Origin of the sequence: Tautonia sociabilis (assembly GCF_003977685.1) — a bacterium.
Taxonomy (GTDB): Bacteria; Planctomycetota; Planctomycetia; order Isosphaerales; family Isosphaeraceae; genus Tautonia; species Tautonia sociabilis.
On record NZ_RYZH01000010.1, the window covers coordinates 1 to 57,671 of the forward strand.

Sequence of the window (57,671 nt, forward strand, 5' to 3'; positions counted from 1 at the left end):
GGCAGTCCGAGGGAGCGGAGGTCCGGGACGCCGGGAGGGGGAGGGACGGCCCGGAGTCAGAGCCAGCCGAGGGCGTCGAGGGCGGCGAGGTGCTTGCAGAGGGAGTCGGAGAGGCCGGCGATCTGGTAGGTCCACTCGGCGCAGTCGCACTGGGTGGAGCCGTCGGCGAGTCGGCAGGCGTGGAAGGGGCCGTCTCCCGGATCGGGCAGGCGGAGGAGCCGCCAGATCCGGGGGGCGTCGGCGGTGTCGGGCTGGCGGCGGAGGGCGTAGGAGTGGCCGGCGATGACGATGAGCACGGCGGCGGGCTCGTCGCGGTCGGGTCGGCCGAGGGTGAGGACGGTGGCCGGGGGCTCGTCGAGGGCGGCTTCGAGGACGGCAAGGCCGTACTGGATGCGGAGGCGGTCCCAGGAGGTCCGGGCGTCGGCCAGGGCGCGCCGGAAGTGCCAGGACGTGTCGTGGAACGGGCCAAGCCGCTCCTCGGCCGCGGCGAGGTCCAGCTCGGCGACGTCGAGGATCATGCGGCCGCGCTGGGCGAGCTCGACCTGCTTGAAGGAGACGGCGGGAGGAGGGGCCGGACGGGCGCGCGCGGCCGCCCGGGAGAAGCGGCGGGGAGAGGGATGTCGGACGGGGACGGGCATCGCCGTGCCGCTCCGATCGTCGGGAGCCCGAGGACGGGGGATCCGGTCCCGCCGGATCGTTCGGAACCCCGATCCGTCGGGATCGCGGGGAATTCCGCATTCGAGCCTCGAACCTCGGGCCGGAACCCGTTCCGGCAGATCGCCTTCCAGAAAACCAGCGTCCCCCCGGCCCGGGAGGACGGACGGAACGCCGGCCGAACCGGGATCAGCCCTGTTCGGCGTCGGGAGGGACGGCCAGGAGGTGAAGGTATCGCCTCGTCTCGGTCCCCTCGGGACCGGGGGAGGGGCAGACGCGGTAGGTCCTCCCGGAGCGCCGGATCAGCCCTTCGGGAGAGGCCTGGGGAACAGGAGCGCGACCGACTCCGCCGATCAGGCAGATCTCCCGGAGCGAGGAGCTGACGGCGGGGCGAGGGGCTCGGCGAGGGCGGCGGTCGCGAGGCGAGGCGATCGGGCTCGACATCGATGTCCCTCCGTGCGGCGTCCGTCTCGGTGCGATGCGAAGGGCAGGCGGCAGGCGTCGGCGGAACCGGAACGCCGGCACCTCCTGTACACTCGGCGCAAGTGTACTGAGCACCACCGCGGGTGACAAGCGTCCAACGGAGGGTTTGTATCAAATATTCCGGCGTTCAGCGCCCAGGAGTGCAGGTGAACGGATGGGGGGTCGGTCAGGGGACCGAAACGCCGAGGTCGCGGAGGATGGTGGTGAGGGCGATTAGGGGGAGGCCGACGATGGCGGTGTGGTCGGGGCAATCGATGCGGTCGAAGAGGGCGATGCCGAGGGATTCGAGCTTGTAAGAGCCGGCGCAGTCGATGGGAAGGTCGGCGGCGACGTAGCGTTCCAGCTCGGGCCGGGACAGGGGGCGGAAACGGAGGCGGGCGACCTCGGTGTGTCGGATCAGTCGGTCGCCGAGGCGAACGGCCAGGGCGGTGATGAGCTCATGCTCTCTCCCGGACAGGGTGAGCAGTTGCTCGACGGCTCGATCGGGGGAGCCGGGCTTGCCGAGCACCCGGCCGTCGAAGGCGACGAGCTGGTCGGAGCCGATGACCACCGCCCCGGGATGGTGCCGGGCGATCGCGTCGGCCTTGGCCTCGGCCAGTCTCCCGGCCAGCTCGGCCGGGGGGAGGCCGAGCCGATGCATGGCGTCCTCATCCACGCCGGGGGGAAGGCAATGGAAGGGGAGGCGCAGGCGGGAGAGCAGTTCGCGGCGGTAGGGGGAGGTGCTGGCGAGAATCAGGTCCATCGGCTCGGCCGGGAGAGGGTCCGTCGGCGACGACGCGCCAGGAGTCGGGAGCGTACTTCGATGCGAAGACGGTTTCCAGGAGAGTCAGGCCGCAGCCGGGGATGTCGGAAACGCGAAGCCGGACGTCCCGCAAGGGGAAGGCGGAGGAGTGAAACGGGTCGGAAGTGCTGGAATCCCACCGGTGACGGAGGTGATCCGGAACCGGCGAAGCTCGCTGGGATCGAGGTCGTCCGGCCCAGCGGCGTCGGCCCGGAGGAGAGCCGGGGCGGCCGCGGCCGCCAGGCCGGCGCCGAGGGTTCGGAGGACCTGTCGTCGTCGCATCGCTCGCGCTCCTTCCTCATCGGGCTCGGATGGCGGCCCGTCACCGAGACGGGCGAAGCAGGTCCTGCAACGCGTAGACCTCGAGCTCGCCGCCGCGGAGGCGTTCCATCGCGGCGACGGCGGCTCGGGCGCCGGCGAGGGTGGTGATGCAAGGAACGCCGTGGCTGACGGCGGAGGCTCGGATGCGGCCCTCGTCGGTGCGGGCCCCCTTGCCGCTGGGGGTGTTGACGATCAGGGCGATGGCGTTGTTGGCCAGGTGGTCGAGGATGTTCGGCCGGCCCTCCTGGATCTTGCGGACGGTGGTCACGGCGATGCCGTTCTCGGCGAGATGGCCGCCGGTGCCCGGGGTGGCCATGAGGTCGAAGCCCAGGTCGATGAGCTTGCGGGCGATGGGGACGACTCCCTGGCGGTCGCGGGGGGCGACGCTGACGAAGACGGTGCCGGACCTCGGCAGCCGGGTGGAGGCGGCGAGCTGGCTCTTGGCGAAGGCGGAGGGGAAGTCTCGGCCGATCCCCATGACCTCGCCGGTGGAGCGCATCTCGGGGCCGAGGACGATGTCGACGCCGGGGAACTTGATGAAGGGAAAGACGGACTCCTTGACCGAGACGTACGAGGGCTCGACCTCGGCGGTGATCCCCTGCTCGGCCAGGGTCTTGCCGACCATGACGCGAGCGGCAACCTGGGCGAGATTCAGGCCCGTGGCCTTGGAGACGAAGGGGACCGTGCGGCTGGCTCGGGGGTTGACCTCCAGCAGGTAGACCTCGCCCTCCTTGACGGCGAACTGGATGTTCATAAGCCCGCGCACCTCCAGCGCCTCGGCCAGGGCATAGGTCTGGCGCTTCAGCTCGGCGACGACGGCGGCGGGGAGGCTAAAGGGGGGGATGGCGCAGGCCGAGTCGCCGGAGTGGATCCCGGCCTCCTCGATGTGCTCCATGACGCCGCCGATGATGGTGCGATCGCCGTCGGAGACGGCGTCGACGTCAACCTCGGTGGCGTCTTCCAGGAACTTGTCGATCAGGATGGGGTGGTCCGGGCTGGCCTCGACGGCGACGGCCATGTAGCGGTCGAGGCTGGGCTCGTCGTAGACGATCTCCATGGCCCGACCGCCCAGCACGAAGCTGGGGCGGACGACGACGGGGTAGCCGATCTGAGCGGCGATCCGGCGCGCCTGCTCCTCGCTGGTGGCGGTGCCGTTGGGGGGCTGCTTGAGGCCGAGGGCCTCGACAATGGTGCGGAAGCGGTCGCGGTCCTCGGCCTGGTCGATGCGGTCGGGGCTGGTGCCGATGATCGGCACGCCGGCGGCCTCCAGCGCCTTGGCCAGGTTCAGGGGGGTCTGGCCGCCGAACTGGACGATCACCCCCGTCGGCCTCACGCGGTCGACGACGTTGAGGACGTCCTCGACGGTCAGCGGCTCGAAGAAGAGGCGGTCGGAGGTGTCGTAGTCGGTGCTGACGGTCTCGGGGTTGGAGTTGACCATGACCACCTCGAAGCCGTCTTGCCGGAGGGCGAAGGCGGCCTGGCAGCAGCAGTAGTCGAACTCGATCCCCTGGCCGATCCGGTTGGGGCCGCCGCCGAGGATCATGACGCGGGGCTTGTCGCCGACGCGAGACTCGTCCTCGTCCTCGTAGGTCGAGTAATAATACGGTGTATATGCCTCGAACTCGGCGGCGCAGGTGTCGACGAGCTTGAAGACGGCCTCGATACCGCGGCGCTTGCGGTCGCGACGGACCTCGATCTCGGAGACGTTCCAGAGGTGGCCAAGCTGCTTGTCGGAGTAGCCGGCGCGCTTGGCCTCGCGGAGCAGCTCGTCGGTCGCCGAGTCGAGCGAGCCGGCGGCCCGGAGGCGGCCCTCCAGCTCGACCAGCTCGGCGAGGTTGTTCAGGAACCAGGGATCGATGCGCGTAAGGTCGTGAATACGATCGATCGTCATGCCGGACAGCAGGGCGTCCCGGATCGACCAGATGCGCTCGGAGTTGGGGGTGGCGAGCTTGGCGGCGATCTCGTCCTCGGTCGGGCGGGTGTCGGAGTACCAGCGGTCCTTCGGGTCGCAGCCGAGGCCGAAGCGGCCGACCTCCAGGCCGCGGAGGGCCTTCTGGACCGACTCCTTGAAGGTGCGCCCGATGGCCATGACCTCGCCGACCGACTTCATCTGGGTGGTGAGGACGGGGTCGGCGTCGGGGAACTTCTCGAAGGCCCAGCGGGGGATCTTGGTGACGACGTAGTCGATCGTCGGCTCGAAGCAGGCGGGGGTCTCTCGGGTGATGTCGTTGCGGATCTCGTCGAGCCGGTAGCCGACGGCGAGCTTGGCGGCGATCTTGGCGATCGGGAAGCCGGTCGCCTTGGAGGCCAGGGCGCTGGAGCGGCTGACTCGGGGGTTCATCTCGATGACGACCATGCGGCCGTCCTCGGGATTGATCGCGAACTGGACGTTCGAGCCTCCCGTCTCGACGCCGATCTTGCGGAGGATGGCGATCGAGGCATCGCGCATCCGTTGGTATTCCTTGTCGGTGAGCGTCTGAGCGGGGGCGACGGTGATGGAGTCGCCGGTGTGGACGCCCATCGGGTCGAAGTTCTCGATCGAGCAGACGATGACGGCGTTGTCGGCGCAGTCGCGCATGACCTCCATCTCGTACTCCTTCCAGCCGAGGATCGACTCCTCGATCAGGACGGAGTGGACGGGGGAGAGCTCCAGCGCGTAGGTCACCATGCGGTCGAATTCGTCCTTGTTGAAGGCGATGCCGCCGCCGGAGCCGCCCAGGGTGAAGCTGGGGCGAAGGACGCAGGGAAGGCCGACCTCGTCCCGGATGGCGCGGGCCTCGTCGAGGGAGTGGGCCAGGCCGGATCGGGCGGATTCCAGGCCGATCTCCTCCATGCAGCGCTTGAACAGGTCGCGGTCCTCGGCGCGGCGGATCGCCTCGGCCTCGGCGCCGATGAGTCGGCAGCCGAGGCGGTCGAGGGCCCCCGACTCGGCCAGGGTCAGCCCGACGTTCAGGCCGGTCTGGCCCCCGAGGGTGGGGAGCAGGGCGTCGGGCCGTTCCTCGGCGATGATGCGCTCGACGACCTCGGGGACGATCGGCTCGATGTAGGTGCGATCGGCCATGCCCGGGTCGGTCATGATCGTCGCCGGGTTGGAGTTGACCAGGACGACCTCGAACCCCTCCTCGCGGAGGGCCTTGCAGGCCTGGGAACCAGAGTAGTCGAACTCGCAGGCCTGGCCGATGACGATGGGGCCGGCGCCGATGATCAGGATTTTCTTGATGTCCTTGCGCTTGGGCACGGGCGTTCGCTCGCTTCGTTTCGCTTCGTTCGCTGGCCTGGAGGGGACGCGACGGGGGGCGGGATCAGGTCGGATCGGGCTGCGCGCGCCGGGCCGCGCCCCCCCGCCCCGGCCCCGGATCCGACCGGAGGGGCGGGGGGGCGCGGCCCGAAAAATTGCCCGATTTTAGCCAGGAGCCTCCCCCGCCGACAAGGCTGGGCGGAGCGATGGAAGCGATGGCAGGGGCGATCGGTCCGGCGATCGGCGTCGGTTCGTCGGGAGCGCTCCGGTCCCCCGGGCGTCTTGCCCGCCCGGGGGAGGGCCCACCGGAGCACGGGAGGGCCTCCTCCCCGGGGCTCTCCGACGAGGGACCGGTCGCCCCTGCGCTCGATTCCGGGGAGGGCTGGCGGCCGCGCTCGCCCTCGCCCCGGCCCGGCCCGGACCGGCCTGGCCCGGCCCGGGGAGGTCAGGACCCCGGGGTGGGGACCCGGACTCGTCTCGGCGTGACGTAGGGGGCCTCGCCGCCTTCGAGGGGGTCGCCGGGGTTGATGGAGCAGAGGCGGGAGCGGGCGCGCTCGGCGTAGTCGGGGGAGAGCTCGAAGCCGAGGTAGCGGCGGCCAAGCTTGCGAGCGGCCGCCAGGGTGGTGCCGGAACCGGCGAAGGGGTCGAGGACCAGGTCGTCGGGGTCGGAGCAGGCTCGGACGATCCGGCCGAGAATCCGCTCGGGCATCTGGCAGCCGTGCCAGCCGGCGCGTTCCTTGAAGGTGCCGCAGACTCGGGGGACGTACCAGGTGTCGGTGGCGGGCTCGAAGCCGTCGGGAACGTCCTGGGGGCGGAGGATCCAGGTGTCGTCGGGCAGCCGGCCCTTGGGGTTGGCGCGGCGGTCGGCGTAGATGAGCTGGCGGGCGGAGGGGACCCGGACCTCTCGGTCGTTGAAGGTGAAGCGGCGGGGGTCCTTGACGAAGTAGAACAGGTGGGCGTGGCTGCGGGCGAACTTCCGGGAGCAGTGGACGCCGAAGGTGTAGTACCAGATGACCCAGCTCCGCAGGTGGAGGCCAAGCTGGCGGTGGAAGAGGATCTTCAGCTCGGCGGCGAATTCGTCGCCGATGGCGAGCCAGAAGGTGCCGGAGGGGGAGAGGAGGCGGACGACCTCCCGTCCCCAGGAGAGGGACCAGTCGAGGTACTCATCGGCCTTGCGCGAGTCGCGGTAGATGTCGTATTCGTAGCCGATGTTGAACGGAGGGTCGGCGAAGGCGAGGGAGACGATCCCGTCGGGGAGGGCGCGCATGCCCTCGATGCAATCGCCCGGGATCAACGTGTCGGCCGGGATGACGCCTCGACGCATGGGTGCGGTCTCTCGGGGGAGGGGGCCGTCGGCCGGGGGCCAGGCCCGGGGAGTGGCTTGGGCTCGCGATCGGGCCGGGGGCAAGCAAGCGGACGCTCCGGCGGAGGCGAGCGACGAACCGAGCCGGGGGGCGTCGATCGGGAGCCGATCGGCGCCGGAGACGCCGAGCCTCGCTCCGCCCGGGGATCCAGCCCGGCTCCGATCGGGAGCGATTGCGGGATTCGAGCGGCGGCGCCTCGGGGGCGAACGTCGGGGTTGCCGGGGTCGTGCCGCCCCTCGCCGGTTCCCTGGCCCGGCGGCTCGCAAGGCCCGCCCCCAGCCGCCTCGGGATCACAGGAGATCATCCAAGCCCATCGTGGTTGTGGCGACCGCTCAACGCGAGTCCTGCTGCAAGTGTACAGGAGAAGGTTCGACGAAGAGGGCCCGGAAGAGGGGCGAACCGGCCGGTCATGAGGGTTGATCGGAGCGGCGAAGCGAGGAATGGGAAGCAAGGAGGCCCGGGAGGATCCGGTGGAGGGTCCGGAGATCGTTCGAGGCGAAGTCGGCACCAACGTGGGAGGCGGGGTCGCTCAGGCCGTTGAGGCCGCGACCGCCCGCGAGGACCAGGAGCCAAGGGCGGGAGGAGCGGGCGAGGGCGATCAGGGAGCGGGCGTCGTCGCGGTGCTCGGGGAGGGAGACGGAGAGCGCCAGGACGTCGGCCCCGACCTGCTCGATGAAGTCCCGGACCGAGTCCGCGGGGGCCCCCTCGCCGAGCAGGTGGACCTGGAGGCCGGCGGCCCGGAGCAGATCGGACCCCATCATCAGGGCGAGGACGTGCCGTTCGTTGGGGGCGCAGCACGAAACGGCGGTGCCGGTGATCGCCTCGGGAGCGGCCCAGAGCCGGGGACCGTGACGGAGGATCAGGTCGCGGGTGACCTCGCTGATGGAGTGCTCGTGAGCGACGGTGATCCGGCCCTCCTCCCACTGCTGCCCGGTGAGCTCCAGGGCGGGGACGAACACGTCGCTGTCGAGGGCGGCGACGTCGTGACCACTCCCCTCCAGGAAGCGATCGACCAGCTCGACGGCCCCCAGGCGATCGAGCTGAACGAGGCGGCGATCGTAGGCGAAGAATGGGGAAGGATCGGCTGCGGCATTCATCCGGAGGAGAGGCCCTGGGAGGTTCGACGCGGTCGGTGAGGCTCGGTCATGGGAGGGAGGGGCGACGGGGAAGGAGCAGGAACCCGGCGGCCGGCCTCTGGGAACGCGGCTCGTCACCGGGGAAGCTCGTCGTCCCACCAACCGGCGCCGAGGTCGGGGTCGCGGCTCCCGGAGGGCTCGAAGGAGGTGGTGCCGGTCAGTTGCTCCTCCTCCTCCCGGGCCAGCTCTCGGGCGGTGCGTCGGCAGGAAGAGCCGGCGATCAGGCAGAGCGTGGCGACCTGAAGGGCGGTGACCACCCGCAGGAAGGTCGAGCCGAGCCGCATGAGCTCCCCAGACGGGTTGGGCCGGGGGACGGGGAGCAGCGGCCAGCCGGCGTCCCAGCGGGTCTGAGTGAGAATGAAGAGGACCGTCAGCCCCAGGCCGGCCACGGCGAATTGCCAGGCGGTCCGGCCGGCGTCGGCGGCGGCCTTGACCCCGAGATGCGAGGCGACCTCGGCGGCGAGGTGGGCGAATAGGAAGAACTCCAGCCAGCCGAAGACGCGGACCAGGCACTCGACAAGCCACTCGTGCTCGAGCAAGGGAGCCTGGAGGCCGGGGGCGGCGGCGTGGGAGAGGCCCCAGGAGATCGAGTCGAAGAGGTTCATCAGCACCAGGGGACCGGCCCGGCGCTGCCAGCTCCGGTCGGACCAGCGGCCCCAGAGCAGGTAGGACCCGACCAGGGCTCCGGCGGTGATCGGCAGGCCAACTCCCCAGGTGAACCAGGGTTGTTGCATGGCTTGGGCGAGCCCCTGGTCCCAGGTGAGGACCACCCAGAGCAGCAGGGCGTCGCTGAGGCAAAGCAATGCGAGGGCCAGGCCGGCGATCCAGAAGCCGGCGCCGCAGAGCCAGTAGCGGGGAGAGATCGGCTTGTGGTCGAGGTCCATGGTCGGTCGGGATCGAGGGCCGTCGAGGAGGCGGTCCGAGTCCGGGTTCTCGCTGGATTCATCTTCGCGGGGGAGGGGATCTCCCGTCAACCGAGTCGGCGGCCTCGAAGACGAGCGTCACCACTCCCCAGGGAAGGCTCGATGCGGAGGGGATCGCGGCAGAGGGAGCCAGGGTCAGCTCCAGGAGGTTGCGGGGGAGGAGGTCGTCGGGGAGAGGCAGCTCCAGGGTCGAGTCGGGCGGGCCGTCCACCAGGATCCGGCCGTTGAGGGCGACCCGGACCAATCCCGGAAGGTGCTCCACCCGGAGGCGGCAGGAGGAGCCCGGAGGGAGGCGGAGGGGGCGGCCGAACCGGCGACGGAGCCGGCACGGACGCAGGGCGAGCGGAGGGGAGTCGGCGGGGAGGTCCAGGCGGCTGGGGGAGGGGGGAGCGTCGGCATCCGGACCGGGACCGGGGAGCAGCTCCCAAGGACCTCGGAGTCGAATCAGGTGGTCGGGCATGGGTGCATCGGCCGGGAAGCGCTTTGGTATAGTCAGGTCCGGCGCGGTTGAGTATAGTCGCAACCCATCCCGATCGACCGGAGGTCGCCCACTCTTCGCCCGTCGCCCGATTCCGCTCGCACCACCGGGAACGGGCTCCGGCCCATCGCCGCGCGGGGAAGCCCGCCGCGACACCCTGCGTCGTCGCGGAGGGCGGGGAGGGAGGGGAGAGCGATCGACCGGCGGCCGTTCCGAGGGGCGGGGCCCGCCGACCTCCCGCCCGGCCTCCCCCTTCGAACCCTCGCGATCGACGCCGTCGCCCATGAGCACAGGCCAAGCGCAGACCGACGCCCCGATCCGCTCGCTTTGCGGCGTGCAAGTGCTGGGCAGCGGCCGGTACGTCCCGGAGCGGGTCGTGACCAACCACGACCTGCAGGAGAGCCTCGGGTTCGATCCGGAGTGGATCGTCAACCGGACGGGGATCCACGAGCGACGGTTCGCCTACCCCCACCAGGCGACCAGCGACCTCTGCATCGTCGCCGCTGAACGCTGCCTGGCCGACGCCGGTTGCGACCCGTCGGAGGTCGATCTGGTGGTGGTGGGCACGATGACGCCGGACATGGCGTTCCCGTCGACCGGGTGCCTGGTGCAGGACCGCATGAAGCTGCACTGCCCGGCGTTCGACCTGCAAGCCGCCTGCGCCGGGTTCATGTACGCGATGCTCACGGCGGCGCAGTTCGTCGCCGCCGGGACGAGCCGTCGGGCCCTGGCCATCGGCGGAGACTGCAACAGCCGGGTCATCAACCCGTCGGATCAGAAGAGCTATCCGCTGTTCGGCGACGGGGCGGGGGCGGTGCTGCTGGGGCCCGGCAGCCCGGAGCAGGGGTTCCTGGCGTATCAGCTGGGCTCGGACGGCTCGGGAGGCGACCTGCTGAGCCGACCGGCCGGCGGCAGCCGGCTGCCGCCGTCGTTGGAGGCGCTGTCCGAGGGGCTGCACTACCTGACGATGGACGGCCGGGCGGTGTTCAAGTGGGCGGTCCGGATGCTGGCCGACTCCTCCACCTCGGTGCTGGAGCATGCCGGGCTGTCGATCGAGGACGTCCGCTGGTTCGTCCCGCACCAGGCGAACATCCGGATCATCCACGCCGCCAGCGACGTGCTGGGTTTCAAGCGGGAGAACGTGTTCAAGAACCTGGAGCGGTACGGAAACACCTCGGGGGGCTCGATTCCGATCGCGCTCGATGAGATGAGGCGCGAGCAGCTTCTCCGAAGGGGGGACCTGGTGCTGCTCTCGGGGTTCGGCGCCGGGCTGGCCTGGGGAACGGCATTGATGCGATGGTGAGAGGCAACCGGCCCGGGGAGGAGAGCCCCGGATCGCGTCGAGCCAATACCACCAAGGCCGGGATCCGCGAGTGTCGCGGGTCCCGGCCTTGCTGCGTTTCGGACGGAGAGCGGAGCGCACGCTCCCGGTGGCCGAGGTCACGATCCCTGGCGCCGGGGGCGTTCCGTCGGGCTCCCCTGATCGAATCGATCGAGGGGAAGGGACGGAGGGTCGGGAGCGGGGGGAGGGCCCCCGCTCCCGGGTCCGGTCAGACGCGGTAGAGGACGCTCTTGAACCGGGGAGACGTCTGCGCCTGGGGCCCTCCGAGGGAGGGGAGGTAGCCGGCCAGGCGTCGGGCGAAGAAGCCGGCGCCTCGGACGAGGGGAGTGCCCTCCGGAGTGGCGGTGAGGTCGTCTCCCGGGCTGAGGTAGAGGTTCCCGGTGAGTCGGCCGGCGATGGCGCCGTTGCCGGCCAGATCGTTGCCGTTGCCGTAGACGCCGTCGACCGGGCGGTAAGAGGCGGCCACGACCGCGTCGACGAGGTCGCCGCGCTGGGTGTAGCGGCCGATCCGGCTGGGCTGGCGAACCGGGTCGAGCCCCTGGCGGAAGGAGATGTAGTCGAAGCCGGCGGCGACGAGGGTGTTCTGAGCGTCCCCCACGACGTTGGTGTCGCCGATCTCCTGGTTGGCGGCGATGGTGGCGTTGGTCAGCGCCGCTCCGGGCCGACGGACGTAGTTGACGGTGCCGGGGCCGCGGTCCTGGATGGTGGACGGGTCGGGGGGGATCTGCCGGACGAGCCGGGCGGGGCCGAACTCGCCGCGGCCGATCGACTCGGCGGCGATGACGCCCCCAGCGAGCCCGGCGGCCGGGTAACCACGCTCGCCGACAGGGATGCCGGCCTCGAGCAGGGTATCCTGGGTGGCGGTCGGGTTGCCGAGGCCCCGGAGGAACTTCAACCGGCCGATCCTCCCGCTGGTGGCGTCGATCGCCACGGCGTCGGCGTTGCCGCCGAAGTAGGCGTGGCCGACGCGGTCGACGCCGCTGAACCGGCTGGAGAACGGCTGGGCGTCCCGACTGACGGTGAAGTTGCGGGCCGAGCCGACAACTTTCAGGCCGTCGACGCCCTGCGCCTGCACGCTCGTCCGGCCGGTGTAGCCGACCGGGGAGAACAGGGCGGAGAGGTCGGCGGGGACGGGGTTGGCGGTCACGGAGCCGAGCTCCAGGTCCCGGAGCTGCCCGTTGACCAGGAGTCGGACGGTCGGAGTGACCTGGGGCACGGTGTTATCCGGGCCCACGTTCGGATCGAAGGCGGTATTGTAGATGTGGTCGATCCGGATGTCGGGCCGGACTCGAAGCGGAGTGGTCGGGTCGCCGACGATGACGTCGACCGGAGTGCCGGCCGGGTTGACGAACGCCTCGATCCCGGTGAGGGAGAGCGTCCGGACGCCTCCGAGCAGCGCGATGCGCGGGGTGCCGGTCGAGGAGCCGCCGGTCGAGCGGAGGATGAAGCCGTTGAGCACGACCGAGGCGACACCGTCCTCGGCGATCAGGCGGTTGAAGCCGATCGTGCCGTCGGTGATCACTCGGTCGGAGCTCTTGACCTGTCCGGTGACGTAGGTGCTGCCGAGGCTCGTGCCGACGAGCTGGATGGTGTCAATCTCGGAGTTGAGCAGGCCGTCGTTGGGGGTGGTATCGGTGACGATGGCCACGCCGGGGCCGTGGACGGTGATCGAATACTGGTCGCCGTTGGGCAGAGTCCCGGTGATGACCTTGCCGTCGTTATCGACGAGGGCCTGGATCCCCGGCCCCTGGCCGATCGGATGGGACCGGGCGACGAGGGCGGTGTCCGCCTCAACCCGGCGGTAGAGCAGGCTGGGGATCAGGTCGTCGAACTGGTCGACGCCGCCCGAGAGGTATTGCCTGGGCTCGAGGCGTTCGAGCCGGGCCCGGGCCCCGGAGCGGGAGTCCCGGGAGGTGGTCGCCTGTCGCCGCGTTTCTCGATTCATGGAAGATTCCCTCCTCGACTGCCGCTTCGTCTGATCCGATGCGATGGCCGCCCTGGCGGTCCACCCTGATCGAACCGCTCCGGCCCGCGGCGATGGCGCGGCACCTGAGGCGGCAGACCTCGGTGTCTGCGAGGTTGCTTCGGCCTCCGGATCGGCCCGACTTCATCGCGTCGGAGGCCGGGAGCGGGCCGGGCGTCCGCATGGATCGGCCGTCGCGGTTCGGCCCGGAGCGCGGGTCCCTCCGGTCGGTCGCGATCGGGAGAAGGGACCGGAATTGACCTCGGCGAGGCGGGGAATCACCCGGGATCGAGCCTCTCGGTCGAATTGGCGTGCTATGCTGATTCGAATGACGTGTGCCGGCGGGCCCGCAGGACGGGAGGCGGGCCCGAATCCTCGACGCCGGCCTGGCAACGGTCCCGGGAAGGAATCGGATCATGAGCAAGGGAAGGCCAATGGTCCTCCGGGTGGCGCCGGCCTGGCGGTGGCAGCTCGCCCTGGGGGCGGGGCTGATGCTCTCGGCGGCTGGCTGCGCGCAGCAGCGGCAGAGGATGGTCGGAGCGCCGGCGACGCCGGGGACCTCGGTTTCCCGGGCGGAGCCGGGGCTCCGCGTGCGGGCGCCGTTCGTCGATGTCCGGGTGGCCGACCGGCAGGGCGTCACCGACCTCCCCCGCGACGGCGAGCGGAGGGCCGGGGCGGACGCCTCGGATCTGGAGTCCGGGGGGGAGACGCCTCGGGGGTCGAGCCGGGTCGGGCTGTTCCGGTCCCCCTCGCTGAGCCGTTCCCTCGGAGGCGGCTCGCCGCTAAACTGAACTTCGGGAACGAATTGAGGCCCCTCAACCGTCCCCGGCCTTCCGGGGGCGGAGGATCAGGGGCCGCGCCGAGGATCGGGAGGGCTCGATTGAACCGCCTCATGCTGGCGCTCCGCGCCTTCTGGCAAGCGCTGACCGACCCGGAGCAGGCCGATCGGATTCGGCTGGCGATCGAGGCCCCGAAGGCGGAGGGCCCGGACCTGAGGATCCTGGCGTTGCTGCAGCGGGACGGCCGGCTGATCGACTTCCTGCAGGAAGAGATCGGGCCATATTCGGATGAACAGATCGGCGCGGCGGTGCGGGATATCCACAAGGGATGCCGCTCGGCGCTGGCCGAATATCTGACCATCGCCCCGGTGCTGGACCGGCAGGAGGGGGACCCCGTGACGATCCCGACGGACTTCGACCCCGCCGCCGTCCGGCTGCTGGGGAAGGTGTCCGGGGCGGGGCCGTTCGACGGGGTGCTGAAGCACCACGGCTGGCGCGTGACCGCCGCGAAGCTGCCGGCGATCCCTCCCGCCCGGGACGGGACGAGCGTGCTGGCGCCAGCCGAGGTGGAGATCTCCTGACCGGATCGTCGGCCGGTTGGGCTGGCGCCCCAAGGGCCCCGGCCCCGGCCCGGGCCGATCCCCCCCTGGAACGACCCCATGTCGCGATTCGTCGTCGGCATCGACCTGGGAACGACCAACAGCGCCCTGGCCTTCGTCGACACGACCGAGGCGACCGAGGACCTCCCGGCGCCAGTCCGGTCGCTGCCGATCCCCCAACTGGTGGCCGTCAACGACGTGGCCGAGCGGCCGGTGTTGCCCTCGTTCCTGTACCTGCCCACGGAGAAGGAATTTCCGGCCGGGTCGATCGACCTGCCGTGGAAGAAGAAGCCCGACCGGATCGTCGGCACCTTCGCCCGGGAGCACGGAGCCAAGGTGCCCGCTCGGCTCGTCAGCTCGGCCAAGAGCTGGCTGAGTGCCGAGGGGATCGACCGGGCGTCGGCGCTGCTGCCCTGGCAGGCGCCGGAGGACGTGCCGAGGGTGTCTCCGGACGAGGCGTCGGCCGAGTACCTCGGATACCTGAAAGACGCCTGGAACGCGGCGATCGCCGGGAAATCCGCTGATGACCGGCTGGAAGCACAGCAGATCTACCTGACCGTGCCCGCCTCGTTCGACGCCGAGGCCCGGGAGCGCACCGTGGCCGCGGCCCGGTCGGTGGGGCTGGAGCAGGTCACCCTGCTGGAGGAGCCGCAGGCGGCGTTCTACGCCTGGCTGTCGGAGCAGGGAGACTCCTGGCGGAAGCGGGTGTCGGTGGGCGACCTGATCCTCGTCTGCGACGTGGGGGGCGGGACGACCGACTTCACGCTGATCGGAGTGGCGGAGCGGGACGGGGACCTGGAGCTGAACCGCCTGGCCGTGGGTGAGCATATCCTGCTCGGCGGCGACAACATGGACCTGGCGCTGGCTCACGCCGTGGCCGAGACGATCCCCGGCGGGATGGAGGGGCTGGATCCGTCGCAGCGGATCGGCCTGACCTATGCCTGCCGGAACGCGAAGGAGGCGCTGTTCTCGGACCCGGGGCTGAAGTCGGCGACGGTCTCGGTGCTGGGCAGGGGCTCGAAGGTGATCGGCGGGGCGATCAAGGCCGAGCTGTCTCGGGAGCTGCTGCACTCGGTGTTGCTCGAGGGCTTCTTCCCGAAGTGCTCCGCGACCGACCAGCCGGCTCGGGGGCGTCGGATCGGCCTGACGGAGATCGGCCTGCCCTACGCGGCCGACCCGGCGATCACGAGGCACCTGGCCCGCTTCCTCGGCCGGCACTCGGGAGCGACCTCGGCGGCCGGAGCGGCGGCGAGACCGACGGCGGTGCTGTTCAACGGCGGCGTCTTCCGCGCCGAGGGGCTGCGCGACCGGATCGCCGAGACGCTCGCCGACTGGGGAGGAGAGCCGATCGAGGTGCTGGCGGCTCCGGAACTCGACCTGGCCGTCGCCCGGGGGGCGGCGTACTACGGGATGGTCCGGCGGGGGAAGGGGATCCGGATCCGGGGAGGTGTGCCAAGATCGTATTATGTTGGCATCGAGACGGCCGCGCCGGCCGTGCCCGGAGTGCCGACGCCGATCAAGGCGCTCTGCGTGGTGCCGATGGGCATGGAGGAGGGCACCGAGGCGGACGTGCCCGGATCGCAACTGGGCCTGGTGGTCGGCGAGCCGGCGGAGTTCCGGTTCCTGGCGTCGACGGTGCGCCGGGAGGACGCGATCGGCACGGTGCTCGACCGCTGGTCCCCGGACGAGCTGTCGGAACTGACTCCCCTGGTCACCTCGCTGGGGGAGCAGGCCGGGGAGGAGGGGGACGTGATCCCGGTTCGGCTCCACAGCATCGTGACCGAGGTCGGGACGCTCGAACTCTGGTGCGAGGGGACCAAGGACGCCGGGCGGTGGAAGCTGGAGTTCAACGTGAGGGAGCCGGCGGGAGCGTGAGGAACGCTTCCAAGGCCGGTGCGGCGGGAAGAGCCGCCGGGAGGGGGCGGTTCCCCGCTCGGGTCGGACCATCGGAGAGGGCGGGGCGGAACGACGATGGCACTGGAAGACCACTTGCTCACCGAGGCGCGCAACCCGGCCTCGGAGGCGATCGACACGCTCGACGCCTCGGGGATCGTTCGCCTGATGAACGACGAGGACGCGAAGGTCGTCGCGGCGGTCAGGGCCGAGGAGCGGGCGATCTCCCGGGCGATCGAGCTGGTGGCGGATCGATTCCGAGCCGGAGGAAGGCTGATCTACGCGGGAGCGGGGACCTCGGGGAGGCTGGGGGTGCTGGATGCCTCGGAATGCCCGCCGACGTTCAGCACGCCTCCGGAACTGGTGGTGGGGCTGATCGCGGGGGGGCCGACCGCGCTGACCCGGGCGGTCGAGGGGGCGGAAGACGACCCCGATCGGGGGGCGTCGGACCTGGACGGCCTTCGGCCGACATCCAGGGACGTGGTCGTGGGGATCGCCTCGTCGGGGAGGACCCCGTATGTGCTGGGCGTGGTCGACCGGGCGAGGGCGATCGGGGCCTCGACCGTCGGAATCGCCTGCAACCGGCCAAGCCTGCTGGGGGAGCGGGTGGATCTGGAGATCGCGCCGATCGTGGGGCCGGAGGTCATCGCGGGGTCGACCCGGCTGAAGTCGGGAACGGCCACCAAGATGATTCTGAACATGATCACGACCGGGGCCATGGTGCTCGTCGGCAAGACCTTCGGCAACCGGATGATCGACCTGCAGCCGACGAACCAGAAGCTTCGGCTGCGAACCCGTCGGATCCTCAGGGAGCTGGGGGGCGTGGACGATGACCGCGCCGTCGCCCTCTTGGAACGGACCGGCGGCCGGCTGAAGCCGGCGTTGGTGATGGCGATGTCTGGGGTGGAGGCCGAGGAGGCGGATCGCCTGCTGGCGGCGGCGGGAGGCCAGGTCCGAGGGGCGGTGGAGCTGGCCCTTCGGGGAGAGGGCCCATGAGCGGCCCGCTGGTGATCGGCGTCGACGGCGGAGGGACCTCGACCTCCTGCTGGCTGGCCGACGCGAGCGGCCGGATCCTGGGCCGAGGGGAGGCGGGGCCGTCGAACGCGAAGGCGATCGGGGAGGCCCAGGCTCGTCGGGCGCTGGGGAAGGCGATCGAGGCGGCGAGGGCCGAGGCGGGCCTCGGCCCGGGGCCGGTGGCGGTCGCTTGCCTCGGCCTGGCGGGCTTCGACCGGCCGGGGGACCGGGAGCTGCTGGCATCCTGGAACGCGGAGGAGGGCTGGGCCGATCGCCTGGTTCCGGCCAACGATGGCGAGTTGGTGCTGGCGGCCGGGACGCCGGACGGCTGGGGGATCGCGTTGATCTCGGGGACCGGCTCGATCGCTGTCGGGAAGGCCCCGGATGGGAGGTCGGCCCGAGCGGGGGGCTGGGGACCGTTGATCGGAGACGAGGGGAGCGCATACGCCGTGGCGCTGGCCGGGCTGAGGCTGGCGGCCCGGCGGTTCGACGGGAGATCGGAGCCCCTCGAGGACGACCCGCTGACCGGATCGCTCTGCGAGGCCCTGGGGGCGGAGTCCCCCCGGGAGATCGTCTCGAGGCTCTACGGCGAGGGCTGGGACCGGGCCCGGATCGCCGGCCTGTCGCGTCGGGTCGTCGAGGCGGCGGATCGGGACCCCGAGGTCGTCGATCGGATCCTCTTGCCGGCGGCCGAGGAGCTCTCGGCGGCGGTCGAGGCGGTGCGTCGGGCACTCGGCTGGGGAGAGAACGACCGGCCGCCGCTGGCGATGGCGGGGGGGTTCCTGCTGGCGTCGGACGTGATCGCGGCGGAGGTGGTCCGCATGCTGGGGGATCGCATCGGGGGGGTGTCCCGGGTGCCGGAGCCGGTGCTCGGGGCGGTCGTGCTGGCGAGGAGGGGGCTGGGATGATCGGGGACGCTCCCCGGGTGCGAACCGGATTGGACGTGATCGCCTCGGAGCGGTTCGCTCGGCTCGCCGGCCGGAAGGTCGGGTTGATCGCGAATCAGACGGCGGTGGACCATCGCCTCCGGCACGCGATCGACCTGCTGCACAACGCCCCGGGGGTCGAGCTGGTCCGCCTCTTCGGCCCGGAGCACGGGCTTCGGGGAGAGGCGCAAGACATGATCGGGGTCGGCTCGGGAGCGGACCGGAGGACCGGCCTGCCGATCGTCAGCCTGTACGGGGACGGGCCAGAGAGCCTGGTCCCCCGATCGGAAGACCTCGACGGCCTGGACCTGCTCGTCTTCGACGTGCAGGACGTGGGGGCCCGATACTACACCTTCGCCGCGACGATGCTCTACGCGATGGAGGCCGCGGCGGCGGTCGGCTGCGGGTTCCTGGTGCTGGACCGGCCCAATCCGATTGGCGGCCTGAAGGTGGAGGGGCCGACCGTCTCCGCCGGGTTCGAGAGCTTCGTGGGAGCCTTCCCGATGCCGATCCGGCACGGGATGACGGTCGGGGAACTGGCGCTGCTGTTCCGGGAGGAGCGGGGGCTGGACCTGGACCTCGAGGTGGTCCCCTGCTCGGGGTGGCATCGCGGCATGTTGTGGCCGGAGACGGGGTTGCACTGGATCCCGCCGTCGCCGAACATGCCGACGGCCGCCACGGCGATGGTCTACCCGGGCGCCTGCCTGATCGAGGGGACGAACCTCTCGGAGGGACGGGGGACGACCAGGCCGTTCGAGCAGTGGGGGGCCCCCTGGCTGGAGGAGGCGTCGTACCGGATGGCGGAGGAGCTGGGGGATCGCCCGGGGACGCTGCCGCGGCCCTTGGCGTTTTGTCCGGTGTTCCACAAGCACTCGGGGACGACGTGCTTTGGGGTGCAACCGCACGTGACCGACCCGTTGGCGTTCTCGGCGCTGGAGACGTATGTTCTGTTGCTGGCGATGGCCGTCCGGGCCGACCGGGAGCGGTTCTCCTGGAGGACGGAGCCCTACGAGTTCGTGTCGTCTCCGATCGCGATTGACCTGCTCTTCGGGTCGTCCCGGGAGCGGGAGGCGATCGAGGAGTTCGCGGCCTCGGGGGAACGCGACCTCGAGGGCTGGCTGCTGGCGATGTCTCGGGCTTGGGAGCCGGATACTCGGTCGTTCGAGGAGCGTCGGCGACCGTTCTTGAGGTATCCGGCAGCCCCCTGAGCGGTGGTTCGACCGGCTCGCCGAGGTGCCCGGGCGGCCCTTGGCGGTGAGGATGGTGTTTTTTTTCGCCGAGGGAGCGAGATCGCGGCGGGACCTCGTCCCATCGGGGGGACGGAAGCCGACCGAAGTTCCCGACCTTACCCACGCCCCAGGCCTCGATCCGGGTTGCTCGGGCTCCCCAATCCCGCCGATCGTCGCCGCCCTTCCTTCCCGGTTCCCGAAAGGCAGTCAAAGGATACGATGACGATGGAGACGATGGCACCGCCCGCGTCGAGGGCGACCCAGATCGCCTGGCCCCCCTTGCTCTGGATCGGTGCCCTGCACCTGGGAGCCCTGCTCGCGTTTTATCCAGGGTTCTTCTCGTGGACAGCCGTGGCCGTCTGCGTGCTGCTGCACTGGCTGTCGGGAGGGATCGGGATCTGCATGACGTACCACCGCTTGCTGACGCACCGCAGCTTCGCGGTGCGGCCCAAGTGGCTGGAGTACGTGTTGACGGCGATCGGCTGCACCGCCTCGGAAGGCGGGCCGATCCACTGGGTGGCCGATCACCGCAGGCACCACGCCCACTCCGACGACGAGGCGGACGTCCACAGTCCGCTGCACGGCGGGTTCGCCTGGGCGCATATGTTCTGGTGGATGACGCCGGATATCACCTCGGAGCACACGCCGGCCTATCACGCTCGATGGGCGCCGGACTTGGTGAAGGATCCGGTGCACGTCTGGTTCGACCGCTGGCACATCCTCTTTCCGCTGGCCTCGGCGGCGATTCTGTATGCGATCGGAGGGATGCCGTTCCTGGTGTGGGGGTTCTTCGTGCGGTCGGTCCTGGTGCTGCACACGACCTGGCTGGTGAACTCGGCCACTCACGTGTGGGGCTACCGATCGCACGAGACGAGGGACTCGTCGACCAACCTCTGGTGGGTCGCGCTGCTGACCTACGGCGAGGGGTGGCACAACAATCACCACGCCTTCCAGACCTCGGCCCGGCACGGGCTGCGGTGGTGGGAGGTCGACCTGACCTACGTGGCGATCAAGCTGATGTCGTGGGTCGGGATGGCGCACTCGATCAAGCTGCCGAAGCTCCGGGCGGCTGGGTCGGCGAAGGGGACCGATCGGGAGCAGGTGGCCCGGGTGGCTCGGAAGCGGAGGAGGCGCAAGCCGAAGCCGGCGCTGGGCGCGGCGAAGTGAGCCCTTGGCCCGACGAGGTCGACGATCGGCGCTCGGGCGATCGGCTCGGGTCGAATCCTCTTGCATCGGGATCCGGCCCGAGGGGATGATAGCCCCCACACGGCGGCTCTAGCTCAACGGCAGAGCAGGGGACTCATCAATGCACGAAGGTGGCGCCGGGGGGCGACCCTCGGTCGCGAACCGGGTGAATTGCGGGGAACCTAAACCGGGCCGGGGGGAGCGATCCCTGGCGGCCCGGCATGGCAATCCGCAGCCAAGCCTGGTCGGGCATCGGTGGCCAGGACGGTTCAGAGACTAGCGGGGTGAGTCCCAACAATAATCCCCGCCTCGAGCGCCCGGCCTCCCCCCGGGGCATCAATCAGTCCCGTCGGGGGAGGATGAGATAGTCCGAGCCCCGCGGAAACGCGGGGGCCCTCGAATCCCTTGGTTGCAGGTTCGAATCCTGCGAGCCGCACTCGCGACGAGTCGAGACGACACGTCTCGATCCGATCTGAGCCGGGCCCCGGACCCGGTCATCCCCCGGCTTCTCCGCCCCCTCGGCATGATGACCGGCTATCCCCTCGCCGATCCCCCCCCCGACATCGATTCCTTCCCGGTGGACCGAGCCGAGGCGGCCCGGGGGCGTCCTCCCGGTCCTGCTCGGACGCGGTGGTATCAGCTCGTCGCGCTGGCGGTGATGCTGGGCGGGCACGGCATGCTTTGCGTGGCGATGCTCGGGGGCTGGTCGCAGATCATCAGCACCTGGCCGGTGCCGATGCACGACCACCCGATGCACTTCCACAACGCCATCGTGACGCGGTCGTTCCTCAACCAGAACGGCACGACGGCGGGATACGACCCGTACTTCATGTCGGGCTACGCCAAGAGCGTCGTCTCGGACCCGTCCGGGACGCTGATCGAGGTGTGGGTCGCCCTCTTCGGCGGGGACAACCCGGCCCGGGCCTACAAGCTCTTGCTGCTGCTGGCGATGGCGATGGCCCCGGTCCTGGTGGCGCTGGCGATCCTCCGATGGGGGGGGAACGGGGACGCGGCCTGCTTCGGGACGGGGCTGTTCCTCGTCTATCTGTGGACGGACTTCCCCCTGTCCTACGCCGGCCTGGGGATGATCTCGTTCTTCCTGGTGGTGCCGCTCGGGGTGCTGGTCCTCTCCCTGGTGGAACGATACCTGGCTCGGGGGGGCCTCCTGCGCTGGCTGCTCGGCGTGACCGGCGGCTGCCTGCTGCTGCTGGTCCACCCGCTTTGCGTCCTGACGGTGGCCCCGGCGATCCTGGCGAGTACTGCGTGGATGATCCGGGCTCGGAACCGGATGGACCCGAAGCCGGGGTGGTCGAGGCACCTCGGCCTGTGGCTGATGCCTCCGATCGTGCTGGCCGCCAACGCCTTCTGGTGGCTTCCGGCGGTGTCGCTGAGGGAAACGAGGGATCCGAGGGGGCTGGGGTTCTACCACACGGAGCCGGTCTGGCAGCGGCTCGGGCAGATTCTGGGGCTCGTCGAGCCGGTGCAGGGCCCGATCCAGGCGGTCTTGCTGGCCGGGGCGGCGGTGGGGCTGGCGGCGATGGGGGGGAAGCGGCGGTCGTCGGCCGTCGCGCTGGGAGTGTTCGTGGGCGCGGCGTTCTTCTGGGGATATCTGGCCGGGGCGTTCCGGCAGTTCGACCCGATGGAGCCGGGGCGGAACACGTTCGCGCTTTATACCGGGGCGGCGGTGGCGGCGGGGATCGGCTGGTCGTCGGTTCGAGCCCGATTGCGGTCGTCGCCCGGGAGGTTGGACCGCTGGGCGGCGGTCGGCCTGATGCTGGTGGGGATCCGGCTGTTCGCGCCGGCGATGCTGGGGGGAATCAGCGCCCGGGTCGGCCGGGACGCGGTCCCCAGGGTGCGCTGGGAGGTCGGCGAGCCTCCCCAAGTGCGGTTCTGGTCGCCGACGGGGACGCCTCCCGAGCTGGCGAGCACTCCGAGGGAAGACCAGCGCTGGATTGTCGACCAGGTGAAGGAGCACTTCGGGCCGGGGGACCGCATCTTCTACGAGGAGGGCGGAAGGGCGACCGAAGGGCTGGTCGATCCGTTCGGAGGGAGACGGTTCGGGGGACTGCTGCCGACCCTGGCGGGGGTGGAGGTCGTGGGGGGGCCGTTCCTGCACGTTCCCGTGCGGGAGAATCACACCCAGTTCGGCATGGGGCGCCTCTGCGGGGAGGAGCGCTGGGGGCGGGAGGAGTTCGAGCGGTACGCCCGGCTCTACGGGCCGGAGGGGATCGTCTGCTGGTCACCGTTGGCGAGGCAGGTGGTCCGGGAGAACCCGGATCGGTTCGAGATCCTCGTCGAGCGGGGGCCGATGATCATCGCGAAGGTCCTGGGGTTCGAGGGGGACGCGATCCGGGGGGACGCGGAGGTGGAGGCGACGGCCGGCCGGCTGGAGGTGCGGCCGATCGCCGCTGACGTTGACGGGATGATCGTGCTGCGGTATCACTCGGTGCCGGGGCTTCGGAGCGATCCTCCGGGGCTCTTGCGGGCGGTCGAGGAACCCGGCGACCCGGTCCCGTTCATCGGCCTGGCCTCCCCGGAGGGGCCGGTGACGATCGAGTGGGACGCCACGCCCTGAGCGCGGGTCGGGGACTCCCGGGACGCCTCGACTCAGGCCGGGACGGACTGATCCGCCGACCGAGCCCCAGGCCATCTCCAAGGAAGGAGTCTGCCGTGCCGCCCGCGCCACCGTCGGGGGCCCCGAGCCTCGACACCGACCGCCAGAGCCGACGGGCCGTCTGGATCGCGCTGGCCGTGGTGATCCTCTGCGCCGCGGGGGTCTACTCCCTGAAGGCGGCCGAGGAGCGCAGCGCGATCATCCGATGGCTGCACCAGGTGGAAGAGCTGCAGCAGGGGGTGAACATCTGGGACAAGTACATGTTCCCGAACCCCCCGATCTTCCCGCTGACGCTCTATCCGCTGACGGCGATGCCCCCGCTGGCGGCGTCCTTGGTGTGGTATTTCCTCAAGGCGGGGCTGACGGTCCTCTCGGTCATCTTCTGCTTCCGGATGGCCCGGGGACCGGGGGACCAGCGTCCCGTGCCGGCCTGGGCGCAGTTCCTGGTGATCCTGCTGAGCTTCCGGCCAATCCTCAGCGACCTGCACCACGGCAACAACAACCTGATCATCCTCTTCCTGATCGTCGGCGCCCTGTACGCCTGGCGTCGGGGATACGACGTGCTGGCGGGGCTCTCGCTGGGGCTGGCCATCGCGTACAAGGTGACGCCGGCGCTGTTCGTGCCGTACTTCCTGTACAAGCGGTCGTACCGGACGGCCGGGGCGAGCCTGCTGGGGCTGGGGCTGTTCCTCCTGGTCGTGCCGAGCCTCGTGCTGGGACCCGAGTTCAACGGCGAATGCCTGCACATGTGGTGGCACCGCATGTTGCGTCCGTTCGTGGTCGAGCACGAGGTCGGAGAGCTGGAGATCAACCAGTCGATGGCCGGGGTCCTGATGCGCTACTTCACCGAGCAGCGCACGGGAGAAGGACGGTACATGACCATGTTCTCCGGCCTGCACTTCTACGCGATGAATCCGGACGTGGTGGTGTACGCGATCAAGGCGCTGGCCGTGGGGATGGTCGGGCTGCTCGCGCTGCTCTGCCGGACGAACGCGAAGCGTCGGGACGACCCAAGGCTGCTCGGGGAGTTCAGCCTGGTCGTGCTGACGATGCTGATCGTCTCGGAGCGAAGCTGGAAGCACCACTACGTGACGGTCCTCCTGCCCTACACGTTCCTGATCTTCCGGCTCTGGGCGTATCCGGTGGGGCCGAAACTCCGCAACGCGCTGGCGGCCTGCGTGGGCCTCTCGGCGCTGCTGATGCTGACCACCTCGAGCGAGGTTGGCGGCCTGTTCCGAGACGGCACCGGGCACAAGCTGGCGCTGTACTACGGGATGTTCTTCTGGTCGGGGGTCGCCCTCTACGTGGCGACCGCGCTGGTGGTGTGGCGGGAGCGCTCGTCCCCTCCGGTCGGGGAGGCCAACGACCGGCCGGGAAGCCCGCCGACTCCCCACCTGGCGATGGGGACCACCCGGACGATGAGCACGCCCTCTCCCTGAGCCGAGCGCCGGGCACCAGACCGCTCAAATGGCCGGCCCCGGAGACAAATCGCCCCCTGAATCGGAGGGGGTGGTTTGACTCCGGGGCCGGTTTCGCTATGATGTCCTTGCGGCGTGGAGCAGCGGTTAGCTCGCCAGGCTCATAACCTGGAGGTCGCAGGTTCGATTCCTGCCGCCGCAATTTTCAACTCGCTTGGCAGTTCCCATTCTGCCAGCCCTCGTCCCCTGCGACCGAACCGATTCGGATGTCAAGGACCCCGGTAATTCCGGGGTCCTTCGCGTTTGCGCTTTCTCCCCTCGGCCCGAGCCAGGCCGGGTGAGGAACCGCCTGACCCCGGGGCCCCGGGCATTCGGAGATTGGGATCGATTCGGGTTGCATCCTCCCGGCATCCTGATAACATCGTCTTCGCGCCGTGGAGCAGCGGTTAGCTCGCCAGGCTCATAACCTGGAGGTCGTAGGTTCGATTCCTACCGGCGCAACTCTCGATCCCATCGCAACCCCGCCGAGGCCATCGGTCGATCGACCGGCCTCGGCGTTTCTGTTTGCCGAGCAGGGGGCGGCCCCGGAGGAGTGTCGCGGCGGGACCCGTCGCGACGAGGCCGGGATGGGATCGCCCCGGGCTCGGGCCCCGACGGGAGTCGGGAGGGAGGCGATCGATGCGGGCGGCGATCTCCGGGTGGGCCCTGGCGTGGCTGCTGGTCGTCGGGGCGGAGGCGGAGGCGGCGGGGCCGAGCCAGGCCGGGAGGCTCTCGGCCCGATGGCTGGGGCAGGTGGGGACCGACCGAGTCGGCCGGGCGATGGTCCCGGGCCCGAACGGCGTGCAGGACATGGTGATCGAGCTGCGCGGTCTGCCGGCGAGCTCGGAGATCGTGCGAGCGGTCGTGCGGGGGTATGGCGGGGATATCTGGGGCTACCGGGATCCGGGAGGCCACTGGGCCGCGGAGCTGGAGCGGGAGACGGGCTCGGATCGCGCCCGGTTGCTGCTGGAGCCGCTGCACGAGGAGTCGGGGAGAGCGTTCCGGGTCGAGGTCGAGCTTCCCGGCGGCCGACTGCTGGAAACGACGGTGCGGGGGGGGACCGCGGACCCGATGGTCCGGATGCCCGAGGTGCAACTGGCGGCCCGATGGTTCGGTCCCGACGGGTCGGATCGCACCAGCCCGGGGCCGAGCGTGGGCCCGGACGGCTTCCAGGACGTTCGGATCGACCTGGCTCGGCTGGACCCGGGGCCAAACGTCAACGAGGTGACGATCCGGGTCGAGGGGGGACCGTCCTGGGCGTTCGGGCCGAACCCGGAGGGATTCGGCGACGCGAGCTTCGTCCGATCGGCGGAGGACCGCTCCCGGGCGATGCTCTTCCTGAGCCCGGAGGAGGGGATCCAGGGGCGCCGGGTTCGGATCGACCTGGCGTATGACAACAACACAAAAGACCGGACGGTGATCGAGGCGGGGCCCTCGCCGACCGGGACGCCGGTGGCCGGTCGGACGCTGCCGAGGGTCGCCGAGGAGCAGGCCCGGGTACGCTGGCTCGGGCCGGACCGGGGAGGTTCGGGGGCGGTGGGGATCGGGGTCGAGCGCCGATCGGCCGGGAAGCCGAGGGCGGTCGTCCTGAGCGACGGCGTGGCGGGGTGCTGGGTCTTCGAGCGACCGGCGGGCCCGAGGGATCGACCGATCCCGTATGTCGGGGAGTCTCGACGGCGGCTGGACGTCGCCGAGGGGAGGGGACCGGGGACGCTGCTGCTCAGCTTCGAGCCGTACCGGAACCTGGACGGGGAGGAGATGACCCTCCGGTTCATCGAGGAGGACGGCCGGTCCTCCGTCGTCCGCTTCGAGGGGGGAGCGAGCGACCCGATCCGGAGGTATGAGGAGCCTCCCGCCCGCAAGGTCAGGGTCGAGCCGGGGGACGACCTGGCGAGGATCGCCGCGCAAGGGGGGACGATCACGGTCGGCAAGGGAGTGTACCGCCTCGATCGGCCGCTCGATCTGAACGAGCCGACGCATCTGATCGCCGAGCCGGGGGCGGAGCTGCGCTTCCGGCAGGACGACGGCGACGAGCCGTGGGGAGAGGCGGTCGCGATCCGAGGGAAGGGGAGAACGAGGATCGAGGGCCTGACGATCCGGTTCGATGGCCCGGTGCGATGGCACCAGGGAGCGGCCTGGGGAGGGGCGGTGGTCGGCGTCTCGAACCTGGGGAAGCGTCCCGGAGGGCCGGTCCACCTGGAGATGATCGGACTGGACGTGGAGGCTCCTCCGGCCTCGTCGGAGTGGGAGGAGGCGCCGAACTGCCTGAGGCTCGTCGACTCGGATTCGGGGGTCGTTCAGGGATGCTCGCTCAAGGGGGGCTCGATCGTCCTGTTCAACGGCCCCTGGCGGATCGAGGGGAACACCCACCGGGGGACACGGCCGGGGACGTTCTCGGGGGCGTTCCTGTCGGGGAGGCTGACCCGGGACATCGCGATCGTTGACAACGAACTGAAGCCGGAGCCGAATTCGGGCAAGCTCTACCGATTCCTGGTGCTGGCGGATCGGGGAGTGAACGTCTCGGTGCGGGGGAACCGGGTGATCGGCGTCGGCGCCCGGGACGACGACGATCGTCCGCACCCGAACGCGCCCGAGGTGCTGCTCACGGAGTCGTACCTCGTGCGGTTCGAGGGGAGGCACTCGGGGATCTCGGACGACGGGCGGATCCTGGCGATCCCGGAGCCTCAGGGAGAGCACCCGGCGGTGGGAGAGGTCGTGGCGGTGCTCTCCGGACCGGAGGCGGGGCGATGGGCGGTGATCGACCAGGTGCTCGACCGGAACGTCGTGCTGCTGGACCGCCCGCTGCCAAAGGGGGACTACGACGTGGCGATCACACCGGGATTCCTCGGAACGACGATCGAAGAGAACACGATCGACTGCCGGGGGAGCACGCAGGCCCACCCGATCGTGCTGACGGGGAACCACTACGGAACCCGAGTGGCGGCGAACACCCTGCTCGGCGGCGCGAATGCCTTCCGGATCTCGGGTTACGTGTGCTCCCAGCCGATCCACTACGCCTGGACCCACACCCCTCAGTTCGGCTTCGTGATCGAGCGGAACACGATCGAGGACTCGAGCGGGGGCGGCCTGATCGCGGTCCATCACGGCCCCAGGATGAAGACGAACCGGGGTCGGGTCTATCTCTCGGGGTCGGTTTTGGATAATACCTTCCGGTGGACCGAGGACGGCCCGGCCAATGCCGGGCGGGAGCCGGTGGCGCTGACGGTCGGGATGGCCCCCTCGCTCGACGCGGGGGAGCTGGTCCTGACGACCGGGAGCAACGAGGCCCTCGATGCCCGAGGGCGGCCGCTCCGGGATCCGATGCGGATCGTCGTCGGCACGGTGAACGGGAAACCGTACGGCCCCCCGCGCGAGTGATCCTCGGCCCGAAGCCACCCGGCGCCGACCGGTTCGAGTGAGTGATCCCCCCGAGTCGAGGCATCGTGCGATGACCCGAGCGACCCTGCTGCTGCTGGCCCCGCTTGCCTTCTGCCTGAGCGCGAAGGGGGACGGGCTGGAGATCCGGGAGATTTTCCCCCCCGAGGCGAAGCATAACCACGCCTCCTGCCTGGTGGAGTGCCCGGACGGAAGCCTGCTGATCGCTTGGTATCGAGGATCAGGCGAGCGGAAGGCGGACGATGTTCAGATCTTCGGCGCGAGGCTTCCGGAAGGGGCCGACTGCTGGGGACCTCGCTTCCTCCTGGCCGACACGCCGGGGTACCCGGACTGCAACCCGGCGCTGTTCGTCCCGCCGGACGGCTCGCTCTGGCTGTTCTACCCGACGATCCTCGACCACCGCTGGGAGGGAGCGCTGCTGAAGTACCGGGTGGCCAAGCGGAGCGCGGGGGAGGGGGCCCCGGATTGGGACCGCGACGGCGTGCTGCACGTGACCCCCGAACGGTTCGCGGAGGCGTATCGGGAGGCGGCGTCGGAGGCGGAGCAGCGCCTCCGGGAGGCGAATCCGGAGCTGGTCGCTCTGATGGCCGAGCGGTCGGAGGACGAACTGTACCAGCGGCTCGGCTGGATGCCGAGAGTGCGGCCGATCGTCTTGCCGACCGGCCGGTGGCTCCTGCCGCTCTACTCGGACACGTTCTCGGCCTCCATCGTCGCCCTGAGCGACGACCGAGGGGAGAGCTGGCGGTGCGGCGCGCCGATGATCGGCTTTGGGAACATCCAGCCCAGCCTGGTCCGCCGGGACGACGGGACGATCGTCGCCTTCATGAGGGACAACGGGCCGGGGAAGGCGATCTGCGTCAGCTCGTCGAGCGATGACGGGGAGTCGTGGTCCCCGGTGACGCGATCGATCCTGCCGAACCCGGGGGCGGGGGTCGACGCGATCCGGCTGCGGAGCGGACGCTGGGCGCTGGCCTACAACGACCTGACCGACGGCCGGTATTCGCTGGCGGTCGCCCTGTCGGACGACGAGGGAACGACGTGGCCCGTCGTGAGGCGGATCGCGTTCGATCCGGAGCAAACACAATCCTTCCACTATCCGTCGATCCTCCAGACTCGGGACGGCGCCATCCACGTCTCCTTCACGCACGGGGGAAGACCGGAGGGGTCGACGATCTCGCATGCGAGGATGACCGAGGAGTGGCTCCGTCTCGGCGAAGAAGAGCGGCCGGCGCCCTGATCCTCGCCGAGGCCGACCCAGGCGCTCTCCCGATTCCCGCACCCTCCCGAACCCCGACGCCTCCGGAGCCGAGACCCCGTGGATGACGCCGCAGAGCCGAGCCGTCGCGGCCTTGGATACGAGTGGGCCTCGAAGGGGGACGTCAACGCCTTCTTCGGGCTGATGCTGGACAACGTCAGCGGGCTGATCATCACGACCTCGCTGCTGGTCAACGCCTTCGAGTTCCCGGCGTCGTTCGTCCTCCGGAACATGATTCCGGGGACGGCGCTGGGCGTGCTGGTGGGGGACCTGATCTTCTCGGTGATGGCCTTCCGGCTCTCCTCGAAGTCGGGGAAGCCGCACGTGACGGCGATGCCGCTGGGCCTGGACACGCCGAGCATCTTCGGCACGGCGTTGCTGATCGTCGGTCCCGCGTTCGTGGCGGCGAAGGGCGGGGGGATGGAGGAGCTGGAGGCGGCCCGGCATGCGTGGTACATCGGGATCGGGATGCTGCTGGCGTCGGGGGTCTTCAAGGTCCTCTGCGCGCCAGCCAGCGGGTGGATCCGGCGGGTGGTGCCCCGGGCGGGGCTGCTGGGGTCGCTGGCGGCGATCGCGCTGGTGGTGATCAGCTTCCTGCCGCTGACGATCACGGTGTCGGACCCCGTCCCCGGGCTGGTGGCGCTGGCGGTGATCCTCGCGACGCTGACGGCCCGATGGAGGCTGCCGTGGGGAATGCCGGGGGCGCTGGGGGCGGTGCTGGTGGGATCGGCCGTGTATTACGGGCTGTTGCTGGTCGATCGGTTGCTCGGCGGGCCGGGAGCGGGCGGGGAGACCCTGCCCGTGGTGGCGGCGGCCGGCTTGCCGATGCCGATGGGGGACTGGTTCGACTGGATGCAGGGGAACTGGCCAGACGCGCTGAACTATCTGCCGATCGCGCTGCCCCTGGCGCTGGCGACGGTGGTGGGGGGCATCGACTGCACCGAGAGCGCCGCCGCGGCCGGGGACGACTACCCGACGGGGCAGATCATCTTCGCGGAAGGCCTGGCCACGCTGGCGGCCGGGGTGTTCGGGGGGGTGATCCAGACAACGCCTTACATCGGGCACCCGGCGTACAAGGCGATGGGGGGCCGGGCGGCGTACACGCTGGCGACCGCCGTGTTCATCGGCGCGGCGGGGATGCTGGGCTTCTTCGTCTGGATCTTCCGACTGCTGCCCGAGGTGGTGGTCTACCCGATTCTGGTGTTCATCGCGCTGGAGATCACCGCGCAATCGTTCCTGGCGACGCCGAGGAAGCACTATCCGGCCCTGGCCCTGGCGGTGGTCCCGGCATTGGCGTACCTGATCAACCTCTCGATCAAGCCCGTGCTGGCCGACCCGGCCCTGCTGGAGGCGGGAATCGGCTTCGAAGACCTTGCCGAAGGGACGAGGCGGTCGCTGGAAACGGTGACGATGCTGGCCGGCGGGTTCATTCTGACAAGCCTGCTGTGGGCGACGGCGCTGGCCCGGCTGATCGACGGGAGGTTCCGGTCGTCGGCGATGACGTTTCTGCTGGCCGGGGCGCTGGCGCTGTTCGGGGTGATCCACTCGCCGCTGCCGTCGGAGCGGCTGATGCTGCCGACCACGGCGGTGGCCCAGATGAAAACGGAGGGGAGATTCGGAGCGTCCCGGCTTCAGACGCCGTTCCACTGGGCGATCTCGTATGCCGGGATGGCGGGGATCCTGCTGGCGATCGGGCGATTCGGCCGGCCGCCGGGGCCGGAGGACCACGAGGAATAAGGATCCCCCGAGGGGATGGGAGGGCGTCGCGGTCGCGATTCAGCGGAGGATCCCTCGCCCCGGGGGCGGAATTGCGTCACAATAGGCGAGGATTGCCCCCCAAGGAGCCCCTCCGCCCGGCCCGAGCGGGCCGGGAGGGGGCCGACGTGGGCCCGGGGCGGTCGCCGGGCGGGCAGGAGAGTCAGGACGGCCGATGTGACGATGTATAAAGGGATCGCGGTCAGTCCCGGCGTCGTCGTCGGGGTGGCGTACTGCCTGGACGGGCCGCTGGGCCAGTCTGAGGTGCGGAAGCTGCCCGACGAGGCCGCCATTCCCGAGGAGCTGGAACGCTTCGATCGGGCGCTGAGGCTGGCCGCCGAGGATCTGGACCTGATCGTCGCCAAGGTCGCGGTGCAGATCGGCGGCGAGGAGTCGGACATCTTCCGCTCGCACCTGCAGATTCTCCGGGACCCCTCGCTGCTGGCGAAGGTGCACGAGGGGATCAAGGGGGCCCGGCTGACGGCCCCCTCGGCGTTGCAGGCGGTGCTCAAAGAGTACGCCTCGGTGTTCGCCCGAAGCGGGCAGGAGCTGTTCCAGGAGCGCATGGCGGACCTGCGCGACGTGTTCGCCCGCATCACCGCCCACCTGGACGCCTCTCCGGCGGTCGACCCCGCCCTGGCCGGCCTGGGGAGCGACGAGCCGATCGTGCTGGTGACCCACGAGATCCTCCCCAGCCAGGCGATCAGCCTGGGGGAGATGCCGATCGCGGGGATCGTCACCGAGGTCGGCGGCGGAACGAGCCACGCGGCCATCCTCTCCCGAAGCCGGGGGATCCCGGCCGTCTCCGGCGCCGCCGGGATCATCGGCCAGGCGCGCACCGGCGACCAGATCGTCATCGACGGCCGGGACGGGATCGTCGTCCTCCGGCCGGACGCCGAGATGCTGGTCGCCTACCGCAAGATGCAGCGCGACTTCTTCGAGCTGAAGGATCGGCTGGTCATCAACCGGGACCAGCCGGCGTGCCTGTCCGACGGCACGCTTGTCGAGCTGCTGGCGAACGTGAACACAGTGGCCGACGCGGCGACGGCCTCCGGAGTCGGCGCCTCGGGGGTGGGGCTGTATCGGACCGAGTACCTGTTCCTGACCCATCCGGACGTGCCGGACGAGGAGGAGCAGTACGAGAACTACCGGAAGGTCGTCGAGGCCGCCCCGGATCGCACGGCGACGATCCGGACCCTGGACCTCGGCGGAGACAAGACCGTCCCCTACCTCGGCCGGCAGCACGAGGCCAACCCGTTCATGGGCTGGCGGTCGATCCGCCTGTCGTTCGAGCACCCGAAGTTCTTCGAGGTGCAGATCCGGGCCATCCTCCGCGCCGCCCGGCACGGGAAGGTGAGCATCCTTTTCCCGATGATCACCACGCTGGAGGAGTTGCGGCACGTCAACCGGCTGGTTGACGAGGCACGTCGGAACCTCAAGCGCGCGGGGATCCCCTACGGCGAGGACGTGAAGACCGGCGTGATGATCGAGGTCCCGGCGGCGGCCCTGTGCATCGAGGCGCTGCTGCAGGAGACGGACTTCATCTCCATCGGGTCGAACGACCTGATCCAGTACCTCGTGGCCGCCGACCGGGACAACCCGAAGGTGGCTCACCTATGCGACCCGCTCAGCCCGGCGGTGCTGCGAATGCTCCGCATGGTCTTCGACGCATGCCGGAGAACCGGCACTCCGGTGACGCTCTGCGGCGAGATGGCCGGGCAGCCCAGGTCGGTGCTCGTCCTACTCGGCCTGGGGCTGAGGCGGTTCAGCATGAGCCCGGCGTTCGTGCCGACGATCAAGACGCTGCTGTCGTCCGTCTCCACCCCGCAGGCCGAACGGTTCACCCACCAGGTGCTCCAACTGAAGACCCGAGACGAGATCCGACGCTATCTCACCGAACGCCTTCACGAGATCTCGAAGGACCTGGAGCTGTTCGACTTCACCTGAGCGGCTCCCGATCCCCCCGGGTTTGCCTCCCCCCGCCCGGCCCGATAGGATTGGGTCCTGTCGGCCTCGAGCCACCCCCCGGAAGGCTCCCAGATGCGAGCGTCTGGATCCCCGCACGGGTTGATCCGACGACGGTTCGCGGCTCCGCCGGGGGGAGGGTCGGCCCGACGGGATCGGAGACGAGCGTCCCGGCCCGATCCCGCCCCTTGATCGCCGCACGGTATCCCTCCGATGGCCAAGCGTCCGAGCGTCAGTGAGATCATCGCCCAGGTGAGGGCGTCCGCCCCGGCCCCCTCGGGGGAGGAGGCGAACCGCGACGACGAGCCCTCCCCGCCCCCTCCCCGGGACGATGCTTCGGCGCTCGAGGAGGCCGTCGCGTCTCCCCCCAGCGCTTCAACCACCTCCGGGGAACCGCCCTCCTCGAACCGGCCGTTGTCGCTCCGAGAGAAGCTCGCCGCGGCCAGGAACCGGCCGGCGGAGGGCACCCCGGCGCCGGCCCAGTCGGAGGGGGACGCTCTCGAATCGAACGAGTCAGGGGGGCAGGTCGCCGAGGCCCCTCCGAGCGATCGGTCTCGAACCCTGACGGAGTCGTCGGCAATCGCCCAGGACCTCCCCGAGTCCGAGGGCTCGGGAGCTGGGAAGACCGCCGCTGCCGGGGAGGGAGCGGCGCGATCGGCCGGCACGCCGGGGCAGGTCGCCGAGGCCCCTCCGTCGGATCGACCGCTCTCGATCAAGGAGAAGCTCGCCGCGGCCCGGGGTCGCCCCGCCGGGGAGCCTCGATCGGGGGCCGAGCGCGAGAACGTGCCGGCGGCCACGACCCCTCGGGACACGCCGGAGAAGCCTCCCGCCGCCGGGGAGGCCAAGGAGCCGGCAGGCCGTCCGCTGTCGATCAAGGAGAAGCTCGCCGCGGCCCGGGGGAACGCGGCGAGGGCGGCGTCGGCACCCGCGGAGCGGCCGGCGGCCCTCCCGTCGGCGCCGAGGACTCGGAAGCCGTTGGGGGAATTGTCGGATCCGGTCGACCTGGCGGCGGCGCTTCGGGAAGCGGCGGAGACGATCGGGTCGGGCTCGGGAACGGACCGGAAGGGGAACGAGCCGGGACCGGAGGTTTCTCCGAAGGGGGATCGGAGGCCAAGGCTCGAGAGGAAGGTGGTGCTGGGCGGAGCGCTGGCCGCGATTGTCGTCCTGCTGGCGATCGGGGGGATCGTCGCAACGGCGATCATCGGCCGATCGGAGGGCCGAGACTTCGGGGCCATCGTGGTGGGAACGGCGGAGGAGTTCCCGCCGGAGTCGGTCGACGAGTCGTTCGCGGACGACTGGGGATTCTGGGTCGTGCGATCGGCGTCGTATGACGGGATCGAAGCGATCGTCGCACTCGGCCCCGGAGCGATGCCGGCCGATTGCCGGCCAGCCTGGGAGCCCGGGGAACGGCGGTTCGTCTCGCCTTGCGACGGTAGCCGTTACGGCATCTCGGGGAGAGCGGAGGGAGGGCCGGCGGGTCGATCGCTGGTGCGATTCGGGATCGAGCGGGACCAGGGGGGAATGATCCGGGTCGATCCGGCCCGGATCTATCGGGAGGAACTTGGCCAGTGGGCGGACCCGGGGAGCTTCGTCCGGCCCTGATCGCGCCGGTTGGGCAGGCGAATGATCGACGCGAGGTGGCGTCCCGGGAGCTTGCGCCTGCCGTTCTCTTCTGCTAGGATGAAGCGACGGCTCCCGCCGAGGAGTCCGCATCGAAGCCCCCGACCGCGAGGACGACCCCTCATGCGAATCGCCAGTACGACAATGCTCCGGCTCACAACCCTTGGGCTCCTGATCGCGATGGCCGCTCCGGCGTCGGCCCAGGCCCAGTCCTACGGCACGATCAAGGGCAAGGTGGTCTGGGGAGGCGCCCAGGTCCCGGAGCTGCCCCCGAAGGTCAAGCAAGGGGAGAACGTCAAGGACGCCCAGGTCTGCGCCGCCGAGCCAATCCCCGACGAGAGCCTGGTGATCGACCCGCGGAGCAAGGGCGTGAAGTATTGCCTGGTCTATCTCGTCCGCCCCAAGGGGAGCAACCCGGAGCTGGTCAACACGCTCGTCGAGGAGCACCCCCAGGTGGTGATCGACCAGCAGGGCTGCAAGTTCGTGCCGCACCTGGTGGCGCTGCACGAGAAGCAGCAGGCCCTGTTCAAGTCCAGCGACCCGGTCGCCCACAACGTGCGGCTTCAGGGCTTCTCCAACTCCCTGAACTTCATGCTGCCGGCCAACGGCGAGCTGCCCCGGCCGCTGTCGTCGGAGCGTCGTCCGATGCCGATGGCCTGCGATATTCACCCCTGGATGCAGGGGTACATCATGGTCTTCGACCACCCGTTCTTCGCCGTGACCGACGAGGAAGGGAACTTCGAGATCCCGGGCGTGCCGGCCGGCGAGCAGAACGTGGTGATCTGGCACGAGAAGGTCGGATACGTCACCCCCGGCCTGGCCCGGGGCCAGGCGGTCGAGGTCCAGGCCGGCAAGGAGACGTCGCTCGGCGAGGTGACGCTCGACCCGAGCAAGGTCCGCTGACCAGAACCTCCGCCCGACCGGACGCCCGGCCGACGGAACGGCCTCCCCGGGCCGATCGAAGCGGATCGGCCCGGGGGAGCGGGCCTGGAACCGGCCGAGGGCTGCCCAACGGGGGGGCGGCTGTGCCGAAATGTCGGGCGTTCATCGGGAAAGGTGGGCTTGCCGTGAAGAGACTAACGCCCATATCCTAGATGAAGGGATGCGGCACGTGACTTGCGTTCTCAACAGCGTCGGTCGCAGGTCGCGAACCCCACCTTGAGATCCGAATGGCCCACGGTCAGGGCCCGAGGTCCGGCTTGGCACGAGGGGTCGAGCTCGATCACGATCGGCCCGGGACCGGGCGCATCCCGAGGTCGGATCGGCCCGAGTCGCCCCCCCGGTCGCGACGTCGACCATCGCGTCGAGCGGCCGGCAGATCATGGAAGGAGCGCCGATGACCTTGCCTCCGCCTGCCTGCGGCGCGAGTCGGCCCTTGGCCGGGATCCGGGTCGCGCTGGTCCTGCTCGGGCTCGGCCCGCTGGCGATCGGCGCGGCCGCCGCGCCGGGGCCGCCGACCCCGCAACGCCCTCCCTCCTCGATCCACCCCGAAACCAGCAGCGCGGCCGAGGCCCTGCTGAAGACCGCGTCGTCCCACGTCCGGCAGGGGCAGTGGGATTCGGCGGTCGAGTTGTTCCAGCGAGCGATCGCGCAGTTCCCCGAGGTACTGACGGCGATCGGCCCCGTCGAGGGGAGAGAGGTGGGTCCGGCCCCCGGGGACGGGGACGGGTTCGAGGTCTATGTCAACGTGAGTGAGTACGCCCAGCGCCGGCTGGCGACGCTGCCGCCGGAGGCACTGGCCCGGTACCGGAACCGGGTGGATGCGGAAGCCCGCGTCCTGCTCGACCGGGGCCGAGACCTGCTCGACCCGGAGCCGCTGCGGCAGGTGGTCCAGTCGTACTTCTGCAGCTCCTGGGGAGACGACGCGGCCGAATTGCTCGCCGACCTCCGCTTCCAGGAAGGGGCGTTCGACGAGGCGCTGGCGCTCTACCGGAGGCTGCTGCCCTCCTCGGACCCGGAGCAGGTGGGCTCGATCTACCCGGATCCCGACGTGGACGTGGCCCGGGTCGCGGCCAAGGCGATGCTGGCGGCGGAGGCCGCCGGGCGGTCCCCCGGTTCCGACGCCGTGCGACGCTTCGCCGAGGCCTATCCCGGAGCCGAGGGAGAGCTGGCCGGGAGGCGGGGCCCGTATGCCGAGATCCTGGAGGCGGCGATCGCCGAGGACGGCCTGCCGCTGCCCGGCTCCTCCGACACCCGGTGGCCGACGTTCGGCGGATCGCCGACCCGGACCAAGGTGCTCCCCGAGCCCGTCGAACCGGGGGAGCTGGTCTGGTCGATCTCCCTGCGGGGGACGTTCGACGCGGCCTCGAACCTCAACGCGAGCCCGCCGATGCGTCCCGGCGACCCGTTCGGGGCCCCCCAGGACGACAGCCCGGCGTACTTCCCGGTCCTGCGCGGGGATGAGCTGATCCTGACCGACGGCCGGGCCGTCCAGTCCTACGCGCTGGACGGCGACGGCGAGGCAGTGGCCGCGCCGCCGCCGACCTGGAGGCCGGAGATCGCCCCCGGCACCCCGGCGGCCGCCCGGAACACGGTGGGGGTCGACCGGCACACGCTGACGGTCCTCGGCGACCGGATCTACGCCCGGATCGGCCCATCGGGGGCCGAGTACCAGCTGAGGAACAACGCGAGGGCCCCCGCCACGCTGATCGTCGCCCTGGACCGGGAGCGATCGGACGGGCCGATCTGGTCGATTGAGGCGGATGAGGTCATGGGGAGGCCGGGGCCCGGCAACGCGATGGCCCTGGGAGACCAGGTCGCCTTCGGCGGGGCCCCGGTGGCCGACGAGTACGGGGTCTACGTCACCCTGGTCAAGCCCGGGACGCAGACCCTCACCTGGGTCGCCTGCCTCGACCCGGAGCGGGGCCGCCCGCGCTGGGTGCGCTACATCTGCTCGGGGAGCTCTCCGCTGTTCTCCCAGGCTGCGGGGATGCGGAACCGGGGGATGATCCTCAACCCCGAACTGGGGCATCGGCTGCTGTCCCTCGACGGCTCGACGCTCTACTACCAGACCGATCTGGGGGCGCTGGCCTCGATCGATGCCCGATCCGGTCGGCTGAACTGGCTGGCGACCTATCCGAGAACGCTCGACGCCCCGAGAAGCTCCCCCGAGGCGGTGAACCACAACCCGGCGGTCGTGCACGGCGACCGGGTGATCGTCTCGCCAGAGGATTCCGACCGCATCTTCGCCTTCGATCGGGCCACCGGGCGACTGGCGTGGCAGGCCAACCCGGGGGGAAGGGTGGCCCACCTGCTCGGGGTCGCCTCGGGGAGGGTGGTCGCCACCGGGGACCACGTCTGGACGATCGACCTGGAAACCGGAGCGCTCCGGTCGCGCTGGCCCGAGGGCCAGACGCTGGAGCAGGGGTACGGCCGGGGGCTGCTGGCCGGCGGCGAGATCTACTGGCCGACCCGGGACCGGCTCTACATCCTCGACCAGCAGACGGGGAGGCCGACCGACCGGCCGCCGATCCCGCTCCGGGAGGCGTATGGCTGCGGCGGAGGCAATCTGATCGCCGGGGATGGCTACCTGGTGATCGCCGAACGGGAGTACCTGCGGGTCTTCTGCAAGCCGTCTCGGATGCTCCGCTATTACCAGGAGCGGATCGAGGAGGAGCCGGAGGAGCCGTCCCATTACTACCGGCTCGCCCGAACGGCCGAGGCGCTGGGGGACGTCGACCTGGCGCTCGAGGGGCTCGACCGGGCGCTGGAGCTGGCCGGGTCGTCGGACTGGATCGACGGCCGGCGACTGGTCGAGGCGGCCCGGGACGAGCGGTTCAAGGTGCGGATCAAACGGGCTCGGATCCTGCTCGACACGGGGAAGACGGCCGAGGCGGCCGACGAATACCGAAGGGCGGCGGCCGAGGCCCCTCGGCCTCGGGACCGAGTCACCGCCGAGCTGGCCCGAGCCGAGGCGGTCGAGGCCGCCGGCGACCCGGCCGGGGCCGTCGACCTGCTCCAGGGGCTGCTGGCCGACCCCGTCTCCCGGGGGATCGACCTGCCGGCCGGCGACCGGCACAGCCTGCGGGCCGACCTCTTCCTGGTGGACCGGCTCCGGGAGCTGATCCAGGAGCACGGCAAGGAGGTCTACGCCCGGCACGAGGCCGAGGCCGAGGCCTTGCTGCGCCGGGGGCTGGAGGCGGAGGATCCGAGAATCCTGGCCGAGGTGGTCCGGAGCTACGCCGCCTCCGCCTCCGCCCCGGAGGCACTGGCCGGGATCGGGGGGATCGAGGAACGGCGGGAGCACTGGTCGGAGGCGGCCTCGGCATACCACCGGCTGGTGGTTTCCTCGGCCGACGACCGGCGGAAGGCCATCGGGCTGCTGGGCCTGGCCCGCTCCTACGAGGCGATCGGGCTGGAGTCGGAGGCGAGGGAGGCGTACCGCCTGGCCTCCTCCCGGTACGGGGCGATCGACGTGGAGCCGGAGGTCGGGAGCGGCCCGATCCGGGTGTCGGAGTACGTGGCGGGCCGGTTCTCGGCCTCCCCGACAACGGCCCGGCTCGACGCCTCGATGCCGCTGGCCCGGCGCTGGCGGCGGGCCTGGCCCGAGGGGTTCGAGCCGCTCGGCCCGGAAGGGGAGTCGACCGTGCCCGCCGGGCCGGAGGGTCTCCCGGTGGTGTTGATCGGCGGCACCCGGCTCCTGGCGGTCGAGCCGGAGGGGGGCCCGGTGCGCTGGGAACGGGAGCTGGAACGTCGGCCCGATTGGTCCGGGATCGCGGCGGGGAGACTGATCCTGGGGTTCCCGGACCGGCTGGTCGGAATCGACCCGATCGCCGGAGAGACGCTCTGGGAGGCGGTCTCGGGGGCGGGAGACCTTGTCCTCGGTCGCCCTGCCGATCCCGACGGGAAACGGGAGGACCCGGCGGGCCCGCCCCTTCCGGGGGGCGAGTTCCGGACGTACCGGTTGTACGGGGACCGGCTATACGTCTCCTGGGGAGCCCGCGGGCTGGTCTGCCTGGATCCGATCGCTGGCCGGCCCGAGTGGACCTATCATGCCCCGTCCCAGAAGATTCACCCGAACGTGGGACTTGGCCTGGCCCGCGTGGTGATTCAGTTGCGCGAACCCAACGCGATCGCGGTGCTCGACGCGAGAGACGGCCGGACGCTCGGCCAGTTCCCGCAGGACGAGACGGCGGGCCTCTGGCGCCGCGACCCGTTCCCGGTCGCCTTCGGCCGGGTGGCGCTGGTGCCCGACGGGAGCACGGTGGAGCTGTTCGACCTCGACTCGGGCCGGACGGTCTGGGAGGCGAGGGAGCCGTCGGCCCTGCCCACCTCGCCGAGGCCGTCGCCGTCGGACCCCATGGTGCTGGGGGACGCCGAGCGGCTGCTCGTGCTGCGCGGCGAGACGCTCCAGCGGCTCGACCCGGCGGACGGGAAGGAGCTGTGGTCGGCGCCGATTGGCCGCATCCGGGCCGACCGCCGGGCGAAGGCGATCGCGCTGGGGCACGAGGCGCTGTTCACCGTCGGCTCGCCGGCCTCGGGCTCGGGGCTGGCGGTGGGGGCGGTGTCCCTGGCCGACGGCGCCCGGCTCTGGAGCGAGTCGCTGCCGGGGGACGCCAACGAGTCGTGGGGCCTGGGGCTGACGCCATCGTGCGTGGTCGCCTACCGGCTCGACGACGGGACGCCGGGCTCGGGACCGGACGAGCCGGTCGTGCTGAACCTGCTGCGGAGGGACAGCGGGGCCCGGGTCCAGCGGCTGGTGCTCGAGGCGACCGGGGCGGGCCGCCGGGTCTGGATCGGGCCGGGAGGGATCCGCGTGTCGGACACCTCGGGCCTCTGGGCCCTGTCGAGCCTGGAGGACTCCGGTTTGGTCGCCGGAGCGACGTCCTCCCCCGCTCCGGCCTCGTCCCTCGCCCCCCCCGGAGACGGGGGGGATTGATCCTGGTACGATCCTCGAGACGATTCCCCGGGCGCCGGAGAGGCGTCCGGAGGGCCAGGCCGGAGGGCGGCCGACGGCCCCAACCCGATCGACGACGGAGGTCCCCGTGTCCGATCCCGAGAACGCGCCCCCGATGCAACACGAGGACCTGGCCGCCATCGGGCGCCTGACCGACGCCTTCGGCCGGCTCCGGTCCGAGATGGGCAAGGTGATCGTCGGCCAGCAGGAGGTGCTCGAGGAGCTGCTCGTGGCCATCTTCGCCCGAGGCCACTGCCTGCTGATTGGCGTGCCCGGCCTGGCCAAGACGCTGATGATCCACACCCTGGCCGACGCGCTGAACCTGAGCTTCAACCGGATCCAGTTCACGCCCGACCTGATGCCGTCGGACATCACCGGCACCGAGGTGATCCAGGAGGATAAGGCCACCGGGGTCCGCCAGTTCAAGTTCCTCCGCGGGCCGATCTTCGCCAACCTGATCCTGGCCGACGAGATCAACCGCACGCCGCCGAAGACCCAGGCCGCGCTGCTGGAGGCGATGCAAGAGCGGCAGACGACCGTCGGCGGCGAGCGGCACCGGCTGCCCGACCCGTTCTTCGTCCTGGCGACGCAGAACCCGATCGAGCAGGAGGGAACCTACCCCCTGCCCGAAGCGCAGCTGGACCGCTTCATGCTCAACATCCTGGTCGACTACCCGAGCGAGGACGAGGAACTGGAGGTGGTCCGGGTGACGACAGCGGCCAAGCCGCCGTCGGTGGAGAAGGTGCTCTCGGGGGAAGAGATCCTGGAGCTGCAACAGGTCGTCCGCAAGGTGCCGGTGGCCGACCACGTCAGCCGATACGCGGTGCGGCTGGCCCGGCTGACCCGACCGGGGGAGACGGAGGCTCCGGCCTTCGTGCGCGACTTCGTCAGCTGGGGAGCCGGCCCGAGGGCGAGCCAGTACCTGGTGCTGGCGGCCAAGGCTCGGGCCGCGCTCAACGGCCGGCCGTACGTGGCGGTGGAGGACATCCGGGCCGTGGCCGGCCCAGTGCTCCGGCACCGCATCGTCACCAACTTCAACGCCGAGGCCGAGGGGCTCAAGCCGGACGACATCATCGCCCGACTCATCTCGACTCTCTCCGCCGATCCGAACGAGGCGCCCGAGCGTGGCCGAGTATCAGCAATATTTACAGCCGCAGACGCTGGCTAGCGTCGAGGGGCTGGGCCTGCAGGCCCGGCTCATCGTCGAGGGCTACGTCGCCGGGATGCACAAGAGCCCGTACCACGGGTTCTCGGTCGAGTTCTCGCAACACCGCGAGTACGCGCCCGGCGACGACGTGCGCCACATCGACTGGAAGGTCTGGTCGAAGACCGACAAGTACTACCTGAAGCAGTACGAGGAGGAGACCAACCTCCTGACGTACCTGCTGCTGGACGCCAGCGCCTCGATGGGCTACGCCTCCGAGGGGAACGTCTCGAAGCTCCAGTACGGGCAGTTCATCGCGGCGGCGCTGTCGTATCTGGTCCTGCAACAGCAAGACTCCGTGGGGCTCTGCGTTTTCGACGACCGGGTGCGGCGCTGGCTGAGGCCGTCGGGGCAGCCGTCTCACCTGAAGGAGCTGATCCGGGTCATGGACTCGGAGCCGGCCCGGGAGCGAACCGGCCTGGGCCCGGTGCTGCACGAGATGGCCGAGCGGATCGGCCGGCGCGGGATCGTGGTGCTCATCAGCGACCTGCTCGACGGCGAGGCGCCCGAGCTGCTCGCCGGACTGAAGCACTTCCGGCACAAGGGGCACGAGGTCGTCGTCTTCCACGTGCTCGATCCCGCGGAGGTCGACTTCCCGTTCCGGCAGGTCACCAAGTTCAAGGGGATCGAGCTTCCCGAGGAGCTCCTAACCGACCCGACCGCCCTGCGCGAGGGATACCTCGCCGAGTTGAGGACCTTCACCGAGGCCGTGCGCAAGGGCTGCCGGCTGTCGGACATCGACTACGTGCCGCTGAGGACCGATCAACCGCTGGACGTCGCCCTGACCGGCTACCTGGCGACCCGGTCGGCCCGCACCCGGAAGGGGCAACGCCGGGCCTGACCCCCCGCCTCCGCCCTGTCCGAAGGCCGCCGATGGCCGTAGGATGGGACGAGGGGATGGATCCCCGATCACCCCCCGCTTGCCCGAGATCGAAGGAAACCCGACCCGGGATGAGTTTCGTGACGATCCCCCCCCCGCCGCTGGCCATCGGCTTCGCCAACCCCCTGCTGCTCTGGGGACTGGCGGCCGCCTCGCTGCCGATCCTGCTGCACCTGCTGAACCGTCGGCGCTACCGGGAGGAATCCTGGGCGGCGATGCGGTTCCTGCTGGCGGCGATCCGCAAGAACCAGAAGCGGATCCGGCTGGAGCACTGGCTGCTGCTGACGGTGCGCACGCTGCTGGTCGCCTGCGCCGCGCTGGCGATGGCGCAGCCCTACCTGGAGTCGACCGGCGCGGTCCCCTTGCTGGCCGGCCGGCGGACGCACCGGGTGCTGGTCCTCGACGGCACGATGAGCATGTCCTACGCGGCGGCGGGGCGGTCGCGGTTCTCCCGGGCGGTCGAATACGCCGATGCCTACGTGCAAGGGGCGCGCAACGGAGACGCCATCAGCGTCGTGTTGCTCGGGGCCCCCCCCCGGGTCGTCATCGGGGCCCCCTCGCCGAATCACGCCGAGGTCCGGGAAGAGCTGGAGCAACTCTCCCCATCGCACGGCAAGGCGGACCTGGAGGCGACGCTCTCCAAGATCCGGGAGGTGCTCGACGCGAGCGACCTGCCGCAAAAAGAGATCCTGTTCCTGACCGACCTCCAGGAGGGGACCTGGCACGTCGACCCCGATCGGGAGTCGGCCGTCAAGCGGGCGGTCGAGGCGCTGGAGCGGGAGCGGGCCAACTGCGTGGTCGTCGACCTGGGGGACGAGGTCCGGTCGAACCGAGCGGTGGTCGACCTGGCGCTGGACACTCCGGTGGTGGTCCGGGGGGGGCCGTTGTCGGTCATCTCCGCTCGGCTGGCGAGCTTCGGGTCGGCGACCGAGGCCGGGGTCCGGGCGCAGCTGGTCGTCGACGGCCGCCTCGGGCCGGAGCGTCGCGTCGACCTGCCTCCCGGGCAGGAGGTTCCGGTCGCCTTCTCGTATCGGTTCGAGGACCCCGGCGATCACGTCGTGGAGGTCCGGCTGGAGGAGGACCGGCTCCCGGTCGACGACACGAGACGGCTCGCGGTGCCGGTGCGGGAGCAACTCGAAGCGCTGCTGGTCAACGGGGACTACGACCCCGAGCCATTCGAATCGGAGACGGACTACCTGGCGCAAGCCCTCAGCCCGTCGGAGGGGTCGGATCGGTCCCCCTCGCCGATCCGGGTGGAGGTGGCCACCGAGGCCCAGCTCTCCCGGCGCGACCTGGAGCGGTACGACGTGATCTTCCTCTGCAACGTCTCCCGGCTGAGCCGGGGGGAGGTGGAGGCGATCGACGGGTTCCTCCGGCTCGGGGGGGGGCTGGTCGTCTTCGGCGGCGAACGATTGCAGCCCGACGAATATAACGGGACGCTGTTCGCGGGGATCCCCGGCTCGGAGGAGTTCGAGGGCCCGGGCTTTCTACCGGCTCGGCTGGGAGCGGTGGTCGACTCGGGCGCCGAGACCGCCGAGCAACTCGCGCTGGCCCCCGAATTCGACCCGATCGGCTTCGAGCACCCGATCGTGGCGATTTACCAGGGGGCGCCGGCCCAGGTGATGGCCGGGCTGACCGGGGTCCGGACGTGGCGGTCGCACGACCTGAGGGTGCCGGAGGGGTCGACCGCGCGGCGGGCCCTGGCGTTCACCGACGGCAGGCCGGCGGTGCTGACCATGCCCCGGCATCGGGGGATGGTCGTGCAGGTGGCCACGACGGCCGACGACGACTGGACAACCTGGCCGTTGCACCCGAGCTATCCGCCGGTGGTCGAGCAGATGGCGCTGTTCGCGGCCTCGGGCCGGATGTCGCAGCGGAACGTGGCGGTCGGCCAGCCGATCGACCAGGCGATGCCCGAGGGGGCGTCGCCGGCGTCGGCGGTCATCGTCCGCCCGGACGGCCGGGAGGAGCCGGGACGGCTGGTGGAGGAGGGGGGCGCGACCAGGCTCGTGTTCGACCAAACGGACCTGGCCGGCGTGTACCTGGCCCGGCTCGGCCCGCCGGTCGCCCGGGAGCTGAGCTTCGCCGCCAACCCCGACCCCGTCGAGAGCGACCCGAGTCGGGCCGACTCAGCGACCCTCTCCGCCCTCTTCCCGCGCTGGACGTTCTCCAGCTGGGACGGCGGCCCCGTGAGCCAGACCGCCGCGGCGACGGTCGGCCGTCGCGGAGAGCTCCACCGCGGGCTCCTGCTGGCCGTGCTGGGCCTGGTGCTCGGAGAGTCGACCCTGGCCTGGTGGATCGGCCGTCGCCGCTGACCGTTCGATCGATCGATCGCCCCGACTCACCCGACCCGAAGGATCCGCCGGAGACCGGCGGACGGACGATGGAATCGCTGCTCCGAAACCTGGCGCTCCAGATGGGGGCCGCCCCGGCCTCCCCCGGCGAGGAGCTGACTCCGTACCTCCGCTTCGAGCGGCCGTGGTCTCAGGGCACGCTGCTCCTGGTGCTGCTGGCCGGAACGTTCCTGATCGTCCGGCTCTATCTGGGGGAACGCGGCGGATCGCTCCTCTACCGGCTCAGCCTGGCGGCGATGCGGGTGGGCGTGCTCCTGATCACCCTCTTCCTGATCGCCGAGGCGGTGCTGGTCGTCGAGCGGGTCGACCTGCCTTACCTCGTGGTCATGGCCGACGACTCGGCCAGCATGGCCCGGGAGGACCAGTACGCCGACGAGGCGATCGGGGAACGGGCAAGACAACTCGCCGCTCAGACCGAACAGCCCGACGCGAGCCGGTTCTCGATGGTCCGGTCCTGGCTCGCCCGGGACGACGCCCGGCTGTTGCGTCGGCTGCAGGAGCAGCACCGCGTCCGGCTCTACCTCGTGTCGGGCTCCGCCCGGCAACTGGCCGAGGTGACCGAGCCGGAGGAGATCGCCCCGGCCCTGGCGGCGATGGAAGACGTGCAGCCGCAAGGGGAACAGTCCCGGCTCGGCACGGGCGTCCGCCAGGTGCTTACCGAACTGCGAGGAGCCCCGCCGACCGCCATCGTGCTGCTGACCGACGGGCAAAACACGAGGGGGGAAACCCTCTCGGACGTGGCCCCGCTGGCGGCCCGCAAGGGCGTGCCGATCTTCACCATCGGCGTCGGAGACGACACCCCGCCGAGGGACTTGGCGCTGTCGGACCTTGTGGTCGACGACGTGGTCTTCGTCGGCGACACCGTCCGGTTCGAGGCCAAGCTCGGCGCGAGGGGATTCGAGGGAACGCCGATCACCGTCCGGCTGATCGAGGCACCGCCGGACTCCGGGGACGAGGCGGTCGATCGGGGCCGCGAGGTCGCCTCGGTCCAGGTGGACGCGCCGGCCGACGGCACCGCCGTGCCGTTCGAGCTGGCGCACCGGCCGGAGGAAGTCGGGCGGTTCGATTACGTCGTCGTCGCCGAGGCCCAGCCCCGAGAGGACCGCGCCGAGAACAATCGCTTGCGGCGAACGGTCGCCGTGCGGGAAGACAAGATCAAGGTGCTGCTGGTCGACGGCCAGCCCCGGTACGAATATCGCTACCTGAAGACGTTCCTGGAGCGGCGGCCGGAGTCGATCGAGCTGGATGTCGTCCTCCAGTCGGCCGACCCGGAATACAGCGCTCAGGACGCCGCGGCCCTGCCCAACTTCCCGACCGCGACCAAGGGAGAAGGCGGCCTGTTCGAATACGACGTGATCATCCTCGGTGACGCCGACCCACTGTACTTCAGCGCCTCGCAGTTGCAGGCGATGGCCGAGTTCGTCACGGAGCAGGGAGGCGGACTGGTGTTCGCGGCCGGGGAGTTCTTCAACCCGATCTCCTACCAGGGGACCCCGCTGGAGCCGGTGATCCCCGTGCAGCTCTCGGGGGCCCGCAACCCGATCCTGGGCGGCGAGCCGATCGAGCCGTTCCAGATGGAACTGACGGCCGACGGACGCGCCAGCCCGATCTTCCGCCTGGCCGACGACGAGGCGACCAGCCTCGACGTCTGGGAGAACCTCCCGCCGCACTACTGGTTCCTGGAGAGCCCCCGGGCCCAGCCAGCGGCGTTCGTGCTGGCCCGGCACCCCTCGGCGCCGGGGGCCGACGGGCCGGTCCCGCTGGTGACCTACCAGTTCGTCGGCGCGGGGAAGTCGCTGTTTCTGGGAGTGGACGACACCTGGCGCTGGCGAATCGGTGTGGCCGATCGGTACTTCGGTCGATTCTGGATCCAAACGCTTCGATTCATGGCCCGCTCCCGGCTCAACCGGGACCGGCCGGCCGAGCTGGCGACGGATCGATCGACGTACCAGTCGGACCAGCCGGTGCTGATCCGCGCCCGGTTCCTCAGCACCGGCCTGGCGCCGAGGTCGGGCGAGGTGGCGGTGGAGATCGAGCGATCGGGGAGGGAACCGGAGCGGCTGGCGCTGCGGTCGTCGGGAGACTCGTCCGGAGCGTTCGAGGCGATCCTGCCGAACCCGGCTCCCGGGGACTATCGGGTCCGACTCCTGCCTCCGCCGATCCTGGAGGGGGAGGTGCCAACGGCCGAGTTTCGCGTCGAGGCCCCCGCCGACGAACGCGACAAGGTCCAGCTCAACCGGGCCGAGCTGGTCCGGGCCGCCGCACTCTCCGGGGGGGAGTATCGCTCGATCCTGGAGGCGGAGAACCTCGCCGACGACCTGCCGCCGGCCCGGAAGATTCCGCTCGACACGGACCCGCCGATCCCCCTCTGGAACGACTGGCGTCTCCTCTCGCTCTTCCTCGGCCTGCTGACGACGGAGTGGGTGTTGCGCAAGCGGAAGCAGATGGTGTGAGCCTTCGGAAGTCGATCGTCGGCCTCCAGACCATTCGACCGGATCGTACGGGGGACACCCCGCACGGACCTCCCCTCGGGACGGGAGCGGCACCATGACCGAGACGCTCGACCGCCGGATCGCCGGACTCCGAGGCCGCCTCCGCCGGGTCCTCGCGCTGCGAGGGCTCTGCTGGACGGCCTTCGCCGCGGTGATGGCCTTCATCGCGATCACCTGGGTCGACTGGCTCGTCCCGCTGGCCTGGGACGTCCGCCTCGCCGCCCTGGCCATCGCCGTGGCGGTCGTCGGCCTGGTCGCCTGGCGAGAGCTGGTCCGGCCGCTGTCGGTGCCGTTCGACGACCTGAGGCTCGCCCTGCTGATCGAACGCCGGTGGCCGCACCTCAACGAGCGGCTCTCCAGCACGATCGCCTTCCTCAAGGCGAGGGGGGCGCCCGACGCCGACGACGGCCGGTACGGCTCCGAGGCACTCCGAGAGCTGACGATCTCCCAGGCCATGCGGGAGATTGAGGCGATCGACTTCGGCCAGGTGATCGACCCCCGGCCGATGCGCCTGGCGGGACTGCTGGCCGGCTGGGCGGTCGTGGTCCTGGCGGCCGAGACGGCGATGGCCCCCGAGTTCCAGTCGATCGCGACGCGGCGGTTCCTGCTCGGCGAGGTTTCCTGGCCGAAGCGGACGGAACTGACCGTAACCGAGGCGCCGAGAAAGATCGCCCGGGGAATGCCCTACGAACTGGTCGCCACCGCTGGCGTCGGGAGGGAACTGCCCGTGGTGCCTCCCCGGGCGTGGTTCGAGGCGCTCGGGCACGTCGTCCCTCCGCTGACGCTGCTCGAGGACGCCGTTCAGGGAAGGGGCCCCGGGTCGGCCCGCGTCTCGTACCGCTTCGACGACGGGGAGACCGTCAGCTCCCCGCTCCGCCCGGACGAGGACGGCACCTTCCACGGCCGGCTCGACGTGGTGAACCGGTCGTTTCGGTTCTACGTGACCGCCGGAGACGACGCGACCGACTGGATCGACGTCGAGGTCGTCCCGCCTCCGACGCTCGATCGGGTCCAGGTCCAGGTGCTCCCCCCAGCCTACACCCGGCCGTTCGCCTCGGACGAGGAGCGGGAGGCCGCCGTTGAGACGCTGGCCCCGGACCTGACCCAGGTGCGGGCGCTGGAGGGGTCTCTCGTCCGCTTCTCGGCGACGGCGAACAAGCCGTTGGCCTCCGCCGAACTGATGGATGACGACCGCCCCACCGGGCTGGAGGTCGCGCTGCGGGGAGACGGATCGACGCTGGAGGCGACGCTGGAGGTCCGCGGGGCGGGCTCGTTCTGGTTCGCGCTGACGGATCGGGACGGGTTCACGAATCCGGAAGCAACCCGGTACGAACTCCGGTCGATCGTCGACTCGGCGCCGCTGTCCCTGATCGTCGAGCCGCAGTTCGACGTGAGCGTGCCCGCTTCGGCCGTCGTGCCGATCCGGATCCGGGCGGAGGACGACTTCGGGCTCCAGTTGATCCGGCTGCTCTATACCGTCTCCGCGCCGGAGTCGGCCGACGCGACTGACCACGTGATCCCGCTCTGGGCGGCGGAGAAGACGGTCGACGCGGGACGAGCGCAGGAGCAGGAGGTCGATTACCGACTCGACCTGGCACCGATGGCCCTGCCTCCGGGCACGATCATCACCGCCTTCGCCGAGGCCCGAGACTTCTTCACCAGCCCCGAGGACGCCGGCCCTCATCTGACCCGCAGCCGTCCCCTGCGCATCCGGGTCATCTCGGACGAGGAGTTCCGCACCCAGCTCGACGACCGCCGGCGAGAGATCCGCGACGAGATCGCGCGCATCGCCGAGATGCAGAAGCTCGCCATGCCTCCGGTCCGCGAGGCGATCACGGAGCTGGACGCCTCGGGGAAGGTCGAGGACCAGACCGGGGAACAGCTGCGCGAGGCATTGGTCATGCAGCGGCAGGTCGGCGGCCGGCTCGACGATTCGGGCAACGGCCTCTCCGACCGCCTCCAGCGCTTCCTCGACGAACTGGAGAACGCCCGGGTTGGCGACCCGGAGGTCGCCGACCAGATGAGGCGGATGAAGGAGACCGTCGACCGCCTCCGAGCCGAGCACGTCCGGCCGGCCGAGCAGGGGATCGGCCGGGCCCTCCGCGACCTCGAACCGCAGGCCGGCGCCGACGCGGCCCCGGCCGCCGACCAGCCAGGGGAACCGGGAGCCCCTCCGCCCTCCTCCCCCGAGGAGGAAGCCGGCGCCCCTCCCGAGCCGTCCGGCGCTCCGGCCGAGGGTGCGGCACCGGCCGACGCCGAGGCCCCCTCCGAGCCCGCGACCGACGCCCGGCAGGCTCTCGACGAGTCCCGGGAGAGCCAGCAGGAGATCGCCCGGGAGCTGGACACCATGCTCCAGGGGCTGAGCGAGTTCGAGACGCTCCGGGGCGTCACCCGAGAGGCCGAGCGGCTGCTGAACGACCAGCAGTCGGTCTCGAAGGAGACTCGGGAGAAGGCGACCGACCCCGAGTTGATGGGAAAACGGCCCGAGGAGCTGACCGCCGAGCAAAAAGCCGAACTCCAGAACCTCGCCAACCGCCAGCGGGACGTCGCCCAGGAGCTTCAGGATCTCGCCGGTCGGATGAGCGAGCTGAACCAGGGGCTCGCCGAGAGTGATCCGCTGGCCGCCGAGGCGCTCAAGGACGCCCTCGACCAGCTCCAGCGGCAGGGAACCGCCGCCGGGCTCCGCCAGGCCTCCGAGCAGGTCGAGCGCAACCAGATGGGCCCCGCCGGCCAGAACCAGGACCGGGGCCAGGAGGCGATCCAGGACCTCGTCGACTCGCTCAAGAACCGCAGGGAAAACGACCTGGAGCGGCTGGTCAAGCAGCTCAAGGAGACGAGGGCCGAACTCGCCCAGGCGCAGCTCAGGCAGAAGGACCTCCTCGAACGGACCCAGCAGGCTCGCGGCCCGCAGGGGCAAGACGGCCAGCAGGGGAATCCCCCCCAGGGCGGCCAACCCCAGGGGGCCCAGCAGGCCGGACAACAGGGACAGCAAGGCCAGCAAGGGGACCAGGGCGAGCAGGACCGGCTCCAGCAGCTCGCGAAGGAACAGGAGCAGCTCGAACAGGAGTTGCGAAGGCAGCTCCAGAAGCTGCGAAAGCTCCGAGCCGAGCAGGCCGCCCGCGCCGGCTCGAGGGCCGCGGGACGCATGGCCAACGCCGGGCAGAACCTGGAAGAGGGGGACGGCGAGGAGGCCGAACAGGCCGAGGAAGACGCCCTGCGCGACCTCGACCAGGCGATCGAGGACACCGATCAGGCGATCCAAGAGGCGCAGGACCGCCTGCTCATGGAGCAGTTTGCCAGGATCCGGGACCTGCTCCGGGCGTACAATGACCGTCAGAAGCGGTTACTGGAGGAGACGGTCGCCTTCGAGACCCGCCGAGAGGCCAGCGGCGGCCGACTCTCCCGGGCGGACAGCTTCGACGTCCGCAACCTGGGCCGCGCCCAGGCCGGGCTGAAGGACGAATCGGAATCGCTCATCGAGCGGCTCGACGGCGCCCCCGTCTTCCAGCTCTCGCTGAAGCGGGCAACCGAGCGAATGGCCGAGGCCGCCGATCGACTCAGCAAGATCCAGACCGGCCCGGACACGCAGCGGGCCGAGGAAGAAGCCTCCCGATGGCTCGATCGCCTGGTCGCCTCGCTCAACCCCCCGGAGGACGAGGAAGAGCAGGGCGGCCAGCAGCAACCGCAGCAGGGCGGCGGCCAGGGCCAACCCGGGCAGGGGAACCAGGGAGACGGCATCCCGGCCGAGGCCCAGATCCGAATGCTGCGGGCCATGCAAGAAGACATCAACATCCGCACCCAGGAGCTGGACGAGCTGAAGAACCGAGACGAGCCGCTCACCGAGGCCCAGGAACGCGAGTTCGTCCGCCTGGAGGAAGACCAGCACACCATCGCCGACCTGCTCCGAGACCTGATCCAACCCAAGCGGCCCGACGGCCTGGAGGACTGACCCATGCCCGCCTTCCGACCGACCTCCCTGGCGTCGGCCCTCGTCCTCGCCGCCGTGCTCCCGCACGGCATCGCCGGGGCCCAGGACGACGCGCTGGACAAGCTGCTGGAGGAGATCCAGGCCGGCTCCCAGCCCGATACCGATCCCGATGCCGGGGCCAAGCCCCCGGCCGACAACGAGGCCAGCCCGGACGATCCCAAGCCCGACTCGCCTCCCGGCGCGCTCGGCGAACAAGACAAGGACGTCGACGACCTGCTCCAGGGACTGCTCGGCCCCCGCGACGACCGCCCCGACGCCGCCGGCCCGGCCCCCTCGGACCTCGGCCCGGACCTCTTGCCCGACGTCCCCGACCAGCTCCGAGACGACGCTCGGCAGGAGCTTCCCGAGGAGCAGCAGGCGTTCGACGACTACCTCCGCCGACTGCTCGGCCGCATCGACCCACCCAAGAACCAGGGCGAGCAGGGCCAGCAGGAGGAGGAGAGCGGACCCCTCTCCGAAGCCATGAGGAAGATGCGGGACGTCGAGAAGCGGCTCGCCGAACTCGACACCGGAGAGCAGACCCGGGAGCAGCAGCAGCGGATCATCCAGGAATTCGACGAGTTGCTCCGCCGCATCCGACAGATCCAGCAGCAACAGCAACAACAACAGCAGCAGCGCACCGAGATGGCCGGCCAGCAGCCCCGGCAGCAGCAGGACCAGGACCCGACCGGCGAGAGCAACAACCAGCAAAACGGCGCCCCGCCGAGAACCCCCGAGCAAAACCCCGCCCTGGTCAACGCCAAGGACACCTGGGGACACCTCCAGGACTCGCTCCGGGAGGTCATGGGGAACGTCAGCCGGATGATGCCGCTGGACGGCAAACGGGACCTGATCGAGCGCTACTTCCTCTCGGTGGCCAAGAAGAGCGTGGAGCACTGACCGGTGTCGGCGCCTTCAGGAGTCTCCGGCATGAGCAGGATCGATCGAGGGATCAACGTCTCCCGACGCCGCTTCGTCCGGCTGGCGATGCTCGGGGCCGGGGCCCTCGGCCTGACTCGAGCCTCGGCCCGAGCGGGCCTGGCCCAGGACGACGGCTTCCGCGAGGGCCGAACCGGGGTGATCCCCGAGGGGGCCGAGGCGCTGGTCGACGACCGGACCTACCGGGCCATCGAGAGCGGCCTCTCCTGGCTGGCCGACAACCAGGCGGCCGACGGGTCGTACGGCAGCGGCTCCTACCGGGTGGCGATCACCAGCCTGGCCGGCATCGCGTTCATGGGAAGCGGCTCGTCGCCGGGCCGGGGCCCGTATGGTCGAACGATCGACGAGGCCCTCGGCTACGTCATCTCCTGCGCCGATGCGTCGGGGTTTGTCTCCAGCCCTCCCCCCTCGAACAACCCGATGTACGGCCACGGCTTCGCCACCCTCTTCCTGGCCGAGGCGTACGGGATGTCGCGGCGGTCCGAACTGCGCCCGGTGCTGGAGCGGGCCGTCCGGCTGATCATCGACACCCAGAACGAGGAAGGGGGCTGGCGCTACCAGCCGGTCCGAGACGACGCCGACCTCTCCGTGACCATTTGCCAGATCAACGCCCTCCGAGCCGCCCGGAACGCCGGCCTGTTCATCCCCAAGGAAACGGTCGAGGCCTGCATCGACTACGTCAAGCAGGCCCAGAACCCCGACGGCGGCTTCCGCTACATGCTCCGAGGGGGCTCCAGCGCCTTCCCCCGGTCGGCCGCCGGCGTGGTCGCCCTGTACAGCGCCGCCGTGTACGACGACCGGGCGGTGGACGACGGGATCGACTACCTGAAGCAGCATCGCCCCGACGACCGCTTCCTCCGCCGCCTTCCCCATTACTTCTACGGGCACTACTACGCCGCCCAGGCCATGTGGATCCGGGGAGGCAACGACTGGAACAACTGGTACCCGGCCATCCGAGACGAGCTGATCGGCGACCAGGAGCCCGACGGATCCTGGGCCGACGGGTTCGGCCCGGCGTACGGCACGGCGATGGCCCTGATCATCCTGCAGTTCCCCTTCAGTTGCCTGCCGATCTTCCAGCGCTAGGGACCAGGTCCCGCCTTCCCGCATCCACGGGCGCCGAACGACCGAACGACCGACGAGGGGTTCGATGACCACGAGCACCGCCGTTTCCCTCGCCCTCGTGCTGCTCGCGATGCCGGCGGGAGGGGGATCCCCCGCATTGGAGACGCAGGACGCCCCCGACCCGTTGCCGGGCGATCCGGTCTTCGAGGCGACGATGGCCGACGGCTCGACCGTCCGGGGCCGAATCCGATCGCTCTCGGCCGACGGCCGGCTCGAGCTGGCCGGGGAGGACGGGGACGCTCGAACGGTACCGGCCGGGGAGGTGGTCAAGCTCTCCCGGGGAATCCCCCCCTCGTCCCGGGTCTCCCCCGACGGCCCGGTGCTGGTCTTCCCCGGAGGAGACCAGATCCGGGGTCAACTCGACTCGGCCGACGAGCGCGAGGTGGTCCTCCGATCGAGCATCGTGGGCGAGTTGAACGTGCCGCTGGACGCGGTGCTCGGGTTCACGGTCCGGGCCATCCCGGAGAAGAAGGCCGAGGCGAGGACGATCGCCACCTTGCGGTCCGAGCCCAGAACGTCCGATCTCCTGCTCCTGGAGAACGGGGACCGCCGCCTCATCACGTTCACCGGCCTGACCGGGGGAGAGCTCTCCTACCTCGACAGCGACCGGGCGATGCGGCTCCCCCGGGAAACGGTCCTGGCCATCGGTCTCGATCCCGGGCTGGTCCGGGAGCCGGAGCTTGAGGGGACGTCGCTCGACCTGATCCTCGACGACGGCTCCCGGCTGCGGCTGCTCGGGGCGTCGGCGGCGGGGGCGAGGCTCTCGGGCCAGACAACCTTCGGCTCGGAGGTCCAGTTGCCGCTGGACCGGGTCTCAGACGCCTACCTGCTGAGCGATCGGGTCGCGTACCTCTCCGACCTGGAAGCGACCCGCGAAGTGACTGTCCCCTACATTGGTCCGGCGCGACCGGCCCGGACGGACGGATCGGTGCTGGGGGGACCGCTCGTCGTGGGAGGCCGAACCTACGTTCGGAGCCTGGGCACCCAGAGCCGGTCGCTGCTGGCCTACCGCCTCGAACCGAACGACCTCCGGTTCCAGGCCCGGATCGCCCTGGACGATGCGGCCGGCCCGCTGGGGAACGTCGTCTTCCGGGTCCTCGTCGACGGCCAGGAGCGGTTCGCCTCCCCTCCCATCGCCGCCGGAGACGAGCCGATGCCGGTGGACGTCGACCTCTCCGGGGGGCGGTTCCTCATCCTCGCGACCGAATTTGGCCGAGGGGGAGGGGTCCGGGACTACGCCGCCTGGATCGAGGCCCGGTTGATCCGCGCCCCCGCGGAGAAGGACGCTGGCAACTAGGCCAAGCGTCGGGTATCCTTCCTAGTATGGCAAAACACGTTCCGTCGACCTACGGACCCGATCGGGAACGGCAGCTGGCGCACCTTGCGTCCAGCGTCGGACATCACATCATCAATGCGTTCAGCGCGGTTGTCAGTAATGCCGAGATCCTGCTGCTGTCGAGCCCTTCGGACGCGGACGGCGAACTGGCGTCGATGGTCGATGTGATCGTCAATGTTTCGGTGAAAGCCTCGGGCGTGGCGCGGAGGTTGATCGATTTCACCCGGCAGTCGACCAAGCCGGTCGAGGAGCTGGTGGACCTCGGAGGGATCATCCGGGAGGTCGTCTCGGAGCTCGGCAAGGCGCACCCCCAGGTTTCCTGGTCGGTCGACTGCCGGGCGCTGACCCCCATGTCGGGGGATCCCGAGCAGCTCCGTCCGATGTTCGCCTACCTGCTGCTCAACGCGATCGAGGCCCTGCCGGCGGGAGGCGGAAGAATCGCCATCCGGGGCCTGGTCGAGCAACCGGAGTGGACGACGCTGCTGATCGAGGACGAGGGCGCAGGCATGGACGCGATCGTCCAAGAGCAGGCCCTGGAGCCGTTCTTCACGACGAAGCCGGGCCGGCTCGGCATCGGCCTCTGCCTGGCCAATAGCATCTGGAGGAGGCACGGCGGCACGCTTGCCATCAGCAGCCAGCCGGGTCGGGGAACGACCTTGCGGCTGACGTATCGTCGGGTTTCCTGAGCCCTCCGGGAGGAGTCGGAGCGACTCGGCCGATCGGCGCTCTCCGAGCCGGGAGATCGGGTTCATGCCGAGCAGGAGCGGGGGGGAGCGGCCGGAACCCGGAACCGGACGGCCCGGATGAGCCCGTTGGGGCCCGACTCGGCCCGGATCGCGATGCCGAGAAGGCGGAGGCGCTCCAGGCTGAGGGCCAGCCGGGAACCAGGGTCGGAGCCGACCTCGCCGAGGCAGACGGCGCGGTTGAACAGAGGATCGTCCCGCAGACTAGTCAGGTCGGCGATCAGCTCATCGGCGGAGGATTCGAGGGTCAAGAGGACGACGTCGCCGTCGCCCTGGTGCAGGGCCGGGTCCGAGTCGGTCGCGACGACGAGCGAGACGCCATCTCCCGGCCGGGCGGAGGAGATGGCGAGCGAGGCCCATTCGAGCAGCGCTTCGAGAACCAATCCCCGGTCGGTGAGGATGGGCCGGATCGGCCCGTCGATGGAGCAGCTCCAGGCGACCCCGAGCCCGAAGGCATCGGGCATCAGTCGGCTGTCGATCTCGGCCAGGAGCTCGTCGGGCCGGACGGGGCCGGGCTCGGGGAGCGGGATCGCCTCGGCCTGCTCGATGAAGTCGAGGTAGCGGCGAGTCAGCCGGGAGACATCGTCGCACATGGCCAGCGCGGTGCCCAGGTGCGGGGCGGCCGGCGCCTTCGGGTCGAGGCCGGCGAGCAGGGGCTCAACCGCGTCTCGGATGGCGGCGAGCGGCCGTTCGAGGTTCGTGCCGACCGCGGCGACGATCGCCTTCAACTCGGCGGCGTCTCGGACCGAGGAGAGGCCCCATCCGGTGGATTGGGGGGCCGGCTCGGGACATCCTTGCATGGCTGGTGCCTGGGGAGACAGGTCGGGCCTCCGTTCGGGGGGTGGTTCCGGCCCGGCCTGATGAGTCCGGCCGGCGTGGCCCCGGCCCGAAGGCCACCGCCCCGTCCAGAGGCTACAGAGGCCGCGCCCGGGATGTCAACGGGCCGGGCCGACGGACGGGAGCGGGCCCGAAGCGGGAGGGCCGGGGTCAGATCAGCTCATGCGCATGGACGATCGTCTCGGCGAGCTTCGCCATGGCGATGCGGCGGTCTTGACTCTCGCGCTGGAGGAAGCGGAAGGCCTCGGCCTCGGAGAGGTTCCGGCGGGACATGATGATCCCCTTGGCCTTCTCGATCATCTTGCGGTCGCGCAGGGTGGCCTCCAGTTCCTCGCTCCGCTTCTTGTACTGGTCGAGTTCGCGGGCCTTGGCCACGGCCATCTGGATGGCGGCGTTGAGCGCAGGGCCGGTGACGGGCTTGAGCAGGTACTGGATCGCCCCCTCCTGGATGGCGGCCTCGACCAGCTCCGGCTGCCCATGAGCCGTGAGGATGATGACGGGAGTGCCCGGATCCTGGGCGATTTGCCGGGCCGCGGAGAGGCCGTCGAGGCCAGGCATCTCGATGTCCAGAATCGCCACATCTGGCAAGGTCCGGCGGCACATCTCGATCGCCCGCTGGCCGTCCTCGGCCACGGCGGCAATGCTGTACCCCATCTTGTTGAGGATCTGCTGGAGGCTCGCCCCGACTTTCCGATCATCGTCGGCGATGAGTACTTTCATCGCGAAGAGCTCCCTTCATCGGTCGCCGTCGCTCTCGAACGTCCGTAAAGGCGGACCTCGATCGGGGACCCTGATCTTTCAACCCACGTGCCAAACACGGCCAGAAACACCAGCTATCGTAGGAGTGGCGTCGCGCCGTCGACAAGCACTTGACCCGGATCACGGAGCCCGATACGGTCCTGCCCGGGTCGGATCGGCCGCGCCCCGACGTCGATTGTTCGGCCGAAGCCCAACCGATTCAAGTCGTTATCGGGAGGCCACGCCGGTGAGCGTCCACCCCCCGCAGGTGCTTCGGTTCCAGGATCTGGCGATCGATGAGGCCTGGGAAAGCCCCTCGAGGACGGTCACGCAGGCCGAGATCACCCTGTTTGCGGGGCTCTCCGGGGATTACAATCCGGTGCACGTCGACCACGAAGCGGCCCGATCCGGCCCGTTTGGCCAGCCGATCGCCCACGGGCTGCTCGGGCTGGCGATCGCCAGCGGCCTGGGTACGGGAGCCCCCCGGGTTGACACGATGGCCTTCCTGGAGATCGTCTCCTGGGCCTTCCACAAGCCGATCCTCATCGGGGACACGATCCGGGTCGTGACCCGGGTCGAGGCCCTGGAGCCGAAGGCCAGAGGCCGTCGGGGGGTTGTGACCTGGCACCGCCAGGTCCTCAACCAGCGCGGCGAGGTCGTGCAGGAGGGCCGGACCCGGACGATGGTGCGAGGACGGGCCGAGGGCCCCGCCGTCTCGGACGTCGAGGAGGCCTCGGCGGGCTGACCGGGAGCGTCGGCCCTCTGGCGGATCGCTGCCGGATCAGCCTCC

At 70.7% G+C, this 57,671-nt stretch carries 39 protein-coding genes and 2 tRNA genes (1 of these 41 running past the window's edge); 29 read left to right on the forward strand and 12 right to left on the reverse strand.

What is annotated here, in order from left to right; genetic code table 11:
* Nucleotides 1–56: 56 nt before the first annotated feature.
* The 8 genes from TsocGM_RS06805 to TsocGM_RS06840 form a co-directional block, all read right to left on the reverse strand.
* Complete coding sequence (locus tag TsocGM_RS06805) at nucleotides 57–638, reverse strand: hypothetical protein (RefSeq protein WP_199756710.1); 582 nt, start codon at nucleotides 636–638, stop codon at nucleotides 57–59.
* Nucleotides 639–843: 205 nt separating this feature from the next.
* Nucleotides 844–1,098, reverse strand: a complete 255-nt coding sequence (locus TsocGM_RS06810; protein WP_126724555.1) for a hypothetical protein — start codon at nucleotides 1,096–1,098, stop codon at nucleotides 844–846.
* A gap of 205 nt (nucleotides 1,099–1,303) precedes the next feature.
* Nucleotides 1,304–1,879 carry a Maf family protein gene (locus TsocGM_RS06815; protein WP_126724556.1) on the reverse strand — a complete coding sequence of 192 codons (576 nt, stop codon included), beginning with the start codon at nucleotides 1,877–1,879 and terminating at the stop codon, nucleotides 1,304–1,306.
* A gap of 361 nt (nucleotides 1,880–2,240) precedes the next feature.
* Entirely contained in the window at nucleotides 2,241–5,477 is a 3,237-nt protein-coding gene (gene carB, locus TsocGM_RS06820; RefSeq protein WP_126724557.1) for a carbamoyl-phosphate synthase large subunit, read from the reverse strand.
* 445 nt (nucleotides 5,478–5,922) lie between these two features.
* A complete protein-coding gene (locus tag TsocGM_RS06825) occupies nucleotides 5,923–6,801 on the reverse strand; it encodes a DNA-methyltransferase (RefSeq protein WP_126724558.1) in 879 nt (292 codons plus the stop codon).
* Between the two features lie 447 nt (nucleotides 6,802–7,248).
* Nucleotides 7,249–7,938: a cobalamin B12-binding domain-containing protein gene (locus TsocGM_RS06830; protein ID WP_126724559.1), complete on the reverse strand. Its 690-nt coding sequence runs from the start codon at nucleotides 7,936–7,938 to the stop codon at nucleotides 7,249–7,251.
* Nucleotides 7,939–8,051: 113 nt separating this feature from the next.
* Entirely contained in the window at nucleotides 8,052–8,861 is an 810-nt protein-coding gene (locus TsocGM_RS06835; protein WP_126724560.1) for a hypothetical protein, read from the reverse strand.
* Nucleotides 8,862–8,919: 58 nt separating this feature from the next.
* Nucleotides 8,920–9,360, reverse strand: coding sequence for a hypothetical protein (locus tag TsocGM_RS06840; RefSeq protein WP_126724561.1), 441 nt, complete (start codon nucleotides 9,358–9,360; stop codon nucleotides 8,920–8,922).
* A 301-nt stretch (nucleotides 9,361–9,661) separates the two neighbouring features.
* On the opposite strand from TsocGM_RS06840, the gene TsocGM_RS06845 reads away from it, so the two are divergent.
* A complete protein-coding gene (locus tag TsocGM_RS06845) occupies nucleotides 9,662–10,681 on the forward strand; it encodes a beta-ketoacyl-ACP synthase III (protein ID WP_126724562.1) in 1,020 nt (339 codons plus the stop codon).
* A gap of 247 nt (nucleotides 10,682–10,928) precedes the next feature.
* Here TsocGM_RS06845 and TsocGM_RS06850 read toward each other — a convergent pair whose 3' ends face one another.
* Nucleotides 10,929–12,665 carry a hypothetical protein gene (locus TsocGM_RS06850; protein WP_126724563.1) on the reverse strand — a complete coding sequence of 579 codons (1,737 nt, stop codon included), beginning with the start codon at nucleotides 12,663–12,665 and terminating at the stop codon, nucleotides 10,929–10,931.
* 434 nt (nucleotides 12,666–13,099) lie between these two features.
* Here TsocGM_RS06850 and TsocGM_RS06855 point away from each other — a divergent pair, with 434 nt between their 5' ends.
* The 27 genes from TsocGM_RS06855 to TsocGM_RS06985 all read left to right on the forward strand — a co-directional run bounded on the left by TsocGM_RS06855 (nucleotide 13,100) and on the right by TsocGM_RS06985 (nucleotide 55,249).
* Entirely contained in the window at nucleotides 13,100–13,474 is a 375-nt protein-coding gene (locus tag TsocGM_RS06855; protein ID WP_126724564.1) for a hypothetical protein, read from the forward strand.
* An 89-nt stretch (nucleotides 13,475–13,563) separates the two neighbouring features.
* Nucleotides 13,564–14,043 carry a DUF2760 domain-containing protein gene (locus tag TsocGM_RS06860; RefSeq protein WP_126724565.1) on the forward strand — a complete coding sequence of 160 codons (480 nt, stop codon included), beginning with the start codon at nucleotides 13,564–13,566 and terminating at the stop codon, nucleotides 14,041–14,043.
* A gap of 78 nt (nucleotides 14,044–14,121) precedes the next feature.
* Nucleotides 14,122–15,936 carry an Hsp70 family protein gene (locus TsocGM_RS06865; protein WP_126724566.1) on the forward strand — a complete coding sequence of 605 codons (1,815 nt, stop codon included), beginning with the start codon at nucleotides 14,122–14,124 and terminating at the stop codon, nucleotides 15,934–15,936.
* 96 nt (nucleotides 15,937–16,032) lie between these two features.
* Entirely contained in the window at nucleotides 16,033–16,950 is a 918-nt protein-coding gene (gene murQ / locus TsocGM_RS06870) for an N-acetylmuramic acid 6-phosphate etherase (protein WP_126724567.1), read from the forward strand.
* The gene (locus TsocGM_RS06875; protein ID WP_126724568.1) at nucleotides 16,947–17,876 is read left to right on the forward strand and encodes an N-acetylglucosamine kinase; all 930 of its coding nucleotides are present in this window, start codon (nucleotides 16,947–16,949) and stop codon (nucleotides 17,874–17,876) included. Before murQ ends, TsocGM_RS06875 begins: the two co-directional genes overlap by 4 nt.
* Entirely contained in the window at nucleotides 17,873–19,102 is a 1,230-nt protein-coding gene (locus tag TsocGM_RS06880; protein ID WP_126724569.1) for an exo-beta-N-acetylmuramidase NamZ family protein, read from the forward strand. Before TsocGM_RS06875 ends, TsocGM_RS06880 begins: the two co-directional genes overlap by 4 nt.
* Before the next feature lie 255 nt (nucleotides 19,103–19,357).
* Nucleotides 19,358–20,290 carry an acyl-CoA desaturase gene (locus tag TsocGM_RS06885; protein ID WP_233578498.1) on the forward strand — a complete coding sequence of 311 codons (933 nt, stop codon included), beginning with the start codon at nucleotides 19,358–19,360 and terminating at the stop codon, nucleotides 20,288–20,290.
* Nucleotides 20,291–20,717: 427 nt separating this feature from the next.
* Complete coding sequence (locus TsocGM_RS06890; protein ID WP_148114868.1) at nucleotides 20,718–22,883, forward strand: hypothetical protein; 2,166 nt, start codon at nucleotides 20,718–20,720, stop codon at nucleotides 22,881–22,883.
* A 95-nt stretch (nucleotides 22,884–22,978) separates the two neighbouring features.
* A complete protein-coding gene (locus tag TsocGM_RS06895) occupies nucleotides 22,979–24,361 on the forward strand; it encodes a glycosyltransferase family 87 protein (RefSeq protein WP_126724572.1) in 1,383 nt (460 codons plus the stop codon).
* A gap of 108 nt (nucleotides 24,362–24,469) precedes the next feature.
* Nucleotides 24,470–24,542 (forward strand) — tRNA-Met (locus tag TsocGM_RS06900).
* Nucleotides 24,543–24,768: 226 nt separating this feature from the next.
* Nucleotides 24,769–24,841, forward strand: a tRNA-Met gene (locus tag TsocGM_RS06905).
* 177 nt (nucleotides 24,842–25,018) lie between these two features.
* Nucleotides 25,019–27,757, forward strand: a complete 2,739-nt coding sequence (locus TsocGM_RS06910) for a KOW domain-containing RNA-binding protein (RefSeq protein WP_126724573.1) — start codon at nucleotides 25,019–25,021, stop codon at nucleotides 27,755–27,757.
* 70 nt (nucleotides 27,758–27,827) lie between these two features.
* Nucleotides 27,828–29,012 (forward strand): sialidase family protein, encoded by a 1,185-nt coding sequence (locus tag TsocGM_RS06915; protein ID WP_126724574.1) that lies wholly within the window; start codon nucleotides 27,828–27,830, stop codon nucleotides 29,010–29,012.
* A gap of 78 nt (nucleotides 29,013–29,090) precedes the next feature.
* The gene (locus TsocGM_RS06920) at nucleotides 29,091–30,767 is read left to right on the forward strand and encodes a SulP family inorganic anion transporter (protein ID WP_126724575.1); all 1,677 of its coding nucleotides are present in this window, start codon (nucleotides 29,091–29,093) and stop codon (nucleotides 30,765–30,767) included.
* 201 nt (nucleotides 30,768–30,968) lie between these two features.
* A complete protein-coding gene (gene ptsP / locus TsocGM_RS06925) occupies nucleotides 30,969–32,732 on the forward strand; it encodes a phosphoenolpyruvate--protein phosphotransferase (protein WP_126724576.1) in 1,764 nt (587 codons plus the stop codon).
* A 231-nt stretch (nucleotides 32,733–32,963) separates the two neighbouring features.
* On the forward strand, nucleotides 32,964–34,352 hold the full coding sequence (locus TsocGM_RS06930) for a hypothetical protein (RefSeq protein WP_126724577.1): 1,389 nt from the start codon (nucleotides 32,964–32,966) through the stop codon (nucleotides 34,350–34,352).
* 141 nt (nucleotides 34,353–34,493) lie between these two features.
* Entirely contained in the window at nucleotides 34,494–35,273 is a 780-nt protein-coding gene (locus TsocGM_RS06935) for a carboxypeptidase regulatory-like domain-containing protein (protein WP_126724578.1), read from the forward strand.
* A 472-nt stretch (nucleotides 35,274–35,745) separates the two neighbouring features.
* Nucleotides 35,746–40,248, forward strand: coding sequence for an outer membrane protein assembly factor BamB family protein (locus TsocGM_RS06940; protein WP_158633410.1), 4,503 nt, complete (start codon nucleotides 35,746–35,748; stop codon nucleotides 40,246–40,248).
* A 133-nt stretch (nucleotides 40,249–40,381) separates the two neighbouring features.
* Nucleotides 40,382–41,434 carry an AAA family ATPase gene (locus TsocGM_RS06945; protein ID WP_126724651.1) on the forward strand — a complete coding sequence of 351 codons (1,053 nt, stop codon included), beginning with the start codon at nucleotides 40,382–40,384 and terminating at the stop codon, nucleotides 41,432–41,434.
* On the forward strand, nucleotides 41,391–42,311 hold the full coding sequence (locus TsocGM_RS06950; protein ID WP_233578501.1) for a DUF58 domain-containing protein: 921 nt from the start codon (nucleotides 41,391–41,393) through the stop codon (nucleotides 42,309–42,311). The genes TsocGM_RS06945 and TsocGM_RS06950 overlap by 44 nt, the downstream gene beginning before the upstream one ends.
* A gap of 110 nt (nucleotides 42,312–42,421) precedes the next feature.
* Complete coding sequence (locus TsocGM_RS06955) at nucleotides 42,422–44,665, forward strand: vWA domain-containing protein (protein ID WP_233578507.1); 2,244 nt, start codon at nucleotides 42,422–42,424, stop codon at nucleotides 44,663–44,665.
* Between the two features lie 68 nt (nucleotides 44,666–44,733).
* The gene (locus TsocGM_RS06960; RefSeq protein ID WP_126724581.1) at nucleotides 44,734–47,157 is read left to right on the forward strand and encodes a VWA domain-containing protein; all 2,424 of its coding nucleotides are present in this window, start codon (nucleotides 44,734–44,736) and stop codon (nucleotides 47,155–47,157) included.
* Between the two features lie 94 nt (nucleotides 47,158–47,251).
* On the forward strand, nucleotides 47,252–51,145 hold the full coding sequence (locus tag TsocGM_RS06965) for a coiled-coil domain-containing protein (protein WP_126724582.1): 3,894 nt from the start codon (nucleotides 47,252–47,254) through the stop codon (nucleotides 51,143–51,145).
* 3 nt (nucleotides 51,146–51,148) lie between these two features.
* A complete protein-coding gene (locus TsocGM_RS06970; protein WP_126724583.1) occupies nucleotides 51,149–52,063 on the forward strand; it encodes a hypothetical protein in 915 nt (304 codons plus the stop codon).
* A gap of 30 nt (nucleotides 52,064–52,093) precedes the next feature.
* On the forward strand, nucleotides 52,094–53,188 hold the full coding sequence (locus TsocGM_RS06975; RefSeq protein ID WP_126724584.1) for a prenyltransferase/squalene oxidase repeat-containing protein: 1,095 nt from the start codon (nucleotides 52,094–52,096) through the stop codon (nucleotides 53,186–53,188).
* Between the two features lie 64 nt (nucleotides 53,189–53,252).
* Entirely contained in the window at nucleotides 53,253–54,524 is a 1,272-nt protein-coding gene (locus TsocGM_RS06980) for an NPCBM/NEW2 domain-containing protein (protein WP_126724585.1), read from the forward strand.
* A gap of 26 nt (nucleotides 54,525–54,550) precedes the next feature.
* Nucleotides 54,551–55,249 (forward strand): sensor histidine kinase, encoded by a 699-nt coding sequence (locus TsocGM_RS06985; protein WP_126724586.1) that lies wholly within the window; start codon nucleotides 54,551–54,553, stop codon nucleotides 55,247–55,249.
* Nucleotides 55,250–55,311: 62 nt separating this feature from the next.
* Here the strand turns inward: TsocGM_RS06985 and TsocGM_RS06990 are convergent, their stop codons facing one another.
* Together TsocGM_RS06990 and TsocGM_RS06995 are read right to left on the reverse strand one after the other, a co-directional pair.
* Nucleotides 55,312–56,106: an ATP-binding protein gene (locus TsocGM_RS06990; protein WP_126724587.1), complete on the reverse strand. Its 795-nt coding sequence runs from the start codon at nucleotides 56,104–56,106 to the stop codon at nucleotides 55,312–55,314.
* Between the two features lie 187 nt (nucleotides 56,107–56,293).
* Nucleotides 56,294–56,863, reverse strand: a complete 570-nt coding sequence (locus TsocGM_RS06995; protein WP_126724588.1) for an ANTAR domain-containing response regulator — start codon at nucleotides 56,861–56,863, stop codon at nucleotides 56,294–56,296.
* A gap of 265 nt (nucleotides 56,864–57,128) precedes the next feature.
* Between TsocGM_RS06995 and TsocGM_RS26910 the strand changes: the two genes are divergently transcribed.
* Complete coding sequence (locus tag TsocGM_RS26910; RefSeq protein ID WP_233578510.1) at nucleotides 57,129–57,626, forward strand: MaoC/PaaZ C-terminal domain-containing protein; 498 nt, start codon at nucleotides 57,129–57,131, stop codon at nucleotides 57,624–57,626.
* A 36-nt stretch (nucleotides 57,627–57,662) separates the two neighbouring features.
* Here the strand turns inward: TsocGM_RS26910 and TsocGM_RS07005 are convergent, their stop codons facing one another.
* Nucleotides 57,663–57,671, reverse strand: partial view of a Tm-1-like ATP-binding domain-containing protein gene (locus TsocGM_RS07005; protein ID WP_126724590.1) — the end only. The gene runs 1,233 nt beyond the window's last position; the window shows 9 of its 1,242 coding nt (coding positions 1,234–1,242); its start codon lies off the right edge, out of view — the gene reads right to left on this strand; the stop codon is at nucleotides 57,663–57,665.

Excerpts from the sequence above, each read along its gene's own strand:
- TsocGM_RS06830 (WP_126724559.1), bottom strand. The coding sequence starts at position 7,938 with ATGAATGCCGCAGCCGATCCTTCCCCATTCTTCGCCTACGATCGCCGC.
- TsocGM_RS06865 (WP_126724566.1), top strand. The coding sequence starts at position 14,122 with ATGTCGCGATTCGTCGTCGGCATCGACCTGGGAACGACCAACAGCGCC.
- TsocGM_RS06980 (WP_126724585.1), top strand. The coding sequence starts at position 53,253 with ATGACCACGAGCACCGCCGTTTCCCTCGCCCTCGTGCTGCTCGCGATG.
- TsocGM_RS06855 (WP_126724564.1), top strand. The coding sequence starts at position 13,100 with ATGAGCAAGGGAAGGCCAATGGTCCTCCGGGTGGCGCCGGCCTGGCGG.
- TsocGM_RS06875 (WP_126724568.1), top strand. The coding sequence starts at position 16,947 with ATGAGCGGCCCGCTGGTGATCGGCGTCGACGGCGGAGGGACCTCGACC.
- TsocGM_RS06840 (WP_126724561.1), bottom strand. The coding sequence starts at position 9,360 with ATGCCCGACCACCTGATTCGACTCCGAGGTCCTTGGGAGCTGCTCCCC.
- TsocGM_RS06810 (WP_126724555.1), bottom strand. The coding sequence starts at position 1,098 with ATGTCGAGCCCGATCGCCTCGCCTCGCGACCGCCGCCCTCGCCGAGCC.
- TsocGM_RS06955 (WP_233578507.1), top strand. The coding sequence starts at position 42,422 with ATGAGTTTCGTGACGATCCCCCCCCCGCCGCTGGCCATCGGCTTCGCC.
- TsocGM_RS06845 (WP_126724562.1), top strand. The coding sequence starts at position 9,662 with ATGAGCACAGGCCAAGCGCAGACCGACGCCCCGATCCGCTCGCTTTGC.
- TsocGM_RS06910 (WP_126724573.1), top strand. The coding sequence starts at position 25,019 with ATGCGGGCGGCGATCTCCGGGTGGGCCCTGGCGTGGCTGCTGGTCGTC.
- TsocGM_RS06805 (WP_199756710.1), bottom strand. The coding sequence starts at position 638 with ATGCCCGTCCCCGTCCGACATCCCTCTCCCCGCCGCTTCTCCCGGGCG.
- TsocGM_RS06885 (WP_233578498.1), top strand. The coding sequence starts at position 19,358 with ATGGCACCGCCCGCGTCGAGGGCGACCCAGATCGCCTGGCCCCCCTTG.
- TsocGM_RS06935 (WP_126724578.1), top strand. The coding sequence starts at position 34,494 with ATGCGAATCGCCAGTACGACAATGCTCCGGCTCACAACCCTTGGGCTC.
- TsocGM_RS06850 (WP_126724563.1), bottom strand. The coding sequence starts at position 12,665 with ATGAATCGAGAAACGCGGCGACAGGCGACCACCTCCCGGGACTCCCGC.
- TsocGM_RS06970 (WP_126724583.1), top strand. The coding sequence starts at position 51,149 with ATGCCCGCCTTCCGACCGACCTCCCTGGCGTCGGCCCTCGTCCTCGCC.
- TsocGM_RS06945 (WP_126724651.1), top strand. The coding sequence starts at position 40,382 with ATGCAACACGAGGACCTGGCCGCCATCGGGCGCCTGACCGACGCCTTC.
- TsocGM_RS06880 (WP_126724569.1), top strand. The coding sequence starts at position 17,873 with ATGATCGGGGACGCTCCCCGGGTGCGAACCGGATTGGACGTGATCGCC.
- TsocGM_RS06965 (WP_126724582.1), top strand. The coding sequence starts at position 47,252 with ATGACCGAGACGCTCGACCGCCGGATCGCCGGACTCCGAGGCCGCCTC.
- TsocGM_RS06960 (WP_126724581.1), top strand. The coding sequence starts at position 44,734 with ATGGAATCGCTGCTCCGAAACCTGGCGCTCCAGATGGGGGCCGCCCCG.
- TsocGM_RS06990 (WP_126724587.1), bottom strand. The coding sequence starts at position 56,106 with ATGCAAGGATGTCCCGAGCCGGCCCCCCAATCCACCGGATGGGGCCTC.
- ptsP (WP_126724576.1), top strand. The coding sequence starts at position 30,969 with ATGTATAAAGGGATCGCGGTCAGTCCCGGCGTCGTCGTCGGGGTGGCG.
- TsocGM_RS06915 (WP_126724574.1), top strand. The coding sequence starts at position 27,828 with ATGACCCGAGCGACCCTGCTGCTGCTGGCCCCGCTTGCCTTCTGCCTG.
- murQ (WP_126724567.1), top strand. The coding sequence starts at position 16,033 with ATGGCACTGGAAGACCACTTGCTCACCGAGGCGCGCAACCCGGCCTCG.
- TsocGM_RS06825 (WP_126724558.1), bottom strand. The coding sequence starts at position 6,801 with ATGCGTCGAGGCGTCATCCCGGCCGACACGTTGATCCCGGGCGATTGC.
- TsocGM_RS06975 (WP_126724584.1), top strand. The coding sequence starts at position 52,094 with ATGAGCAGGATCGATCGAGGGATCAACGTCTCCCGACGCCGCTTCGTC.
- TsocGM_RS06815 (WP_126724556.1), bottom strand. The coding sequence starts at position 1,879 with ATGGACCTGATTCTCGCCAGCACCTCCCCCTACCGCCGCGAACTGCTC.
- TsocGM_RS06995 (WP_126724588.1), bottom strand. The coding sequence starts at position 56,863 with ATGAAAGTACTCATCGCCGACGATGATCGGAAAGTCGGGGCGAGCCTC.
- TsocGM_RS06835 (WP_126724560.1), bottom strand. The coding sequence starts at position 8,861 with ATGGACCTCGACCACAAGCCGATCTCTCCCCGCTACTGGCTCTGCGGC.
- TsocGM_RS06985 (WP_126724586.1), top strand. The coding sequence starts at position 54,551 with ATGGCAAAACACGTTCCGTCGACCTACGGACCCGATCGGGAACGGCAG.
- TsocGM_RS06930 (WP_126724577.1), top strand. The coding sequence starts at position 32,964 with ATGGCCAAGCGTCCGAGCGTCAGTGAGATCATCGCCCAGGTGAGGGCG.